Source organism: Nocardioides panacis, from assembly GCF_019039255.1.
Classification (GTDB): domain Bacteria; phylum Actinomycetota; class Actinomycetes; order Propionibacteriales; family Nocardioidaceae; genus Nocardioides_B; species Nocardioides_B panacis.
Window position 1 is genome coordinate 4452823 of the sequence record NZ_CP077062.1, and the last position, 56599, is coordinate 4509421.

A 56599-nucleotide genomic window follows, 5' to 3' on the forward strand; every position below is an offset into this window, starting at 1 on the left:
GGCCCGATCATGGGCGAGCACTCGCTGCTGCTGCAGGACTCCGGCGCGCACAAGCGGGCCCGCAAGCTGCTGATGCCGGCGTTCAACGGCCAGGCGCTGCGCGGCTACGAGTCGGTGGTCGCCACGCTGGCCAAGGAGGAGGTGGACCGCTGGGTGCCGGGCGTGCCGTTCCGCTCCCTCGACCGGATGAACGCGCTCACCCTCGAGGTGATCCTGCGGGTGGTGTTCGGGGTGACCGACGAGTCCCGGCTCGCCCGGCTGCGCCCGCTGGTCAACCGGACCGTCGACGTCAGCCCGGCGGTGCTGCTCGGCTGGGGGTACCCGTTCCTCCAGCGGTTCGGCCCCTGGCGGGCGACGGTGCAGAACCAGCGCGACCTCGACGAGGTGATGTACGCCGAGATCGCCGAGCGCCGCGCGGCCCCGGACCTCGCCGAGCGGAGCGACGTGCTCTCCCGGCTGCTGCAGGTCGGCGGCGAGGAGGGGCTCTCCGACCACGAGCTGCGCGACCAGCTCGTCACGCTGCTGCTCGCCGGGCACGAGACCACCGCCACCGCGCTGGCGTGGGCGCTCTACGAGCTCGGCCGCGACCAGGACCAGATGCGCACGGCTCGTCGCGCGGCGGCCGCGGGCGACGACGAGCACCTGGAGGCGGTCCTCAAGGAGTCGATGCGGCTGCACCCGGTGATCCCGATGGTCGCCCGGCACCTGATGGCCCCGGTCACGATCGGCGGCATCGACCTGCCCCGCGGGGTGAACGTCGGACCGTCGATCCTGGTCGGGCACGCCCGCGAGGACAGCCACCGCGACGCCGGCGCGTTCCGCCCCGAGCGGTTCCCCGCGGGCGAGGTGGCCCCGCACACCTGGATCCCGTTCGGGGGCGGCGTCCGGCGCTGCATCGGCGCCGGCTTCTCGCTGATGGAGGGCGTCGCGGTGCTGCGCGAGGTCCTCGGGCGCTACGACGTGCGGCTCCCCGACGGCGCGCTCGACGTCCCGAAGGTCCGCAACATCACCAGTGTCCCGCGGCACGGTGCCCGGGTCGTGGTGGGCTGAGGCGCAGACTGGCTCCAAGGAAGCTCCAAGAAAACTCCGCGAGCCTGGGGCCTCCACCCACGTCGTCGAAGGGCCTCACCCGTGCTGGACACCGTCTTCGGGCTCCCGCTCCACCCCCTGCTCGTGCACGCCACCGTGGTCATCGTGCCCCTGGCGGCGCTGGCGGTGCTGCTCAGTGCGGTGTGGCCGCGGTTCCGTTCCTGGGCCGGCTGGGGGCCGCTCGCGCTGGCGGTCGCCGCGGTCGTGCTCACCCCGCTGAGCACCTCCTCGGGCGAGGAGCTCGAGCACCGGGTCGGCGACAGCTCAGCCGTCGAGAGGCACGCGGAGCTGGGTGACATGCTGATCTGGTGGGTCGTCCCGCTCGCCGTGCTCGCCGCGGTCCTCTACTGGTGGCACCGCAGCAGCCGGTCCGGCCGCGGCCTCGCGGTCGTGGTGGCCGCGCTGCCCGTCCTGGTCGCGGTCGGCACCCTCGTGCAGGTCGTGCTGATCGGGCACAGCGGCGCCCAGTCGGCCTGGGGCGACGTCGGCTCCTCGTCCTCGTCGCAGGCCGGCGACGGGGACCAGGGCTGAGCGCGCACCGGGGCCGGGGCCGATGAGCGCGCCCCGGCTGCTCCTCGTCGAGGACGACCCCGACCTCGCCGCCCTGCTCACCGAGCTGCTGACCAGCGAGGGGTACGACGTCGACACCGCCGGCGACGGCCAGCGCGGCCTGCACCTCGGCCTGACCCGCGACTACGACCTGATGCTCCTCGACCGGGGGCTGCCCGCGATCGAGGGCCTCGACCTGCTGACCCGGCTGCGCAGCCGCGGCCGGAGCACCCCGACGCTGGTGCTGTCGGCGCTCGGCAACCCCCGGGACCGGGTCGAGGGCCTCGACGCCGGCGCCGAGGACTACCTCGGCAAGCCCTTCGACCTCGAGGAGCTGCTGGCCCGGCTCCGGGCGCTGCTGCGCCGGCACCTCGAGCAGGCCGCCCGGCTGCCGGTCGTCGGCGGCTCCTTCGAGCCGGAGGCCCGCACCGTGCGGCTCGAGGACGGCACCGAGGTCGCGCTGTCCGAGCGCGAGTCGATGCTGCTGGCCGCGCTCGCCCGCCAGCCGCGCCGGGTGCTCTCCCGCGCCGAGCTCGTCGACTCGGTCTTCGAGGACGCCGAGGAGGAGGGCGTCGTGGACACCTACGTGCACTACCTGCGCCGCAAGCTCGGCCGCCGCGTCGTGGAGACCGTCCGCGGCGTCGGCTACCGGGTCGGCCGTCCGTGACCGACCTGCGTCGTACGTCGGTGCGGCTCGGGGTGCAGACCGGGCTGCTCGTCGTCGGCGTGCTCGTGGTCGTCGGGGTGCTGCTGTTCACGATCTACGAGCGCTCCGCCGACCAGGCCGCCGCCGAGGCGCTGCACGCCACCACCGCGAACGTCGACGCGCCGGTCGAGGCGCCGCCGGACGTGCACGTCGTCGTGGTCACGCCGTCCGGGCGCACCCAGTCCGCCGGGATGCCGGCCGGCTTCCCCGACGAGGACGCGATCGCCGCGGTGCGCCGCGACGGCCGGGTGCGCCAGGAGGAGGTGTCGGCCCACGGGCGGGAGTACACCGTGCGGACCGCGAAGGTCGGGTCGCGGGTCACCCAGGCGGTGCTCGACCGGCACGAGATCGACGAGCAGCGCCGGCGGATCCTCACCTCGCTGCTGATCGCCGGCGGGGTCGGGGTGCTGCTCGCCGCCCTCGTCGCGGCGTTCCTCGCCCGTCGGGCGATGACCCCGCTGACCCAGAGCCTCGAGATGCAGCGCCGCTTCGTCGCGGACGCCAGCCACGAGCTCCGCACCCCTCTGACGCTGCTCAGCACCCGCCTGCAGATGGTCGCCCGCCGCGCCCGGCAGCCCGGCAGCCGGCTGACCGGGGACGACCTCGACGGCGTGCTGGCCGACACCGGCCGGCTCACCGACATCCTCGACGACCTGCTGATCGCCGCGGACACCCGCAACGACGCCGACCGGTCCGACACCGACCTCGCCTCGCTGGTGCGCGAGTGCGTCGAGGCGGCGTCCGGGGCGGCCGACGCGGCCGCCGTACACCTGGGGTGCGAGGCCGACCGGCCGGTCGTGGTCGACGGCGTCGAGCCGGCGCTGCGCCGGGCCGTGACCGCCCTGGTCGACAACGCCCTGGACCACGCCGCGAGCCGCGTGGACGTCCGCGTCGAGGCCGTCGGCCGCACCGCCCGGCTGGTGGTCCGCGACGACGGACCCGGCATCGCCGCCGACGTGCGGCCCCGGGTCTTCGAGCGGTTCACCAGCGCGCGGACCGTCGAGCAGGCCGGGTCGCGCCGGCACTACGGCATCGGCCTGGCGCTCGTCGCGGACGTCGCCGCGGCCCACGGGGGGACGGTGGCAGCGGGCAACCGCACCGACGGGGTGACGGGCGCCGAGCTCACCTTGACGCTGCCGGTGCGCAGCCGCTGAGCGACACGCGCCGGTCCGGCCGGGCACCGCTGGTTTTCCTTACCGTCACGATTGCGCAACACGGCGGGTTCGCTGCTTGACTCCGGCGCCAAGTAGGACGACGTTGACCTATCGGCGCACACGGTGCGTCCTTGTGTGTGCCGAGCCTGTCGTCCCGGAGGAGTCCCATCGCGTGAGCACGCCGCTGGAAGTCGACCCGGGTGCCGACGGCGCCGCGACCGAGCAGGATCTCGTCGGGACGGGGCCGGTCATCGAGGGTCGTTCCCTCGGTCAGATCGCCTGGCGTCGCCTCAAGCGTGACAAGGTCGCCCTCGGCGGCGCGGTCTTCCTGATCTTCCTGGTGCTGGTGGCGCTCTTCGCGCCGGTCATCGTGAAGTTCCTCGGCTCCCCGCCCAACCAGTTCCACCAGGACCTGATCGACCCGGCCACCGGCGGCCTGCCGATCGGTCCGCGCGGCGGCCAGAGCTGGGACCACCTGATGGGCGTCGAGCCCGTCAACGGCCGCGACATCTTCAGCCGGATCGTGTACGGCGCCCGGATCTCGCTGCTGATCGCTTTCATGGCGACCCTGCTCTCGGTCGTCATCGGCACCACGCTGGGCACCGTCGCCGGCTTCTTCGGCGGCTGGGTGGACTCGGTGATCAGCCGGCTGATGGACGTCTTCCTCGCCTTCCCGCTGCTGGTGTTCGCGATCGCGCTCGCCGGCGTCATCCCCGACCAGGCCTTCGGCCTCCAGGGCAACACCCTGCGGATCGTGCTGCTGGTGTTCATCATCGGCTTCTTCAACTGGCCCTACATCGGCCGGATCATCCGTGGGCAGACGCTGTCGCTGCGCGAGCGTGAGTTCGTCGACGCGGCCCGCAGCCTGGGTGCCCGGCGCCCGTACATCCTGTTCACCGAGGTGCTGCCCAACCTCGTGGCGCCGATCCTCGTCTACAGCACGCTGCTGATCCCCACGAACATCCTTTTCGAGGCGGCGCTGTCCTTCCTCGGCGTCGGTGTCCGGGCACCCACGGCGACCTGGGGCGGCATGCTCTCCGACGCGGTGAACTTCTACACGATCCCGCACTTCATGCTCTGGCCCGGACTCGCGATCTTCAGCACCGTCCTCGCCTTCAACCTGTTCGGCGACGGGCTGCGCGACGCGCTCGATCCCCGGGCCCGCTGACTGCTCCACCCAGAGAAACAGCACCACCCACTCCTCAAGAAGGGGCGTAACCGCACGATGACTAGCACGCGATGGAGAGCCTTTGCGGCTCTCACCGCAGTAGCTGCCCTGGGCCTCTCGGCCTGTGGCGGCGGTGGCGGCAACAACGGTGACGGGGGTTCGGGCGGCAGCGCCTCGGCCTCCTTCAACGCGGCCGTCGGCAAGATCTACAACCCGTCCGACAAGAAGGGCGGTGTCATCAAGATCGCCAACTCCGGCGACTGGGACACCCTCGACCCGGGTGAGACCTACTACGGCTACTCCTGGAACTTCGCGCGTCTGTACGGCCGCTCGCTGCTGACCTTCAAGGCGGCTCCCGGCGACGCCAGCAACGAGCTGGTGCCGGACCTCGCCACCGACCTGGGCAAGCCCACCGACAACGGCAAGACCTGGACCTACACGATCCGCAAGGGCGTGAAGTTCGAGGACGGCACCGTGGTCAAGGCTTCCGACGTGGCCTACGCGGTGGCCCGCTCCATCGACAAGGAGACCTTCCCGAACGGCCCGGCGTACTTCGACGCCATGCTCAACTGGCCGGCCGGCTACAAGGGCCCCTACAAGTCGAAGGGCGTGGACTTCTCCTCGGCCATCTCGACGCCGGACGACTCGACCATCGTCTTCCACCTCAAGCAGCCGTTCGCCGGGTTCGACTACCTGGCCCAGCTGACCCAGACGATGCCGGTGCCCGAGGCCAAGGACAAGGGCGCGCAGTACCGCAACAGCGTCGTCTCCAGCGGCCCCTACAAGTTCGCCGACCTGCAGCCGGGCAAGTCCTTCAAGCTGGTCCGCAACGACCAGTGGGACCAGAGCACCGACGACCAGCGCAAGGCGCTGCCCGACGAGTACGACGTCTCGCTGAACGTGAACGCCGACGACATCGACAACCGGATCCTGTCCGGCGACCTCGACCTCGACGTCGCGGGCACCGGTGCCCAGCCGGCGGCCCTGGCCCGGGTGCTCAACGACCCGTCGCTGAAGTCGAACACCGACAACCCGACGATCGCGCGGCTCTGGTACACCTCGATCAACCCGACGGTGAAGCCGTTCGACAACATCCACTGCCGCAAGGCCGTGGAGTACGGCATGGACCGCGTGTCCTACCAGACCGCCTACGGCGGCCCGATCGCCGGTGGCGCGCTGGCCACCACGATCCTGCCCCCGCAGATCCCGGGCTACGAGAAGTTCGACCTCTACGCGACGCCCGACAGCAAGGGCGACGTCGCCAAGGCCAAGGACGAGCTCGCGCAGTGCGGCCAGCCCAACGGCTTCAAGACCAACATCTCCTACCGGACCGAGCGTCCCAAGGAGAAGGCGACCGCCGAGGCGTTCCAGCAGGCCCTGTCCAAGATCGGCATCGACGCGACGCCGAAGGGCTACCCGCAGGGCGACTACTTCTCCGCCTACGCCGGCAACCCGCCGTTCGTGGTGAAGAACAACCTCGGCCTGGTCGTCAACGGCTGGGGTGCCGACTGGAACGACGGCTTCGGCTTCCTGTCGCAGATCGTGGACAGCCGGGTCATCCGGGAGACCGGTGGCTCGTCCAACACGAGCGTCCGGATCCCTGCGGTCGACAAGATGCTGGACGCGGCGCAGGTCGAGCTCGACCAGGCCAAGCGCGAGTCCGACTGGGGCGCGATCGACAAGGCCGTGATGGAGCAGGCCGTGATCTACCCCGGTGTGGACGCGAAGAGCGTGCTGCTGCGGAGCAAGAACCTGACGAACGTGTTCGTCAACGACTCCTACGGCATGTACGACTACATGGAGATGGGCGTCAAGTAGCAGCCTGCACGTCCCTGTCACACAACGATCGACAGATCTGAGGAGTGAAGGCGGAGGTGCCCGGCCGGGGGAGACCCCGACCGGGCACCGATGCCGAACAACGTGGTTGCTTACATCTTCCGGCGGCTCGTCGCCGCCGCCGCGATGCTGGTGCTGGTCAGCATCCTCACGTTCTCCATCTTCTACCTCGTGCCCCGCTGGGCGGGGGCGACGCCGGAGACGCTGGCCACCCGGTACGTCGGGCGCACGGCGACCGCCCAGACCGTCCAGGCGACGGCGGAGCGGCTCGGCTTCTACGACCCGTTCTACGTGCAGTACCTGCACTGGGCCAAGACCGTCGTGGTCGGCGGCCAGTTCGACATGGGTGCCGACACGGTGCAGTGCCCGGCCCCGTGCCTGGGCTACTCCTTCATCACCCGGCAGCCGGTGTGGCCCGAGCTGCTCGACCGGATGCCGGTCACCTTCTCCCTCGCCATCGGCGCCGCGGTCATCTGGGTGATCGCCGGCATCAGCATCGGCGTGCTCTCGGCGCTGAGACGCGGGTCGGTCTTCGACCGCGGCGCGATGACCATCGCGCTCGCCGGCGTCTCCATGCCGATCTTCTGGACCGGCCTGATGGGTCTGACCTTCTTCAGCTACAAGTGGCACATCTTCCCGCCGGGTGGCTCCTACACGCCGTTCTTCACCAACCCGGCGGAGTGGGCCTACGACCTGATGCTGCCCTGGATCACCCTGGCCCTGCTGTTCTCCGCGCAGTACGCCCGGCTCACCCGTGCCGGCATGCTCGAGACCATGGGGGAGGACTACGTCCGCACCGCCCGGGCCAAGGGCCTGCAGGAGCGGCGGGTGGTCGTCAAGCACGGCCTGCGCGGGGCGCTGACCCCCCCTGCTCACGATCTTCGGCCTCGACTTCGGCCTGCTGATCGGCGGCGCGGTGCTGACCGAGAAGGTGTTCTCGCTCAACGGTCTCGGGAAGTACTCCATCGACGGCATCGTCAACAACGACCTGCCGAAGGTGCTCGGGGTGACCCTGGTCGCCGCCCTGTTCGTCATCCTTGCCAACCTGGTCGTCGACCTGCTGTACGCCGTCGTCGACCCGAGAGTGCGGTCCAAGTGACACTCACCGACCACGAACGTCCCGCCGCCGAACCGCGGCGCGGCTCCTTCCTCGAGGTGCGCGACCTGCGCGTGCACTTCCCCACCGACGACGGCCTGGTGAAGTCCGTCGACGGCTTGTCCTTCGCCGTCGACCGGGGCAAGACCCTCGGGATCGTCGGGGAGTCCGGCTCCGGCAAGAGCGTCACCAGCATGTCCGTGATGGGCCTGCACAAGAAGGGCAGCGCCAGGATCAGCGGCCAGATCCTGCTCGACGGGCAGGACCTGATCACCTCCTCCTCGGAGGAGGTCCGCAAGATGCGCGGCAAGCGGATGGCGATGATCTTCCAGGACCCGCTCTCCGCGATGCACCCGTACTACACGGTGGGCAACCAGATCATCGAGGCCTACCGGATCCACAACGACGTCTCCGCCAAGAAGGCCCGCGCGCACGCGATCGACATGCTCGACCGGGTCGGCATCCCCGAGCCCGACCAGCGCGTGGACGCCTACCCGCACCAGTACTCCGGCGGCATGCGGCAGCGCGCGATGATCGCGATGGCGCTCTCCTGCGACCCGGCCCTGCTGATCGCCGACGAGCCCACCACCGCGCTCGACGTCACGGTGCAGGCCCAGATCCTCGACCTGATCCGGGACCTGCAGAAGGAGTTCAACTCCGCGGTCATCATCATCACCCACGACCTCGGGGTGGTCGCCGAGCTCGCCGACGACATCCTGGTGATGTACGCCGGTCGCGCCATCGAGTACGGCACGGCCGAGCACATCTTCAACGAGCCCGAGCACCCCTACACCTGGGGCCTGCTCGGCTCGATGCCGCGCTTCGACCGGGAGCGCACCGAGCGGCTGCTGCCGATCAAGGGCACCCCGCCGAGCCTGATCAACGTGCCGAGCGGCTGCGCGTTCCACCCGCGCTGCCAGTTCGCCGACCAGACCGGCGGCCTCTCCCAGACCGAGCGGCCCGAGCTGGTCGACAACGGCGCCGGCCACCTGGTCGCCTGCCACCTGCCGCACGGCCGACGCCAGGAGATCTGGCGCGACGAGATCCAGCCGCTGCTCTGAGCACGCCCCGCCCGGCAGCACGCCCGACCGAGACCAGCAAGGACGACCACACGATGACAGTCACCGAGACCACCGGGGGCACTGCGAAGGCCGACGCCCCGGACCTGCTCACGGTCACCGGGTTGGTCCGGCACTTCCCGATCCGCAAGGGCCTGCTGCAACGCGAGGTGGCCGCCGTGCAGGCGGTGGACGGGGTGGACTTCACGGTCAAGCGCGGCGAGACGCTGTCGCTGGTGGGGGAGTCGGGCTGCGGCAAGAGCACCACCGGCCGGCTGCTGACCCGGCTCGACGAGCCGACCGCCGGCAGGATCGTCTTCGAGGGCCGCGACATCACGCACCTCAGCGACGGCCAGATGCGCCCGCTGCGCCGCGACATCCAGATGATCTTCCAGGACCCGTACTCCTCGCTGAACCCGCGGCACACGGTCGGCAAGATCGTCGGTGCGCCGTACAGGCTCCAGGGCGTGAACCCGGAGGGCGGCGTGAAGAAGGCGGTCCAGGCAGTCCTGGAGCTGGTCGGACTCAACCCCGAGCACTACAACCGCTACCCGCACGAGTTCTCCGGCGGCCAGCGCCAGCGGATCGGCATCGCCCGCACCCTCGCCTTGAAACCCAAGCTGATCGTCGCCGACGAGCCGGTCTCCGCGCTCGACGTGTCGATCCAGGCCCAGGTCGTGAACCTGCTCGAGGACCTGCAGGAGGAGCTCGACCTCACCTACGTGTTCATCGCCCACGACCTCTCGGTGGTGCGGCACGTCTCGGACCGGGTCGCGGTGATGTACCTCGGCAAGATCGTCGAGATCGCCGACCGCGAGGGGCTCTACGGCGCGCCGATGCACCCGTACACGACGGCGCTGATGTCGGCCGTGCCGGTGCCGGACACCAAGCGCCGTACGCAGCGGGACCGGATCCGGCTGCAGGGCGACGTGCCCAGCCCGATCAACCCGCCCCCGGCGTGCCGGTTCCACACCCGCTGCTGGAAAGCGCAGGACATCTGCAAGACCCAGGAGCCCCCGCTCCTGGAGCTCGCCCCCCGGCACCAGGTCGCCTGCCACTTCCCGGAGAACGCCCCGACCCAGACCCAGCCCCAGACCCAGACCCAGACCCAGACCCAGCCCCCGACCCCCTGACCCAGCAGCCCGGCCCGGCCCCAAGTCAAGGCCGACCCGGGCCGGGATGAGGCTCGACCCGGGCCGGGATGAAGGTCGACCCGGGCCCAGGTGCAGGTCGACCCGGCCCGGAGTGCAGGTCGACCCGGCCCCAAGTGCAGGCCGACCCGGCCCCAAGTGAAGGCCGACCCGGCCCCAGGTGCAGGCCGACCCGGGCAGGCAGCCGGTGAACCGTTCCCAAGGCCGGGTCGAGGTGGGCCCAGGCCCGGGTCGAGGTGGGCCCAGGCCCGGGTCGGGGTGACCTGGGGCCCGGGTCGGGGTGAGCCGAGGCCCGGGTCGGGGTGAGCCGAGGCCCGGGTCGGGGTGACACCACGCCCGGGTCGGGGTGCGGGACTCCGCGGGCACGGAATCTGATTACCGATTTGGCGCGAGCGTCACGCATCCTTGACCCATGGCCCGCGACGACGACGAGGACACCTCCTGGACCAGGCAGCTGCTGCTCGGCGTCGGGGCGCTGGTCGCGGTGGCCCTGGTGATCGGCGGCGTGGTCAGTGTGATCGCGCTCGGTGCGGCCCGGGTGACCGGGCTCAGCGACGACCGGCCCACCGCGACGGCCCCGGCCAGCCTGTACATCCCCAGCGACGAGCCGACGACCACCCCGGAGGCGCTGCCGGACCCGGAGGGCTCCGCCAGCGCGTCGCCGTCCCCGGGCACGGCCTCGCCCACGAAGAAGCCGAAGAAGCGCAAGGCGATCACCCTGCAGGCGTCCCCGCAGCAGGTGCCGGCCAACGAGCGGATCAACCTGACCGGCGCCTACCCGCGCTCGGACGGCGCCAGCCTCCAGGTGCAGCGCTTCGAGGGCAGCTGGGTGGACTTCCCGGTCACCGCCTCGGTGCGCGGCGGCTCCTTCGCGACCTTCGTCTACACCGGCCGCTCGGGCCCGAACCGGTTCCGGGTCGTCGACAAGGCGTCCGGCCGTACGTCGAACCCGGTGCGCGTCGTCGTCGGCTGAACCTCACCGGTCCGCGCGGGAACAGAGCCCGGACCGCCTGCGTTGAACCAACTGACAAGAGTTGAGTTGAACCGGCTCAAGTTGTTTGACACACTCGTGGCAGTGGCTGCTCCGGCGGCCGCCCACAGACCCAGCAGGCAGATCACGAACTCGCCGGTCCCACCGCGGACCGGATCACACTGGAGGTACACACCATGGCTCGTGCGGTCGGTATCGACCTCGGTACGACGAACTCCGTCGTCGCCGTCCTCGAAGGTGGCGAACCCACCGTCATCGCGAACGCCGAGGGTGCCCGGACGACCCCGTCCGTCGTCGCCTTCGCCAAGAGTGGCGAGGTGCTCGTCGGTGAGGTCGCCAAGCGGCAGGCCGTCACCAACGTCGACCGGACGATCCGCTCGGTCAAGCGCCACATCGGCACGGACTGGAAGACCCAGATCGACGACAAGTCGTTCAACTCCCAGCAGATCTCGGCGTTCGTGCTGCAGAAGCTCAAGCGCGACGCGGAGGCCTACCTCGGCGAGACCGTCACCGACGCGGTGATCACGGTCCCGGCGTACTTCTCCGACGCGCAGCGCCAGGCCACCAAGGAGGCGGGCGAGATCGCCGGCCTGACCGTGAGCCGGATCGTCAACGAGCCCACCGCCGCGGCGCTGGCCTACGGCCTCGACAAGGAGTCCGACCAGACGATCCTGGTCTTCGACCTCGGCGGCGGCACGTTCGACGTGTCCCTGCTCGAGATCGGCGAGGGCGTCGTCGAGGTGAAGGCCACCTCCGGTGACAACCACCTCGGTGGCGACGACTGGGACACCCGGCTCGTCGAGTGGATGGTCAAGAAGTTCAAGGACAACAACGGCGTGGACCTCGGCGCGGACAAGATTGCCCGCCAGCGCCTCCAGGAGGCCGCCGAGAAGGCCAAGATCGAGCTGTCGTCCTCGAGCGAGACCACGATCCACCTGCCGTACATCACGCACTCGGAGTCCGGCCCGCTGCACTTCGAGGAGAAGATCAGCCGCGCCGAGTTCCAGCGGATGACCTCCGACCTGCTCGACCGCACCAAGTCGCCGTTCAAGCAGGTCATCAAGGACGCCGGCGTCGACGTCTCGGCGATCGACCACGTGATCCTGGTCGGCGGCTCCACCCGGATGCCCGCCGTGGCCGAGGTCGTCAAGGAGCTCACCGGCGGCAAGGAGCCCAACAAGGGCGTCAACCCCGACGAGGTCGTCGCCGTCGGCGCCGCGCTCCAGGCCGGCGTGCTCAAGGGCGAGGTCAAGGACATGCTGCTCCTCGACGTCACCCCGCTGAGCCTCGGCATCGAGACCAAGGGCGGCGTGATGACGCGGCTCATCGAGCGCAACACCACGATCCCGACCAAGCGCTCCGAGGTCTTCACCACGGCCGACGACAACCAGCCGTCCGTGCAGATCCAGGTGTTCCAGGGCGAGCGCCAGATGGCCGCCCAGAACCAGCCGCTGGGCAACTTCGAGCTGACCGGCCTCCCGCCGGCCCCGCGCGGCGTGCCGCAGATCGAGGTCACCTTCGACATCGACGCCAACGGCATCGTGCACGTGTCCGCCAAGGACCGCGGCACGGGTCGCGAGCAGTCGATGACGATCACCGGCGGCTCGGCGCTGTCCAAGGAAGACATCGACAAGATGGTCAAGGACGCCGAGCAGTACGCCGAGGAGGACCGGCTCCGCAAGGAGGCGGTGGAGACCCGCAACCAGGCCGAGGGCGTCGCCTACAGCACCGAGAAGTTCCTCGGCGAGAACGGCGACAAGATCCCGGCCGAGGTCAAGACCGAGGTCGAGGCGGACCTCGACGCGCTGAAGAAGGCGCTCGAGAGCACCGAGGAGAGCGCCGGCCCGGAGATCACCGCGGCCCTCGCCAAGCTCAACGAGTCCAGCCAGAAGATGGGCGCTGCGATGTACGCCGCGGGCGAGGCCGACGCCTCCGCCGCGGGCGGCACCACCGGCACCGGTGACTCCGACGAGGACGTGGTGGACGCCGAGATCGTCGACGAGGACACCGACGGCGACGCGAAGAGCGACGAGGGTGAGAGCAAGTGACCTCAGGCCACGAGCAGGAGCCGGCCGAGTTCACCGACGCCGAGGGACGGGACCCGCAGGAGACTGCGGGCCCCGTGCCCGGGGCGGCCGGGGAGCCGGCCCCGTCCGAGGAGCCCGTCGAGGCGCCGGCCGAGCCGGGGTCCGAGGAGTTGCTGGCGGCGCAGGCCAAGGTGGGTGCGCTCACCGAGGACCTGCAGCGGCTGCAGGCGGAGTACGTCAACTACAAGCGCCGGGTTGACCGGGACCGCGAGCTGGTCAAGCAGAACGCCGTCTTCGCGGTGCTCTCCTCGATGCTCCCGGTGCTCGACGACCTGGACCGGGCGCGCGAGCACGGTGAGCTGGAGGGCGGCTTCAAGGCCGTCGCCGACTCGCTCGAGCGGATCGTCGCGGCCCACGGGCTGGTCAAGTTCGGCGCCCCCGGCGACGAGTTCGACCCTCGCTTCCACGAGGCGCTGATGCACGCGCACTCCGCGGACGTGACGACGACGACCTGCCAGAACATCGTGTCCGCCGGCTACATGATCGGCGAGCGCGTCGTACGACCGGCCAAGGTGACCGTGGTGGATCCTGAGCCGGAGGGCCCCGGGGCCTAGCCCCGGTGGTCGGCAGCATGACCCAGCTTGACCCCAGCACGACGACGAACCGAGAGGGAGAGGGGGTGCGCGGATGACCAGTGCAGACTGGGCGAACAAGGACTTCTACAAGGTCCTGGGCGTCGCCAAGGACGCGTCGGCGGCCGACGTGAAGAAGGCCTACCGCAAGCTCGCCCGTGAGAACCACCCCGACTCCCACCCGGGCAACCAGGCCGCGGAGGACCGCTTCAAGGCGATCGCCGAGGCCTACGACGTCGTCGGGGACGCCGAGAAGCGCAAGCAGTACGACGAGCTGCGGGCCGGCCTGGCCGGCGGTTTCGGGCCGTTCACCACCAGCGGCGGCGGGGCGGGGACCCAGGGGTTCGACTTCAACGACCTGTTCGGCGGCGGCACCGGTCGCGGCGGCGCGGGCGGTGGCGGGTTCGGCGACGTCTTCGGCGGCATGTTCGGCGGCGGCGGGGGCCGCACCCGCACCACCACGCAGGCCCGCCGCGGCTCCGACATCGAGACCGAGGCGACGATCGGGTTCGCGGACTCCATCGAAGGCGTGACCGTCTCGCTGCGGCTCACCTCCGACGCGCCCTGCCCGGACTGCTCCGGCACCGGGGCCCGCGCCGGCACGATGCCGCGGGTCTGCCCGGACTGCGAGGGCGTCGGGATGCGCGCGGCCTCGGTCGGCGGCGCGTTCACCATGAACGAGACCTGCCCGACCTGTCGCGGTCGCGGCCTGGTCGTCGACGACCCGTGCCCGACCTGCCACGGCTCCGGGCGGGGGCTGTCCAACCGGACCATCTCCGCGCGGATCCCCGCCGGCGTCAAGGACGGCCAGCGGATCCGGCTGCGCGGCAAGGGCGCGAACGGCGAGCGCGGCGGCCCGCCCGGCGACCTCTACGTCACCGTGCACGTCGCCGGTCACCAGCTGTTCGGCCGCAAGGGCGACAACCTCACCCTGACGGTGCCGGTCAGCTTCGCCGAGGCGGCGCTGGGCGCGGACATCAAGGTGCCCACGCTCGGTGGCGCCCCGGTCACCCTCAAGGTGCCCGCGGGCACGCCCAACGGCCGGTCCTTCCGGGTCCGCGGCCGGGGGGTGCAGCGCAAGGACGGCCACACGGGCGACCTGCTGGTCACCGTCGAGGTGCAGGTCCCGCCCCGGCTCGACGACCAGGCCCGCGCCGCCGTCGAGGCGCTCCGCGACGCCACCGCCGGGACCGACCTGCGCGCCAACCTCTTCGACGCGCGCACCACCCCCGGCAGCACGTCATGACCGGGCCGGGCGGGGGGACCGATGCCGGGGCCCGAGGTCCCGGTCTACGTCATCAGCGTCGCCGCCGAGCTCACCGGCCTGCATCCGCAGACCCTGCGGACCTACGACCGGCTCGGCCTGGTCCGGCCGGGCCGCACCGGGGGCGGCGGCCGGCGCTACTCGTGGCGCGACATCGAGCTGCTCCGCGAGGTCGCCGAGCTGAGCGCCACCGGCATCGGCCTGGAGGGCGTGCGCCGGATCCTCGACCTCGAGCACCAGGTCGACGCGCTCCGGCTCCGGGTCGTCGAGCTGGAGCACGACCTGGCCTCCGCCGAGTACACCCTGCAGGCCGCCCTGACGCAGCCCACCAAGAACCTGCCCGCCGTGCGGGCCACCACGGCGACCGGCCAGTCGGTCACCGTGTGGCGGCGCGGCGCGCGCTAGCTCTATCCCCTCGCCGCGATTCGTCTGCGGTCGCCCGGCGAGAGACCCAGCAGGACCGCAGGCACACGACGGGAGACCGACATGGACGCTTCGAAGTTCACCACCCGCAGCCAGGAAGCCATCAACGCCGCCATCACGGCCGCGGCGTCGGCCGGGCACGCGCAGGTCGAGGCAGTGCACCTGCTCGCCGCCCTGCTCGCCCAGCCGGAGGGCATCATCCACCCGCTGCTGCAGGCCGTCGGGGCCGAGCCGTCCGCCGTCGAGGCGGCGGTGCGTGCCGAGCTCGCCCGGCTGCCCGCCGCGAGCGGCACGACGGTCGGCGGGCCGTCGTACTCCCGGGCGGCGATCGCGCTGCTCGACCAGGCCGGCGACGTGGCGGCCGCGCTCAAGGACGACTTCATCTCCACCGAGCACCTGCTGCTCGCGGCCACCAGCGTCGACTCGCCGGCCAAGACGTTGCTGGCGGCGGCCGGCGCGACCTTCGAGACGCTCAGCGGGGCGCTGACCAGCGTCCGGGGTACGTCGCGGGTGACCAGCCAGGACCCGGAGGCGACGTACCAGGCCCTCGAGAAGTACGCCGTGGACCTGACCGCCGCGGCCGCCGAGGGCAAGCTCGACCCGGTGATCGGGCGGGACGCCGAGATCCGCCGGGTGATCCAGGTGCTCTCGCGGCGCACCAAGAACAACCCCGTGCTGATCGGCGAGCCCGGCGTCGGCAAGACCGCCGTCGTCGAGGGGCTGGCCCAGCGGGTCGTCGACGGCGACGTGCCCGACTCGCTCAAGGGCCGCAAGGTGCTCTCGCTCGACCTGGCCGCGATGGTGGCCGGCGCGAAGTACCGCGGTGAGTTCGAGGAGCGGCTCAAGGCCGTGCTCGCGGAGATCAAGGCGTCCGCCGGGCAGGTCATCACCTTCATCGACGAGCTTCACACGGTCGTCGGCGCGGGGGCCGGCGGCGACTCCGCGATGGACGCCGGCAACATGCTCAAGCCGATGCTGGCCCGCGGCGAGCTGCGGATGATCGGCGCGACCACGCTCGACGAGTACCGCGAGCGCATCGAGAAGGACCCGGCCCTCGAGCGCCGGTTCCAGCAGGTGTTCGTCGGCGAGCCGTCCGTCGAGGACACGGTGGCGATCCTGCGCGGGCTCAAGGAGAAGTACGAGGCGCACCACGGCGTCACCATCGCCGACAGCGCGCTGGTCGCGGCCGCGATGCTGTCCGACCGGTACATCACCGGCCGCCAGCTGCCCGACAAGGCGATCGACCTCGTCGACGAGTCGGCCTCCCGGCTGCGGATGGAGATCGAGTCCAGCCCGGTCGAGATCGACCAGCTCCGGCGCAGCGTCGACCGGATGAAGATGGAGGAGCTGGCGCTCGACCGCGAGGCCGACGCCGCGTCCCGCGACCGCCTCGAGCGGCTGCGCGCCGACCTCGCCGACCGCGAGGAGGAGCTGCGCGGGCTGGAGAGCCGGTGGGCGCGGGAGAAGGCCGCGCTGGAGGGCGTCGGCGAGCTGCGCAAGCAGATCGACGAGCTGCGGATGCAGGCCGACCGCTACCAGCGCGAGGGCGACTTCGCCGGGGCCAGCGAGATCCTCTACGGGCGGATCCCCGAGCTGGAGAAGCAGCTCGTGCAGGCCGCCGAGGACGAGCAGTCCGTCACCGACCCGATGGTGCGCGACGAGGTCGGCCCCGAGGAGATCGCCGACGTCGTGGAGGCCTGGACGGGCATCCCGACCGGCCGGCTGCTCGAGGGCGAGACCGCCAAGCTGCTGCGCATGGAGGACGTGATCGGCCGGCGGCTGATCGGCCAGCGGGCCGCGGTCTCCGCGGTCTCCGACGCCGTGCGCCGCTCGCGTGCCGGCATCGCCGACCCTGACCGGCCCACCGGGTCGTTCCTGTTCCTCGGCCCCACCGGCGTCGGCAAGACCGAGCTGGCCAAGGCGCTCGCGGACTTCCTGTTCGACGACGAGCGGGCGATCGTCCGCATCGACATGAGCGAGTACTCCGAGAAGCACTCGGTGTCCCGGCTCGTCGGTGCGCCCCCCGGCTACGTCGGCTACGACGAGGGCGGCCAGCTCACCGAGGCGGTGCGCCGGCGTCCCTACTCCGTCGTGCTGCTCGACGAGGTGGAGAAGGCGCACCCGGAGGTCTTCGACATCCTGCTGCAGGTGCTCGACGACGGCCGGCTCACCGACGGCCAGGGCCGCACCGTGGACTTCCGCAACGTGGTGCTGATCCTCACCTCGAACCTCGGCTCGAGCTACCTCGTCGACCCGACGCTCGACGACGACAAGAAGCGCGAGTCGGTGATGGCCGTCGTACGCGCCTCGTTCAAGCCGGAGTTCCTGAACCGGCTCGACGAGGTGGTGCTCTTCGACGCGCTGTCCCGCGACGAGCTCTCGCACATCGTGGACCTGCAGATCGCCCAGCTCGGCAAGCGGCTGGCGGTCCGCCGGATCACCGTCGAGGTCACCCCGGCCGCGCACGCCTGGCTGTCGGAGACCGGCTACGACCCGGCCTACGGCGCCCGGCCGCTGCGCCGGCTGGTGCAGACCGCGATCGGCGACCCGCTGGCCCGGCTGCTGCTCGGCGGCGAGGTGCTGGACGGCGGCCGGGTGGTGGTGGACGTGGCCCCGCAGGGCCAGGGCCTCCTCCTCACCCCCGATAGTCCGTGACGTTCCTGCTGTCCGAGGGGCCCCTGCACGACAAGTCCGTCACGGACTATCGGGCGGCGGGGGGCAGGAGGCCCACCGGGTCGCCCGCCTCCCAGGGGTCCGCTCCCATCGCCTGGAGCTGCTCGCGGCACCACGGGCTGATCTCCCGCCCGCCGCTCAGCACCGACGTCCGGAACTCCGGCCACGGCACCCACGCGAAGTCGTCGACCTCGTCGGGATCCGGGCGTACGGCGTCCGCGGTCGTCGCGACGAACACCGGGCACATCTCGTTCTCGACCGTCCCGTCGGCCATCACCGCGCGGTAGCGGAACGCCGGCAGCACCAGGGACATCGCCTCCAGCCGCAGCCCGAGCTCCTGGGCCGCCCGGCGGCGCACGGCGTCGGCGAGGTCCTCGCCGGGGGCCGGGTGCCCGCACACGCTGTTGGTCCAGGCGCCCGGCCAGGTCGGCTTGTGGGTGGCCCGCCGGGTGACCAGCACCCGGCCGTCGGGGTCGCGGACGTAGCAGGAGAACGCCAGGTGCAGCGGGGTGGCGCGGTGGTGCACGGTCGCCTTGTCGGTGACCCCGACGGCGTGCCCCTCCTCGTCGAGCAGCACGACCTGCTCGGCGCCGCCGCTCGTGGGGGTGGTCACGCCGGCCTCGCGAGCTGGTTCACGGCCGCGTCGAACACCCAGGGCAGCGCCGCGGCGGCCGGCACGATCCGGCTGCGCAGGGCGCGGTGCCGGGTGACGGTGAGCAGCCCCTGGGTGAGCAGGTCGTGGCGCCGGGTGACCCGCCGCCAGTCGCGCTCGTAGCGACCGGCGTGCCCCGCGGCGATCGCCGCGACCGCGGCCCGGGCCTGCGCGATGCCGATCGCGATGCCCTCGCCGGTCAGCGCGTCGACGTACCCCGCGGAGTCGCCGACCAGCAGCACCCGGCCCTGCACCCGCCGGGTCGACCGCTGCCGGAGCGGCCCCGCGCCGCGCACCCGGGTCATCGGGTGGCCGTCGAGGTGCGGGGCGAGGGTGGAGAACGCGCTGAGCAGCTCGGCGAAGGTCGCCCGGCGGTCGGTGAGCACCGCGATGCCGACCAGGCCGTCGGCCACCGGCGTGACGTAGGCCTCGCCGACCCGCGACCAGTGCACCTCCACGAAGCCGGACCAGGGCGGGACGGCGACGTGCGCGCGCTGGCCGTACCTCCGCGCGGTGCCCGCGGGGGCCTCCAGGCCGAGCATCCGGCGGATCGGCGAGTGCAGCCCGTCGGCGGCGACCAGGTGCCGCGTCGGCTCCCCGTCGACCAGGACGTGGTCGCCGGCGTCGACGACGTTGCGCACGGCCCGCTGCTCGACGGGGATGCCGGCCAGCAGGACCGCCCCCTGCAGCGCGCGCAGCAGCGCCGTGCGCCGTACGCCGCGGCCGGCGCCGCACCGGAACGACGCGTCCACCGCGTGCGAGCCGTCGACGTAGCGGATCCCCTCCAGCGGCCGGCCCTCGAGGGTCACGCCGAGGTCGAGGAGGTCCGAGACCGCCGCGGGCATCAGGCCCTCGCCGCAGGCCTTGTCGATCACCCCCTTGCGGGGCTCGAGCACCACCACGTCGAGACCGGCCCGCGCGGCGTACAGCGCGGTCACCAGGCCGATGGGTCCGCCGCCGGCCACCACGAGGTCGCGCATCAGGCGCCCACCCCGGCGAGCGCGGTGTTCTCGGCCCGGAGCCGCACCGTGAGCAGCGCGGCGTTGAGCAGCGTGAACACCAGCGCGGTCACCCACGCGGCGTGCACCAGCGGCAGCGCGACACCCTCGACGACGACCGCGACGTAGTTGGGGTGGCTCAGGAAGCGGTAGGGGCCGGTCCGCACCAGCGGCAGCCCCGGTACGACGATCACGCGGGTGTTCCAGTGCCGGCCCAGCGTGCGGATGCACCACCACCGCAGGCCCTGCGACGCCACCGCCAGCACCAGCATCACGCCGGCGAGCAGGGCCGGCACGTCGGGCCGCACCACCCAGGCCTCGACGAGCATCCCGACGAGCAGGCCGGTGTGCAGCACGACCATCGCCGGGTAGTGCCCGCGGCCGGTCTCGAAGCCGCCCTGCTCGAGGCTCCATGCCGCGTTGCGCTTCGAGACGACCAGCTCGGCCAGCCGCTCCAGTCCGACGAGGGCGACCAGGACGGTGAAGAACGCGAGGCTCGTCATGCCGTCCCCGCGGCCCGCAGCAGGACCAGCTCGGAGCAGAAGCCGGGTCCCATCGCCATCAGCAAGCCGTAGGAGCCGGGGCGCGGGGGCCGCTCGCGCAGGGTGTCGGCGAAGACGTGCAGCACCGAGGCCGAGGACAGGTTGCCGATGCGGGCCAGCGAGTCCCAGGTCATCTCGACCGCCGAGCGAGGCAGGTCGAGCGCCTGCTCGATGGCCTCGAGGACCTTGGGGCCGCCGGGGTGGCAGACCCAGAACTCCACGTCGTCGCGGGACAGCCCGGCGTCGGCGAGGAAGCCGTCGACGTCCTCGCCGAGGTGCCGCCGGACCAGGTCCGGGACGTGCGCGTCCAGCACGATCCGCAGGCCGGTGGCGCCGACGTCCCAGCCCATGGTGCGCTCGGAGTCCGGGTAGAGCCGGCTGCGGGACCCGAGCACCTCCACGCCGCCGGCGTCGGGAGAGCGGTGCGCGCCAACCGCGACCACGGCGGCCGCGCCGTCGCCGAACAGCCCGCTCGCGACCAGGTTCGCGACGGTGGTGTCGTCGCGCTGCACGGTCAGCGAGCAGAGCTCGGCGGACACCAGCACCGCGACGTCGTCGGGATGCCCGACCAGGTAGTCCTGGAGCCGGGCGACCCCGGCCGCGCCGGCGACGCAGCCGAGCCCGACCAGCGGCACCCGCTTCCACGTCCGGCCGCAGGCCGATCACCGCGGCGATCCGGGCGTCCAGGGACGGTACGGCGAGCCCGGTGACCGTCGTGGACACGATCAGGTCGACGTCGGCGGGCGTGAGGTCGGCGGCCTTGAGGGCGTCGACCAGCGCCTGGGCGCCGAGCTGCACGGCCACCTCGATGAACCGGTCGTTCGCCTCCCCGAAGTCGCGCAGCGCGGCGTACGCCTCGAGCGGCAGCGCGAGGTGCCGCTGCCGGACGCCCGCGTTGGCGTGGAACCGGCGCAGCAGCCGCTCGTCGAGGCCGCCGCCGCTGGCGATCACCTCGACGAAGGCGTCGGTGATCTGCTCCTGCGGGTAGCAGTGCTCGGGCAGGGTGCCTCGGACCGACAGGATCTGCATGGGGGGTGTCCCTCTCACTGGACTGACCGGTGGGCGGAGCTGCGGGGCGGGCCTCATCGGGCCCCCGCCAGCAGGGCGACGTCGAGCAGCGCGATCGCGACGGCCGCCCGGAACGGCGTGCGTCCCCGGCCGCGCAGGCCGACGGCGGCCAGCACGACGACGAGGGGCAGCCCGAGCCAGGACAGCCACCGGTGCGAGCCGGTCGCGCTGAGCGCGATCAGCACCGATGCGGCGACCAGCACCGCGGTCGCGGCCGGCCCGGTGCGGCGGGCGCCGATCCGGTGCGGGAGGCCGTGCACCCCGGTGGCCGCGTCGTCGTCGAGGTCGGGCAGCGCGTTGACCAGGTGCGCGCCGACGCCGAGCAGCGCGCCCGCGAGCGGCACCCACGGCGGCGGCAGCTCACCCGGCGTGCCGGCCAGCGTCACGAACACCGGCAGCGCGCCGAACGCGACGGCGTAGGGCAGCCACGACCAGGCCGTCGACTTCAGCCCCAGGTTGTAGGCCCAGCCCGACCCGACTGTGAGCAGGTGCACCAGCCCGGCGACCAGGCCGCAGGCCAGCGAGAGCGGCACGGTCGCGACCAGGGCCAGGGCGCAGGCGACCCGGACGACCCCGACCCCGACCTCCCCGGTGGCGAGCGGCTTGTCGGCGCGGTGCACCGCCCGGTCCCGTCGTACGTCGACGAGGTCGTTGGACCAGCCGATCGAGAGCTGTCCGGTGAGCACGGCCGCGACGACGAGCGCCGAGGTGCTCGGGGGGAGACCGGCGGTGACCGCCAGCAGCCCGGCCACCGCGGTGACCGCGAGCGCGGGTCCGGCGTGCGCGCTGCGGAGCAGGGCGGGGACCGGGCTGCCGGTCGTGCGCTGCTGGTCCACGCTCTCGTCCGATCCTCGTGCCGACGCCGGCCGCCTGTCGCGGGCCGGACGGGGCGGCGGTGTACTGCCGAGCCTGCCACGGGCGGTGAAGGCAGCGACAGGGACCGACCGGCCGCGTGGTGGAATGGGCGCCATGAGCGAGCCGGACGGAACGAAGGCGCCCGCCCGCCCGCGTCAGGTGACGGTGGCCGGCGTGACGGCAGCCGCCGCCTGCCTGCTGCTGGTGGTGACCCTGTTCGACTCGATGGCGACCGTCCGCTCGGCGGACATGCGGGACCGGGTCGCGAAGTTCCTCAGCACCCCGCCCGGCGACGGTCTCGGGCTGTCGGCGGACGCCGTCGTCGACCTGCTCCGTGCCGTCGTCCTGGTCAGCGGCGCGCTGGCCGCCGCCGGTGCCGTGCTTGCGATCTTCGCGCTCCAGCGGCACCGCGGGGCCCGGGTCGGGCTCGCGGTCGCCGCGGTGCTGATGCTGTTCTCCGCCACGTTCGTGTCCGGCATCCTCCCGCTGGTCGTGGCGGTGGCCGCCGCGATGCTGTGGGGCCGCGAGGCGCGTGACTGGTACGACGGACGCCAGCCCCGTCCCGCCCCGCAGGCGCCCGGGCCGCTGCCGCCCCACCTGTCGCACCCGCAGGCCGGTGCCCCGCAGGCCGGGTCGACGTACCCGCCGGCCGGCTCGCCGTGGGCCACGCCCGCCCCGCAGGGCGGTGGCCCCGGACACCCGGCGCCGGCGGCGTTCCGCGCGGCCCCGCGGACCGGCCGCCCCGTGCAGGTCACCGCCGCGGTCTGGCTGACCTGGGTGTTCTCCGCGTTCGTCGCGTTCGTCTTCGTGCTGGTCGTGCTCACCATGCTGCTCGACCGGGACCGGCTGCTCGAGGAGATCCAGCGCACCCCCACCCTGACCGACGCCGGGTTCACCACCCGGCAGATCCTGGGCTTCATGTGGGTGCTCAGCGCCGTCGCGATCGCCTGGTCGCTGGGCGCCATGGCGCTCGCCGCGCTGGCCTTCCGGCGGGTGGAGATCGCCCGTGTCGTGCTGGTGGTCTCGGGGATCGTCGCGGGGCTGGTGTGCCTGGCCGCCGTACCCGTCGGCTGGCCCGGGGCGGTCGCCGCCTTCACGACCGTGGCGCTGCTCAGCCGCCGCCCGGCGCGGGACTGGTTCGCGGGACGGGGCCTGCCGCCGGGCCCGCCGCGGCAGTCGCTCCCGCAGCCGCCGCCCCGGAGCAAGCCGCCGGTCTGGTGACTCAGGCGTGCAGGTCGGCCTGACGGAGCCGGCGCACGCCCTCCTCGACGACCGAGGTCTCCTTGCAGAAGGCCCAGCGCACCTTGTGCCGGCCCTCCTCGTGGTCGTCGTAGAACACCTGGCTCGGGATCGCGACCACGCCGGCCCGTTCCGGGAGGGCGAGGCAGAACGCCATCCCGTCCGGGTAGCCGTAGGCCCGCACGTCGGTGGTCACGAAGTACGTCGCCTCGGGCGGGTAGACCTCGACGTCGAGCCCGCGCAGGCCCTCGACGAGCAGGTCCCGCTTGGCCTCGAGCTCCTTGGCGAGCCCGTCGTAGAAGCCGGCCTCCTGGCGCAGGGCGTGCGCGACCGCCGGCTGCAGGGGCGCGGCGTTGCTGAACGTCAGCCACTGCTTGGCGGCCATCACGGTGCTCACCAGGTCGGCCGGCCCGGTCACCCAGCCGACCTTCCAGCCGGTGAACGAGAACGTCTTGCCGGCGCTGGAGATGCTCACCGTGCGCTCCCACATGCCCGGCAGCGTGCAGATCGGGACGTGCGCGCGGCCGTCGAACAGCAGGTGCTCGTAGACCTCGTCGGTCACCACCACCAGGTCGTGCTCGATCGCCACCTCCGCGACCGCCTCGAGCTCGGCCCGGGTGAGCACCGCGCCGGTCGGGTTGTGCGGGGTGTTCAGCAGCAGCGTCGTGGTGCGCGGCGTGACCGCGGCCCGGAGCGCGTCGACGTCGAGCCGGAAGTCCGGGGCGCGCAGGGTCACCGGGCGACGTACGCCGCCGGCCATCTCGATGCACGCGACGTAGGAGTCGTAGAACGGCTCGAGCACCACCATCTCGTCGCCGGGGTTCACGAACGCGAAGATCGCCGCGGCCAGCGCCTCGGTCGCCCCCGCGGTCACCACCACCTGCGAGGTGGGGTCGAGCTCGAGGCCGTAGTGCCGGGCCTGGTGCTCGGCGACCGCCTCGCGCAGCTCGGGGAGGCCGGGGCCGGGCGGGTACTGGTTGCGGCCGGCGCGCAGCGCCTCGACCGCCGCCTCGACGGCACCGGGCGGACCGTCCCGGTCCGGGAAGCCCTGGCCGAGGTTGAGGCTGCCGGTGCGCACGGCCAGCGCGGACATCTCGGAGAAGATCGTCGGCGGGATCGACCGGAGCCGGGTCGCCATCCTCGGGGAGGTCGCAGACATACCGCGACTGTACGGCGTTCGTGTGCAGCCGCTGACGGGCATGAGGGATGATCGCCGCATGGCCACCCAGACCGTCGCACGCCCGCCCGCGCAGCCGAAGCGGCGGCGCGGAGCCGCGTTCTGGCTCGGCATCGCCCTGATCCTCGCCGGCCTCGCGGTGCTCGCCTACGTCGCCTGGCAGTTCTTCGGCACCAACGTGGTGGCCCACCAGAAGCAGCAGAAGATCGTGGAGAGGACCGAGAGCGCCTGGCGGTCGCAGGGCACCGCCGGCGCGTCCGGGACCGCGCAGGGCGTGGAGCTCGACGGCGCCCAGGCGCTGGTCCGGATCCCGCGCTTCGGCAAGAAGTACGTGATGCCGGTGCAGGCGGGTGTCTCCGAGGCGGTGCTCGCCGAGGGCTTCGGGCACTTCCCGGGGACCGCCGACCCCGGCCAGGTCGGCAACTACGCGATCGCCGCGCACCGGGTCACCCACGGGGAGCCGCTGCGGGACATGCCCCGGCTGCGGCCCGGCGACACCGTCGTGGTCGAGACCCGCAAGGCGACCTACACCTACCGGCTCGACACCGACCCCGACAAGCTGATCGTGACGTTCGCCGACGTGTGGGTGATCGACCGGCTACCGACGAACCCGCGCGGCGGCGTGCAGCCGGCCCAGCGGCCCGGCCAGAAGCTGATCACGCTGACCACCTGCGCGGAGCTCTTCCACACCGACAACCGGATGATCGTGTTCGGGCACCTCGTCGGCACCACCCCCGCTGACCCGGGGCCCGGCAGGCCGGCCACTAGGGTGGCGCGCATGAGCGATCGGGACGCGTTGCTGGACCAGGTCAGGACCAAGGCCGTCGTGCACGGGCGGGTGACGCTGTCCTCCGGCAAGGAGGCCGACTACTACGTCGACCTGCGCCGGATCACCCTCGACGCGCAGGCCGCGCCGCTGGTCGGCCGGGTGATGCTCGACCTCACCGCCGGCTGGGAGTACGACGCGGTGGGCGGTCTCACGCTCGGCGCCGACCCGGTGGCCACCGCGATGCTGCACGCCGCCGCCCAGCAGGGCCGCTCGCTCGACGCGTTCGTGGTCCGCAAGGAGGAGAAGGCGCACGGCCTGCAGCGCCGGGTCGAGGGACCCGACGTGCGCGGCCGCCGGGTGCTCGCGGTGGAGGACACCTCGACGACCGGCGGGTCGGTGCTCACCGCCGTGCAGGCGCTCCGCGAGGCCGGTGCCGAGGTGGTCGGCGTCGCGGTGATCGTGGACCGCTCCACGGGCGCGAAGGAGAAGGTCGAGGCCGCCGGCTGCGACTACCTCGCCGCGTTCGGGCTCGACGAGCTCGGGCAGTCGCAGACCTGAGCCGCCGGGAGGAGCTCAGTCCTCCCGGACCTCCTCGATCTTCTCCACGGCCCGGGCCCGGAGCACCTCGACGGCGATCGGGACGACCGAGATCGCCACGATCGCGAGCAGCATCACCTCGAGGTTGTTGCGGACGAACGAGATCTGGCCCAGGAAGTAGCCCAGCACCGTCACGCCGCTCGCCCAGACCGCGCCGCCGATCGCGCTGTAGACCATGAACCGCCGGAAGCCCATGTCGCCGACCCCGGCCATCACGGTGATGAAGGTGCGCACGATCGGCACGAAGCGGGCCAGCACGATGGCCCGGTTGCCGTACTTCTCGAAGAAGTCGTGGGTCTTGTCGACGTACTTCTTCTTGAAGATCTTCGAGTCCTCGCGGTGGAAGATCGACGGCCCCGCCACGGCGCCGATGGCGTAGCCGCTCGCGTTGCCGAGCATCGAGGCGGCGAACAGCACCAGCGCACACACCCACAGCGGCTGCGGCACGTCGCCCTTGGAGACCAGCAGGCCGACCGTGAACAGCAGCGAGTCGCCGGGCAGGAAGAAGCCGACGAGCAGGCCGCACTCGGCGAAGATCACCGCCGCCGCGCCCCAGAGTGCGTAGTCGCCGAACTGGTCGAGGAGGTACTGCGGGTCCAGCCACTGGATGCCGAGCAGCATCGGGGCGACCAGGGCGTGGATGTCCGTCACGTCGAGAAGGATAGAGGTGGCACCTGAACGCAGCCTGGCCGCGGCCTAGGGTCGCACCATGGCCGACCCCGCGACCGACCCCGCGACCGACCCCCCGACCGATGAAGCGCGTCGTGCGCCCTACGACCCGATGCCGCACGGCCCGGCCGAGGTCGGGGTGGGGCCGTGGCCCGGCGAGCCGCCGGTCGGGGAGCAGTACGACGAGCGGCTGCTCGCCGAGGGGGGACCGGCGCAACGTCGTGGACCGCTACCGCTACTGGACGATGGAGGCGATCGTCGCCGACCTGGACACCCGGCGGCACGACTTCCACGTCGCGATCGAGAACTGGCAGCACGACTTCAACATCGGCACGATCGTCCGCTCGGCCAACGCGTTCCTGGCCCGCGAGGTGCACATCGTCGGGAACCGGCGGTGGAACCGTCGCGGCGCGATGGTGACCGACCGCTACCAGCACGTCCGGCACAGCCCGGACGTCGCGGCGCTGGCCGAGCACCTGCACGCCCAGGACGTGGTGCTGCTCGGCATCGACAACCTGCCCGGGTCGCGGCCGATCGAGACCCTCGAGCTGCCGCGCCGGGTCTGCCTGCTCTTCGGCCAGGAGGGCCCGGGCCTCTCCGACGCGGCCCGCGAGGCGTGCGACGGCACGTTCTCGATCGCGCAGTTCGGCTCCACCCGCTCGATCAACGCCTCGGCGGCCGCGGCCATCGCGATGCACGCCTGGGTGCGCCAGCACGCCGACCTCGGCGAGTCCTGGCGCGGCTAGGCCGCTCAGCAGCGGATGTCGAAGATCGGGTCGGCGGCGGTGACCGTGGAGCCCGGGCGCTGCAGCGGCTCGGAGGGGGCCGGGCAGTCGAGCACCACGACCGCGCACACGGCCGAGCGGCCGGTGCCGGTGACGTAGCCGGGGTCCCAGGTGACGATCTCCTGCCCGGCGCGCACCACGTCGAGCTCGTCGGCGAGCAGGGTGAACCCGTCGCCGTGCATCTGGACCGTGTCGATCCCGAGGTGCACGAGCACCCCGGGCCCGGTGTCGCTGACCACCAGGAACGCGTGCGGGTGCAGCTTGGCCAGCCGGCCCGCGATCGGTGCCACCGCGCTCTGCGGGCCCGGGCGCGGCTCGATCGCCAGGCCCGGGCCGACCATCCCGGAGGCGAAGACCGGATCGGGCACGTCGGCCACGTCCAGGCTGGTGCCGGTGACCGGTGCGAGGACCTGCATCAGGGGCGGTCCATCAGAGGAGGTCCTCGATCTCGCTGGCGACGGTGTCCGCCTCGGGGCCGAGGACCACCTGGACGACCACGCCGGACCGCATGACGCCGTGCGCGCCTGCCGCTCGCAAGGACGCCTCGTCGACCAGCGAGGCGTCCTGGATCTCGGTGCGGAGGCGGGTGATGCAGGCTTCGATCTCTACGATGTTCCCGGGCCCGCCGAGGGCCGCCAGGATCGCCGCTGCTTGGCTCATGGCTGCATCTAACCATTCGGGAGGGAGGTGCCCGCGGTGAGCGCCGGACCCTCGTCCGCCCCGACCGGAACCGCGGCCCGGACCCCCGGGCTGGGCGTCCTGCAGCGCCTCGGACGCAGCCTGATGCTCCCGATCGCGGCCCTGCCGGTGGCCGCGCTGATGCTGCGGCTCGGCCAGCCCGACATGCTCGGTGACGGCGACACCGGGCTCGCGCTCGGCGCCCGCTGGAGCTGGCTGACGCCGGTCGCCGACGTGCTCGCCGCGGCCGGCGGCGCGCTGTTCGAGAACCTCGGGCTGCTCTTCGCGGTGGGCGTCGCGATCGGGTTCGCCCGCCGGTCCGACGGGTCGACGGCGCTCGCCGCGGTCGTGGGCTACCTCGTGTTCGGCGCGGTGACGGACGCCATGTCGCCGTACGTCCTGCCGGAGGGTGCCGACGCCCTCGACTACGGCGTCTTCGGCGGGATCCTCGTCGGGCTCACGGCCGCCCTGCTCTGGCAGCGCTTCCACCGGATCCGGCTGCCGCCGTACCTCGCGTTCTTCGGCGGCCGGCGCTTCGTCCCGATCGTCACCGCCGCCGCCGCGCTGGCGCTCGGCGTGCTGCTCTCCTTCGCCTACCCGGCCTTCGACTCCGCGCTGACCCGGCTCGGGGGGTGGCTGGTCGGCAACGACATCCTCGGGGCCGGCGTCTACGGCGTCGCCAACCGGCTGCTGGTCCCGTTCGGGCTGCACCACCTGCTCAACTCGGTGCCCTGGTTCGTGGTCGGGTCCTACCAGACCCCGGGGGGCACGACCGTGCACGGCGACGTCGCCCGGTTCCTGTCCGGGGACCCGACGGCCGGCTCGTTCATGACCGGCTTCTTCCCGATCACGATGTTCGCGCTGCCCGCCGCCGCGCTCGCGATCTACCAGGAGGCCGCGCCCGGGCGCCGCAAGGTGATCGGCGGCGTGATGCTGTCCGGCGCGCTCACCTCGTTCCTGACGGGGGTCACCGAGCCCCTCGAGTTCGCGTTCATGTTCGTGGCCTGGCCGCTGTACCTCCTCCACGCCGTGCTCACCGGTACGTCGATGGCGCTGGTCAACGCGCTGGGGATCCGCGACGGTTTCGGGTTCTCGGCCGGCGCGATCGACTACACGCTGAACTTCACCACCGCCACGCACCCGCTCGCGCTGCTGGTCGTCGGGGCCGGCTACGCGGTGGTCTACTACCTGCTGTTCCGGTTCGCGATCCGGCGCTTCGACCTGGGCACGCCGGGCCGGGAGCGCGACGAGCAGCCGTCCGAGGACGCCGCCGGGGTCCCCTCCGGTCCGACGACGGACGGTGGGTCGCCCCGGGCGGGGTACGCCTCCTAGAGTGAGGGCGAACACGTCCGACCCCGCTGGCCCGAGACCACAGGAGACCGCTGATGCCCGTCGCGACGCCCGAGGTGTACGCCGAGATGCTCGACAAGGCGAAGCGTGACGGCTTCGCCTACCCGGCCATCAACGTCAGCTCCTCCCAGACCCTGAACGCCGCCCTCAAGGGCTTCGCCGACGCCGGCAGCGACGGGATCGTCCAGGTCTCCACCGGCGGCGCGGACTACCTGTCCGGGCCGACGGTGAAGAACATGGTGACCGGCTCGGTCGCGTTCGCGGCGTACGCCGCCGAGGTGGCCAAGAACTACCCGGTGAACATCGCGCTGCACACCGACCACTGCCCGCAGGACAAGCTGGACGGCTTCGTCCGCCCGCTGCTCGACATCTCCATCGAGCGCGTCAAGAACGGCCAGGCACCGCTGTTCCAGTCGCACATGTGGGACGGGTCGGCGATCCCGCTCGAGGAGAACCTGCAGATCGCCCAGGAGCTGCTCGCCAAGGCGGCCGCAGCGAAGATCATCCTGGAGATCGAGGTCGGTGTCGTGGGCGGCGAGGAGGACGGCGTCGAGGGCGGCGCGGGCGACAAGCTCTACAGCACCGCGGACGACGCGCTGGCCACCGTCGAGGCGCTCGGCCTGGGCGAGAAGGGCCGCTACCTGACCGCGCTGACCTTCGGCAACGTGCACGGCGTCTACAAGCCCGGCAACGTCAAGCTCCGCCCGGAGATCCTCCAGCAGGCCCAGCAGGCCGTCGTCGAGAAGCTCGGCCTCGAGCCCGGCGCCAAGCCCTTCGACCTGGTGTTCCACGGCGGCTCCGGCTCGCTGGCCGAGGAGATCGCCGCCGCGGTGTCCTACGGCGTCATCAAGATGAACGTCGACACCGACACGCAGTACGCCTTCACCCGACCGGTCGCCGGGCACATGTTCGCGAACTACGACGGCGTGCTGAAGATCGACGGCGAGGTCGGCAACAAGAAGGCCTACGACCCGCGGGCCTGGGGCAAGGCGGCGGAGGCCGGCATGGCCGCCCGCGTCGTCACCGCCTGCGAGAACCTGAGCAGCACCGGCACCAGCGTCAGCCGCTGACCCCACCGGCCCGCACGGCGGCAGCGCCGTGCGGGCACAATGGCGGGCATGACCTTCCAGGACCTGATGGCCGGACCGCCGCCCACCCACCTGCCCGTCGACCCGGCCGCGGCCGAGCTCGAGTCCGGCACCCCTGCGGTGGAGGTCGTCCGCAGCCACCCCGAGTCGCCGATCGCCTGGGCCACGCTGGCCGAGCAGGCGCTCGCCACCGAGGGCACCGAGGGCCTCATCGAGGTGACCGCCTACGCCTACGCGCGGGTCGGCTACCACCGCAGCCTCGACCAGCTGCGCCGCAACGGCTGGAAGGGCAACGGCCCGGTCCCGTGGGAGCACGAGCCGAACCGCGGCTTCCTGCGCGCGCTGGCGGCACTGGCCCGGGCCGCCGACCGGATCGGCGAGGCCCCCGAGGCGCAGCGCTGCGCCGACTTCCTCCGTGACAGCAGCCCCACCGCCTACGAAGCCCTCCTGGCCTAGGGGGCGGAAGCCGCCCCGCAGCTGTAACGCGGGGTTATGGACGCTCCACCCGAGGTACGACGGGCGCGAACCGTCCACCGCACGTGCACAGCCGGCCGTCCCGCACCCCCGACCCGCCTCGGCCGGTTTTCCTCCCCAGGGCGCGACCGGCGCGGTTCGTCCACCGGCTCGGCGCCGGACCGGCCTCGGACGGCCGGAACCGTCCGAGGCTGCTGGTATGCGCCCCGAGCTCCGAGCCGTCGCCGCCCGTCACGGCGGGGTCTTCCGCCGCTCCGAGGCCGTCGCCTGCGGCTGCACCGAGCGCGAGATGAAGACGGCGACCGGTCCGGGCGGCTCCTGGGTCGTCGTCCGCCGGGGTTGCTACGCCGAGCGCGCGCTGTGGGAGCGGCTCGACGACGAGGGCCGCTACGCCCTACGGGTGCGCGCGGCCGCCCTCGCCCAGGCCCGCCACGGCGTGCCGTCGCACGGCTCGGCGGCGGTGCTGCTCGGGATGCCCACCCGGCCCCGGTGGCGCGAGCTGGTGCACGTCACCCGCCCCGGCGTCACCGGCTCCCGGACCGAGAACGGCGTCAAGCACCACCTCGCGGCGTACGGCGAGACGGACCTGGCCACCGCGGACGGCCGGCGCGTGCTCGCGCTGGCCCGGACCGCGGTCGACCTCGCCCGTGAGCACGGCTTCGAGGACGGGGTGGTGGCGTGCGACGCCGCGCTGCGGATGGGGGTCTCGCGCCCGGCACTGGCCGCGGCGCTGCTGCCGATGACGTACTGGCCGCACGTCACCCGGGCCCGCGCGGCGGTCGAGGCGGCCGACGGCGGCGCCCAGAACGTCGGCGAGTCGCTGCTGCGGCTGATGGTGCTCGAGCTCGGCATCGGCCGTCCCGAGACCCAGTACGTCGTCACCGAGGGCTCGCGCCGGGCCGAGGTGGACCTGCGGGTCGGGCGGCACCTGTTCGAGTTCGACGGGCGGGTGAAGTACGTCGACCGGGAGCACGGCGGGGTCGCCGACCGGCCGGTGACGCAGGTGCTGTGGGAGGAGAAGCGCCGCGAGGACTGGCTGCGCCGGGTGCACGGCGGCCACGGGATGTCCCGCGTGGTGTGGGACGAGCTGTTCGGGGAGGCGCGCCGTCGCACGTTGAGACGCCTCCGCGAGGAGTACCGCCACACGGAGCAGCGATTCGGCCGCTGAGGCCGTTCCTCGCGAGTGGTCTGGACGGTTCGCACGCGTCATACCGTGGGTGGAGCGTCCATAACCCCGCGTTACAAGGGTGGGGCCACGCAGCGGAGCGCCGGAATCGTCCCCTGCTGCGATTCCGACGCTCCGACGTGAAGGGGCCGGCCCGGGGATCCTCGGATTCCCCCCGAACGGAGGACCACCCGGTCGGCCACTGGGAAAACCTTCTCAGCAAACGACCAGGATCCCGTGACCGTTTGATGCCACTGACACTAACCTGTCAGCATGACCTCCCTGCCGCTCTCCTCCGACGAGATGTCCACCCTCGGGGTGCTCGGTTTCAGCGCCCCGCAGGAGGAGATCTACCGGCTGCTGCTGCGGCACTCGGGCAGCACCCTGGCCGAGCTCGGCGCCCTGGTCGGGCTGCCTCCCGACGAGCTGCGCGACACGGTGGCCCGCTTCGCCGGGGCCGGCGTCGTCGACCTGCGGGGGGACGTGGTGCTGGCGCGGCCGCCGGCCGAGGCGATCTCCCGCCTGGTCACCGAGGAGACCCGGCGGCTGCAGAGCCGGGGGGCCCAGCTCGAGGCGGTCCGGCGGATGCTGCCGTCGCTGAGCGCCGAGCACCTGACCGCCTCGGCGCCCAAGGGCCAGCCGGTGACGCTCGAGCTGGTCGACGGCGGGGACATCGCGCAGCTGGTGCGCAGCCTCTCGGCCGCCTCGACCGGCGACCTGCTGTGGCTGCGGCCCGACGAGTGGAAGCTGCCGGAGGGGGTGCAGGTCGACGACTGGGTCAAGGACCTGATGCGCACCGGCCGGCGGTCCCGGGCGATCTACCCGGCCCGGGTGCTCGAGGAGGCCCCGGACATGATCCGCAGCCGTGCGGAGGCGGGGGAGCACGTGCGGATCCTCGCGGAGGTGCCGTGCCGGCTGGCGATCATGGGCAGCTCGGCGGCGCTGGTGACCGAGCGGTTCGGGAAGCCCTCGCAGCGCCGGCTGGTGATCCGCCAGCACTCGCTGATCGGGTCGCTGACCCTCCTGTTCGAGAGCCTGTGGGAGAAGGCGATGGCCGTGCCCGGCCTGGACGGTCAGCGCCCCGCGGAGGGGGCCAGCGACCAGCGGCTGCTGCTCGGCCAGCTCGCCGGCGGCGCCAAGGACGAGCAGATCGCGCGGGCGCTCGGCCTCAGCGTGCGCACGGTACGGCGCCGGGTGGCCGAGCTGCTCGGCGAGCTGGGCGCCGACTCGCGGTTCCAGGCCGGCGTCGAGGCGGTCCGGCGCGGCTGGATCTAGGCCGGCGGCAGCGGCATGGAGAACGCCGCGGGCTCGACGTGCCAGGTGCGGTTCCGCTCGGGGCCGTAGAGCTCGCCGTCGGCGCTGCAGTAGAAGTCCTGCCCGGAGACGCTGACCCGGTTCGCGCGCAGGTAGAGCACGTCGTCGCGCTCGTGGTGCGTGCCGAGGCGGAACCGGACGGCGTACCCGACCTTGGCCCACAGCGACGTCGAGTAGGAGACCATCACGTCGAGCTTGCCGTCCTCGGGCGTCGCCTCCGGGGTGATCGCGGCGCCACCTCCGACCCGGGAGCCGTTGCCGATCGCGACCATCAGGATCGGGTGCGCGAAGTCCGCCACCACGTGGTCGTCGACCTCGATCCGGAGCCGCACGAACGGCGGCTTCCACGGCGGCCTTGAGCGCGCCCAGCACGTAGCCGAACCGGCCCAGGACCTTCTTGAGGTTCTGCGCGTTGTGGCTGGCGGTGGCGCCCACGCCGACGTGCACGTTGTTCACCACGACCTCGCCGAGGCAGTCCACGATCAGGTCGACCGGCCGGATGTCGCCGGTCACGATCACCCGGGCGGCCTCCTCGGCGTCGAGCGGGATGCCGGTGCCGCGGGCGAAGTCGTTGCCGGTGCCCAGCGGGACCAGGCCGAGGACGGTGTCCTGGAGCTCGTGGCGCCGGTGCAGCGCCGCGACCACCGCGTGCAGGCTCCCGTCGCCGCCGGCGACCACCACCTGCCGGCCGCCGCGGCGGTGCAGCACGCCGTCCAGCTCACCCTGGTTCGAGGTCGCCGCGACCTCGACGTCGGTGGCGGCCCGCAGCACGGCGAGGGCCCGCTCGAGGGTCTCCTCGTCGTTGCTCCCGGCCTCGGAGTTGGTAATCATCAGCAGAGGTTCCACGGGGCGGAGGCTACCGCGCCGGCCCCGGGGCTGTCCGTGCTCACCAGGAGATCGGTCCTCGGAGCAGCACCGCGCGCTCTGCTAACGTTGGTTTGCAAGAGCCCAGATGCTGTTGCGCATCCGGGCTCCCTGCGTGTCACCAGGGTGGCAGGCGGGGACAGACCCCGGCACGCGCACCGGTGCCCCGGCCAGTGAAAGAGGTGCCAGATGCCCGCGATCGTGATCCTCGGAGCCCAGTGGGGGGACGAGGGCAAGGGCAAGGCGACCGACCAGCTCGGTTCGACCATCGATTATTGCGTGAGAACGTCCGGCGGAAACAACGCCGGGCACACGATCGTCGTGAACGGCGAGAAGTTCGCGACGCACCTGCTGCCGAGCGGGATCCTCACCCCGGGCTGCACGCCGGTCATCGCCAACGGTGTCGTGGTGGACGCCGGGGCGCTGTTCCGCGAGGTCGACGGGATGGAGGCCCGCGGCGTCGACACCAGCCGCCTGGTCGTGTCCGCCAACGCGCACCTGATCACCAGCTACCACACCACCATGGACAAGGTGACCGAGCGGTTCCTCGGCAAGAACCAGATCGGGACGACGGGCCGCGGCATCGGCCCGACGTACGCCGACAAGATCAACCGCACCGGGATCCGGGTCGCCGACCTGCTCGACGAGAAGATCCTGCGCGACAAGGTCGAGGCCGCCCTGGACCTGAAGAACCAGATCCTCGCCAAGGTCTACAACCGCCGTGCGATCGACCCCGACCAGGTCGTCGAGGAGCTGCTGTCGTACGTCGACCGGCTCCGCCCGATGATCGCGGACACCGGGCTGCTGCTGAACCGCGCGCTCGACGCCGGCGAGACGGTGCTGTTCGAGGGCGCCCAGGCCACCATGCTCGACGTCGACCACGGCACCTACCCCTACGTCACCTCGAGCAGCCCGGTCTCCGGCGGCGCGAGCACCGGCTCCGGGGTCGGCCCCACCCGCATCGACCGGGTGATCGGCGTGATCAAGGCCTACACCACCCGGGTCGGCGCCGGCCCGTTCCCGACCGAGCTGTTCGACGCCGACGGCGAGCGGCTCTGGGAGATCGGCGGCGAGGTCGGCGTGAGCACCGGCCGGAACCGCCGTTGCGGCTGGTACGACGCGGTCGTCGCGCGCTACGCGGCCCGGGTCAACGGCCTCACCGAGTTCTGCCTCACCAAGCTCGACGTGCTCGGCGCCTGGGACCGGATCCCGGTCTGCGTGGGCTACGACGTCGACGGCGAGCGGCAGGACGAGATGCCGATGACCCAGACCGAGTTCCACCACGCCAAGCCGATCTACGAGTACTTCGACGGCTGGCAGACGGACATCTCGGCGTGCCGCAGCTTCGAGGAGCTGCCGAAGAACGCCCAGCTCTACGTCCGCGCGCTCGAGGAGATGTCGGGGTCGCCGTTCTGGGCCGTCGGTGTCGGGCCGGGCCGCGAGCAGACGATCGTGCTGCGGGAGGGCTGATGAAGGTCCTGGTCGTCGGGGGCGGCGGCCGTGAGCACGCGCTCGCCCTCGCCCTGTCCCGCGACCCGAACGTCACCGAGGTGCACGCCGCCCCGGGCAACCCGGGCATCGCGGCGGTGGCCACGCTGCACGCCGTCGACCCGGTCGACGGCGCGGCGGTCACCGCCCTGGCCCGCGAGGTCGGCGCCGAGCTGGTGGTGATCGGCCCCGAGGCGCCGCTGGTCGCCGGGGTCGCGGACGCCGTGCGCGCCGCCGGGATCTCCTGCTTCGGGCCGTCCGCCGCGGCCGCGCACCTCGAGGGCTCCAAGGCCTTCGCCAAGGAGGTGATGGCCGCCGCCGAGGTGCCCACCGCGATGGCCCACGTGTGCACCAGTCCCGAGGAGGTCGCGAGCGCGCTCGACGCCTTCGGGCCGCCGTACGTCGTCAAGGACGACGGGCTCGCGGCCGGCAAGGGCGTGGTGGTGACCGACGACCGCGACGAGGCGCTGGCGCACGCGGCGATCACCCAGCGGGTGGTCGTGGAGGAGTTCCTCGACGGTCCCGAGGTCTCGCTGTTCGCGGTCACCGACGGCACCACCGTCGTCCCGCTGATCCCGGCCCAGGACTTCAAGCGCGCGCTCGACGGCGACGCCGGCCCGAACACCGGCGGCATGGGCGCCTACGCCCCGCTGCCCTGGGCCCCCGAGGGCCTGGTCGCCGAGGTCACCGAACGGGTGCTCCAGCCGACCGTCGACGAGATGGCCAAGCGCGGCACGCCGTTCGCCGGCCTGCTGTACGCCGGCCTCGTGCTGACCGAGCGCGGGGTCAAGGTCATCGAGTTCAACGCCCGGTTCGGCGACCCGGAGACCCAGCCGCTGCTCGCGCTGCTCGCCTCCCCGCTCGGCATCCTGCTCAAGGCGGCGGCCGAGGGACGGCTGCACCAGCTCAGCCCGCTGCTGTGGCACGACGGGGCGGCGGTCGCCGTCGTCGTCGCCGCCGACGGCTACCCCGCGTCCCCCCCGCACCGGTGACCGGGTGCACGGCCTCGCGGAGGCCGACCGGGTGGACGGGGTCGACGTGCTGCACGCCGGCACCGCCACCGACGGCGAGGGGCACGTGGTCACCTCGGGCGGCCGGATCCTGGCCGTCACCGCCCGTGGCGCGGACGTCGCGGACGCCCGGGCCAAGGCCTACGCCGGGGTCGCGGAGATCCGCGTCGACGGCAGCCACCACCGCACCGACATCGCCGCAGGAGTCTGATGACCGTCCCGAACGTCCTCGCCACGCGGTACGCCGCCGACGACCTGGTCCGGATCTGGTCCCCCGAGCACAAGATCGTGCTCGAGCGGCAGCTCTGGATCGCCGTGCTCAAGGCCCAGCGCGACCTCGGCGTCGACGTGCCCGACGGGGTGGTGGAGGCCTACGAGGCGGTCGTCGACCAGGTCGACCTGGCCTCGATCGCGGCCCGCGAGCGGGTCACCCGGCACGACGTGAAGGCGCGCATCGAGGAGTTCTGCGCGCTCGCCGGCCACGAGCACATCCACAAGGGCATGACGTCGCGGGACCTCACCGAGAACGTCGAGCAGCTGCAGATCAAGGCCTCGCTCGGGCTGGTCCGCGACCGGGTCGTCGCGGCGCTGGCCCGGCTGGCCCGGCTGGCCGCCGAGCACGAGTCGCTGGTGATGGCCGGCCGCTCCCACAACGTCGCCGCGCAGGCCACCACGATGGGCAAGCGGTTCGCCACGGTCGCCGACGAGATGCTGGTCGCGCTGGCCCGGGTCGAGGACCTGCTGGCGCGCTACCCGCTGCGCGGCATCAAGGGCCCGGTCGGCACCGCCCAGGACATGCTCGACCTGCTCGACGGGTCCACCGACCGGCTCGCCGAGCTCGAGCAGCGGGTGGCGGCCCACCTCGGCTTCGAGCAGGTGCTGACCAGCGTCGGCCAGGTCTACCCGCGCTCGCTGGACTTCGACGTCGTCTCCGCGCTCGTCCAGGTCGTCGCCGGCCCCTCCAACCTGGCCACCACGATCCGGCTGATGGCCGGCATCGAGCTGGTCACCGAGGGGTTCAAGGAGGGCCAGGTCGGCTCCTCGGCGATGCCGCACAAGATGAACACCCGCTCCTGCGAGCGCGTGAACGGGCTGGCCGTCGTGCTGCGCGGCTACCTCTCCATGGTCGGCGAGCTGGCCGGCGACCAGTGGAACGAGGGCGACGTCTCCTGCTCCGTCGTCCGCCGGGTGGCGCTGCCGGACGCGTTCTTCGCCTGCGACGGGCTGTTCCAGACCTTCCTCACCGTGCTCGACGAGTTCGGGGTGTTCCCGGCCGTGGTGCAGCGCGAGCTCGACCGCTACCTGCCGTTCCTGGCGACCACCAAGGTGCTGATGGCCGCGGTCCGCAACGGGGTCGGCCGGGAGGTCGCGCACGAGGCGATCAAGGACGCCGCCGTCGGGGTGGCGCTGGCGATGCGGCAGGGGCAGGCCGTCAACGACGTGTTCGACCGGCTCGCCGCCGACGAGCGGCTCGGGCTCACCGAGGCGCAGCTCGCCTCGCTGGTCGCCGACCCGATCACCTTCACCGGTGCCGCCGTGGACCAGGTGCAGGTCGTCGTACGGCGCGTGGGCGAGGTCGCGAAGGCGCACCCGGAGGCGGCGGCCTACACGCCCGGCGACATCCTCTGAGGTCTGCCGGTTCCTGCACTGCACGATCGTGAGGCTGCCGGTGACCGGCCGGCGGGCCTAGGTTCGCGAGCATGACCCACCTCGAGACCGTCCCCGCCACCCGCCGCGTCCGGCCACGCTCGCTGCTCGCCGCCGTGCTGCTCGCGCTCACCGCCCTGCTGGCCGGTGCCCTGCCCGCCTCGGCGGTGACCCAGGCCTCGGCGGAGAGCCAGTTCCGGGCGGCCGGGATCACCTGGTCCTCGTCGGGCGGCTGCACGACCCGCAGCAACTCGACCTGCACGTCCTTCGACGGGATCCGGCAGACCACCGTCGACGGGGCGGTCACGCTGCGCGGCTCCAGCGGCTGCGCCCTGAACATCACCGGCGGCACCGAGGTCGGCCACGCGAGCGGCACCTACAGCCACTACAACGGTTACAAGCTGGACTTCGCCAAGACCACCTGCCTGACCAGCTACGTGCACAACAGCTTCACCTACATCGGGCTGCGCGGCGACGGCTACCCGCAGTACCAGTCCGGCGCCGGGAACGTGTACGCCGACGAGGGCAGCCACTGGGACGTGACGTTCTACAGCTGCGGCGGCTGCTGAGCGTCCAGCCGGGCCGCGAGGTACGGCGCCGTACGGCTGCTGCCTGACCGGGCCACGTCGTGCGGCGGGCCCGCGGCGACCAGCCGGCCGCCGGCACCGCCGCCGCCCGGCCCCAGGTCGAGCACCCAGTCCGCCCCGGCCACCACGTCCATGTCGTGCTCGACGACCACGACCGTGCTGCCCGCGTCGACCAGGGCGTGCAGCTGGCGCACCAGCAGCGCCACGTCGGCGGGGTGCAGCCCGGTGGTCGGCTCGTCGAGCAGGTACAGCGTGTGCCCGCGCCGGACCCGCTGGAGCTCGGAGGCCAGCTTGATCCGCTGCGCCTCCCCACCGGACAGCTCGGTGGCCGGCTGGCCCAGGGTGAGGTAGCCCAGGCCGACGGCGAGCAGCGTCGCGAGGCTGCGGGACACGGCCGGCACGTCGGCGAAGAACCCGGCCGCCTCCTCGACGGTCAGCGCGAGCACCTCGGCGACCGACCGGTCCCGGTAGCGCACCTCCAGCGTCCCGGGCTCGTAGCGGGCGCCGTGGCAGACCGGGCAGGGCGCGTAGGTTCCCGGCAGGAACAGCAGCTCGACGGCGACGAAGCCCTCGCCCTGACAGGTCTCGCACCGGCCGCCGGCGACGTTGAAGGAGAACCGCCCGGCGGACCAGCCGCGCTCGCGGGCCAGGTCGGTGGCGGCGAACAGCTTGCGGACCCCGTCGAACAGCCCGGTGTAGGTGGCCAGGTTGGACCGCGGGGTGCGCCCGATCGGGCGCTGGTCGACCTGCACCAGGCGGTCGACGGCGTCGAGCCCGGTGACGCCCCGCAGCCCGGTGCGCCCGACCGGCGCGGGGGCGGCGTCCCCGCCCTCCTCGCCGGCGTCGTCGTCCCCGTCGTCGGGCTCCGGGGCGTCGGCGCCGAGGTGGTCGCGCACCGCGTCGGCGAGCACCTGGGTGACCAGGGTCGTCTTGCCGGAGCCGGACACCCCGGTGACGGCGGTGAAGACGCCCAGCGGGACCTCGACGTCGAGGTCCTCCAGGTTGTGCCGGGTGACCCCGGTCAGCCCGATCGTGCTGACGGCGGTCCGCGGGACCCGTGCGGGCACCGGGGAGGCACCGAGCAGGTAGGGCCGCGTCGCGGACTCCTCGACGCCGGCGAGACCGGCGACCGGCCCGCTGTGCAGCACCCGGCCACCGAGCGTGCCGGCGCCCGGTCCGACGTCGACCAGCCAGTCGGCGCGCCGCATCACCTCGACGTCGTGCTCGACGACCATCAGCGAGTTGCCGCTCCGCCGGAGCCGGTCGAGGACGGTCAGCAGCGGCTCGGTGTCGGCGGGGTGCAGCCCGGCGGACGGCTCGTCGAGGACGTAGAGCACCCCGAACAGGTGCGACCGCAGGGCGGTCGCGAGCCGGAGCCGCTGCAGCTCGCCGGCCGACAGGGTCGGCGTCGGTCGCCCGGTGCTGAGGTAGCCCAGCCCGAGCTCGGTCAGCACCCCGATCCGGGCCAGGACGTCCGGCACGATCGTGGCCGCGACGTCGCCGGAGGACCCGGCCGCGCGCAGCGTCGCCGCCAGCCCGTCCAGCGGCAGCGCGGTGAGGTCGCCGATCGTCAGCCCGGCGAACCGCACCGCCAGCGCCTCGGGCCGCAGGCCGGTGCCCGCGCAGCGCGGGCAGGCCGTCACCTCGACGTACTGCAGGACCCGGCGGCGCAGGGTGGCGCTGCCGGTGCTCGCCAGCGTGTGCAGCACGTAGCGCCGGGCGCTCTGGTAGGTGCCCTGGTAGGGCCGCTGGATCCGGTGCGCCTCGCGGTGCGCGTGCACGGTGACCACCGGCTGCTCGTCGGTGAACAGGATCCAGTCCCGGTCGGCCTGCGGCAGGTCGCGCCACGGCCGGTCCACGTCGTAGCCCATCGTGGCCAGGATCTCGCGCAGGTTCTTGCCCTGCCAGGCTCCCGGCCAGGCCGCGATGGCCCGCTCCCGGATGGTCAGCGACGGGTCCGGCACGAGGGAGTCCTCGGTGGCGTGGTGCACCCGGCCGAGGCCGTGGCACTCCGGGCAGGCACCGGCCGGGGTGTTCGGGGAGAACGCGTCGGAGTCCAGGCGGGGCGCGCCCGGCGGGTAGCTGCCGGCCCGCGAGAGCAGCATCCGCAGCGAGTTCGACAGCGTGGTCAGCGTGCCGACGGTCGAGCGCGCCGTGGGCACGCCGCGGGCCTGCTGGAGGGCGACGGCCGGCGGCAGCCCGGTGATCTCGTCGACCTGGGGCGCACCGACCTGCTGCAGCAGCCGCCGGGCGTACGGCGCCACCGACTCGAAGTAGCGCAGCTGCGCCTCGGCGTAGATCGTGCCGAACGCGAGCGAGGACTTGCCGGAGCCGGAGACGCCGGCCACCACCACGAACGCGTCGCGCGGCACGTCGACGTCCACGTCGAGCAGGTTGTGCTCGCGCGCGCCGCGGACCCGGATGAAGCCTTCGGTGCTCAGGCGCGTGCCTCTCCTCGACGGTGAGCGCCGATGCTAACCGGCGCCGCGGCGCTCACCGCTGGCGGGAGAGCAGGGCGTCGAGCTTGGCCTCCAGCCGCTCGACGTCGGCCCGGGTGGCCGACTCGGCGCCGGGCAGCAGCGTGGTGACCACCGCCCCACCGGGCTCGAGGCTGACGGTCTCGACGTCGTCGACGCCGTTGGCGTTCTGCCGGCGCAGCGCGGCGTCCACGTCCGCCTGCCGCAGCCCCTCGCGGCGCAGCGCCCGGTGGTCCCACGCCCCGTGCCGGGCGAGCAGCGTCGAGGTTCCCTCCATCAGCCGGTAGGCCCGGTCCGAGGTCAGCGACGCACGCACCACCAGGGCGTTGAACGCGACCAGGACGGTCGCGCCGACGATGCCGCCGAGCAGCGAGTTGTCCGGGCCGATGACCGCGTTCTGCACCACGTTCGACAGCAGCAGCATCACCACGAGGTCGAAGGAGTTCAGCTGGGCCAGGTCGCGCTTGCCGGCCAGCCGCAGCAGCACCGCGAGCACGAGGTAGATCACGATCGTGCGCAGGATCTTCTCGGGCGCGCTGACCCCGAGGCCCATCAGGTCGTTCCACATGCGTCCAGCATGTCCCCTACGCTCGTCGCCATGAGCGCAGGCACGCACGGCATTCCCGAGGCACCCGTCGTCGAGGGCGCCGAGCACGTCCACTCCGGCAAGGTCCGCGACCTCTACCGGCTGCCCGGCGGTGAGCTGCTGATGGTGGCCAGCGACCGGATCTCGGCCTACGACTTCGTGCTGGGGACCACGATCCCCGACAAGGGCGCGGTGCTCACGCAGATGTCCCTGTGGTGGTTCGAGCAGCTCGCCGACCTGGTCCCGAACCACGTGCTGTCGGTCGACGTACCGGCGGCGGTGCAGGGCCGCGCGGTGGTCTGCGAGACCCTCGCGATGTACCCCGTCGAGTGCGTGGCCCGCGGCTACCTCACCGGGTCGGGCCTGCGGGAGTACGCCGCCACCGGCGAGGTGTGCGGCCTGGCGCTGCCCGACGGGCTGGTCGACGGGAGCCGGCTGCCGGAGCCGATCTTCACGCCCGCGACCAAGGCGGAGCTCGGCGACCACGACGAGAACGTGTCGTACGACGCGGTGGTCGGCGAGGTCGGCGCCGACGTGGCGGCCGCCCTGCGGGACCTGACGCTGCGGGTCTACGGCCGGGCGGAGGGCGTCGCGCGCGAGCGGGGCATCCTGCTGGCCGACACCAAGCTCGAGTTCGGCGCCCGGCCGGACGGGACGATCGTGCTGGCCGACGAGGTGCTCACCCCCGACTCGTCGCGGTTCTGGGACGCCGCGTCGTGGTCCCCGGGCCGCGCGCAGCCGTCCTACGACAAGGACATCGTGCGCGGCTGGCTGACCTCCCCGGCCAGCGGCTGGGACCGGACCTCCGGGGAGGCCCCGCCGCCGCTGCCCGACGAGGTCGTCGAGCGCACCCGGTCCCGCTACGTCGAGGCCTACGAACGCCTCACCGGCCGCACCTTCTGACCCGTCGACCCGGGCCCCGCTCAGAGGGTCGGATCGGTCCAGGCCGTCTGGACGACCTCGACCCCGCGGTCCCGGGTGACCAGCTGGGCGCGGCCGGGCACCGACTTGCGGGGCTTGGCCGTGCCGATCAGCGGGCCCTCGTCGGGGCTGCCGGAGAGCAGCACGCCCGGCATCGCCAGGTCGCGCAGGCTCTGGATCACCGGCTCGTACAGCGCGCGGGCGGCGCCGCCGGAGCGCCGGGCCAGCACCAGGTGCAGCCCGACGTCGCGGGCCTGGGCCAGCAGCGGGACCAGCGGCAGGATCGGCGAGCCGGACTGGGTGGCGACCAGGTCGTAGTCGTCGATCACGACGTAGACCTCGGCGCCGGTCCACCAGGACCGGTTCCGCAGCTGGTCGGGCGTGACGTCCGGGCCAGGCAGCCGCTGCTGGAGGTACGCCGCCAGCTCGGCGATCGCGGGCTCGGCCTGCGTCGCGCTGGTGAGGTAGTGCAGCTGGTACTCCTCGGGGACCTCGCCGAGCAGCGAGCGCCGGTAGTCGACGACGACGACCTGCGCCTCCGCGGCGGTGCGGGTCCGCATCACCTCCTGGGCGTAGGTGCGCAGCAGCGCGCTCTTGCCCGAGCGGCTGTCGCCGAACGCCAGCAGGTGCGGCTCGCGGTCGATGTCGAGACCGACGGGCGCCAGGTCCCGCTCGTCGACGGCGAGGTAGACGGTCGGGCCGGCCAGCGACCCGGTGCGCTCGACCTGCTCGCGCAGCCGGGAGAGCTCCAGTCGCTCGGGGAGCAGGCGCAGCTTGGGTCCCTGGCTGCCGCCCCACGCCTTGCGGGACCGCTCGACGAGGTCCTCGACCCCGACGCCGACCGCGTGCGCGTCGGGCTGCCCGTCCACGCGGGGCAGGGCGGCCAGGAAGTGCAGCTTCGAGGCGACCAGGCCGCGTCCGGGACGACCCGTCGGCACCAGCTGGGCGAGCTTGCGGTCCACCTCGGAGTCGTTGGGGTCGCCGAGACGAAGCTCGAGACGGGTCCCGAAGACGTCGCGGATCGCCGCCCGGAAGTCGGCCCAGCGGGCGGCCCCGGCGACCAGGTGCAGGCCGAAGGTCAGGCCGCGCTGGGCGAGCGCCTGCAGCTCCATCTCGATCTCGTCGAAGTCGGCCCGCAGCGTGCTCCAGCCGTCGACGACCAGGAACACGTCGCCGTAGCCGTCGTTGGCGGTGCCCTGTTTGCGCCGCGAGCGGTAGGTCTCGATCGAGTCGATGCCCTCGCGGCGGAAGTACGCCTCACGACGGTCGACGATGCCCTGGACCTCGGCCACCACGCGGCGTACGACGTCGGGCTCGGACCGGGTCGCGACGCCGGAGACGTGCGGCAGCTCGGTCATCGGGGCGAACGTCCCGCCGCCGAAGTCGAGGACGTAGAACTGCGACTCGTTCGGGGTCGTGGTCAGCGCGAGGCTGCTCACGATCGTGCGGAGCAGCGTGGACTTGCCGCTGCGCGGTCCGCCGACCACGGCGACGTGGCCGCCGGCACCGGCGAGGTTCACCCGCATCACGTCGCGGCGCTGCTCGCGGGGCCGGTCGACGATGCCGAGCGGCACGTCCAGGCCCCCGCGGGCCCGCCAGGACGGCGAGACCAGGCCCAGGTCCGGGTCCTCGACGAGGTCGCCCATCAGCGCGTCGAGGGTGTCCGGCACGTCGAGCGGCGGCAGCCAGACCTTGTGCGCCTCGGGGCCGTGGCCGAGCATCCGGTCCACGGCGATGTCGAGCACCGCGCGGGAGTCGACCGGGGCGGCGCTGGCCACGGTCTCCTCGACGAGCTCGGGCTCGAGCTCGCGCGGGGCGAGGACGTGGCCGACCGTGAACGGCAGGATGCTGCGCGCGCGCACGCCGGAGCGGGTGGAGGCCGGCCCGCCCAACCGGGGCGGGGGTCCGGACACGTAGGCGGCCTTGAACCGCAGCAGCGTCGACTGGTCGGGCTTGAGGTAGCCCAGGCCCGGGACCGGCGGCAGCTCGTAGGCGTCGGGGACGCCGAGGACCGCGCGCGACTCCGCGCTGGAGAAGGTGCGCAGGCCGATCCGGTAGGACAGGTGGCTCTCGAGGCCGCGCAGGCGGCCCTCCTCCAGGCGTTGCGAGGCGAGCAGCAGGTGCAGGCCGAGCGAACGGCCCAGCCGGCCGATGGCGACGAACAGGTCGATGAACTCAGGCTTGGCGGAGAGCATCTCGGAGAACTCGTCGACGACGATGAACAGGCTGGGCAGGGGCTCGAGGGGCTCGCCCGCGGCGCGCGCCTTCTCGTAGTCCCGCACCGAGGCGTAGTTGCCGGCCTCGCGCAGCAGCTCCTGGCGGCGCACCATCTCACCGGACAGCGCGTCCTGCATGCGGTCGACGAGCGTGAGCTCGTTCTCCAGGTTGGTGATCACCGCCGAGACGTGCGGCATGTCCGACAGGCCGGCGAAGGTCGCGCCGCCCTTGAAGTCGACGAGGACCATGTTGAGGACCTCGGGCGAGTGCGTCATCGCGAGGCCGAGGACCAGCGTGCGCAGGAACTCCGACTTGCCGGAGCCGGTGGCGCCGATGACCAGGCCGTGCGGGCCCATGCCCTGCTGGGCGGACTCCTTGATGTCGAGGTAGATCGGGGCGCCGGTGTCGCCGACCCCGACCGGGACCCGGAGCCGGTCGCGGGCCGGACGGGGCTGCCAGGCGGCCGCCAGGTCGAAGGTGCGGACGTCGCTGAGACCGAGCAGGTCGTGCAGGTCGGGGGTGCCGGAGAGCGAGTCCTCGCGGACCGGTCCGTCGTTGGTGTGCAGCGGGGCGAGGCGCCGCGCGAACGCCTCGGCGCTGGCCAGGTCGAGCTGGTCGCCGGCCGCCCGGGAGGCGCCCTCGCGCACCCGCAGCGCGGTGACGGCGGCCAGGCCGTCGGGAAGCAGGCCGGGCTCGATGTTCAGCCGCAGCCGGGTGGGGTCGTCCAGCTCGTCCCACCGCTCGGGGAGGTCGAGGACGGTCACCCCGTGCACGCCCTCGTCGGGGATCAGGTGGTTGCCCGGGGGCAGCGTGGCGCCGTCCACCAGCACCAGGACGTGCGGGGCCGCGGCGCGCTGGTCGGCGCCGAAGCGCGGCCGGTCGACGAGGTCCTTGGGCAGCATCGCCGCCAGGTCGTCGAGGGAGGTGGTGACCATCCGGCTGGGGCCCAGCGCGTCGCTGTCCTCGGTGCTCTGGGCGTGCGGCAGCCACTTGAGCCACTCCCACTGCGGGAGCGTCTCGTCGGTGGCCAGCACCGCGACGAGGAGGTCCTCGGGGGAGTGGAACGCCGCCATCGAGCAGACCATCGCGCGGGCCAGCGACCGGGCCTGGCCGGCCTCGCCGGTGACCTCGACGCGGCTGAACGCGCGCAGGTCGAGCGCGGCCGGCAGGTTGGGCTGCACCCGGTGCACCACCAGCAGCCGGTGCAGGGCCGAGGCGGCCACCGGGTCGAGCTGCTCGACGGGGGCGGTCTCGGGGGGCAGCAGCTCGAGCGCGAGCGGCTGCGAGGTCAGGCCGTAGCGGACCTGGAGGTGCTGGGGGCTGTCGGGCGTGCGCTCCCACAGCCGCGTGCGGTCCTCGGCGATCGCCGGCAGCGAGGTGGGCAGCGGGTGGTGCCACAGCAGGCTCCGGCGCTGCTGGGTGGCGGTCTCGCGGACCACCTTGCGCACGCCGCTGAGGTACTGCAGGTACTCGCGCCGCGCGCCGGTCACCTTGGCGGCCCGCTGCTTGCGCTGCCGGTCGATGCTCACCCCGACGAAGCCGAGCGTGGCGACCAGGAACATGCCGGCGGCGATCATGCCCTTGCCACCCGGCTGTGCGGCCGCGACGAACACGATCGAGCCGACGCTGCCCAGCATCGGCAGCGCCATCATCAGCGCGCCGCCCGCGCCCTCGTGCGGTGCGAGCTCCGGAGGCGCCTGGAGGACGAGCTGCCCCCCCGGGCATCGTCGGCGGCTCGAGCTTCTGGCCGCGGCCCAGCGTCGTGGACAAGCGATGACCTCCCCGTCGTCGACGGAGCGGCCGAGAAGTAATCCGACTTGTCTTCGATGTCCGGTTCGACGCTCCGTCGTGCATGATAGTAGGCCGACGACTGCGGGCTGGACGTCGGAAGCCGGAAAGCCACGGGGAGGTCGCAGGTGTCGGCAGGAATCGTCTCGGCGACCATCCGGGTCACGGTGGTCGGCAGCGCCGGCCGGGCCGACCTGGCCGTCCCGCTCTGGGTCGACGTCGACACCCTCGCGCACAGCTACGCCGACCTCGTCGGCGCCTCCGCGCCCCCGCCCCTCACCACCAGCGGCGGCGTGCTGCTGGACGGCACCCGCACCGTCGAGCTCGCCGGCCTGCGCCACGGCGATGTCGTGGTCGCCCTGGACGAGGCCGACGGGCCGCAGCCCGGCCGCCGCCGCCGTGAGGTGCGGCGCGGGCTGTCCGGCGCCTTCGACCGGCAGCCGCTGCTCCTCGCGCTCGCCGCGCTGTGCGGCCTGGCCGGGGCCGGCGTGCTGGCCGCCACCGGTGGCGCGGGTCCGGCCCGGGTCGTCTGCCTGGTCCTCCTGCTCCTGTGCGCCCTGACCTGCGTGGCGCCGATGGCCGGTGCGAGCGGTGCCGCCGCGCGCGCCCGCAGCGCGGCGGCCCCGGCCTTCGCGGCCGGTGCCGGCTTCGTGGCGGCGTACTCCTCGGCGCCGGGCGGCCTGCTGCTCGGGCTCGCCGTCGCGGCCCTGGCGGCCGCCGTCCTCGCCGCGGTGGGCCGCACCTTCCTGGACTCCGAGCACGACGAGCTCGTGGAGATCTGGCTCGCGGTCGCTGCCGCGCTGGCGCTGCTGACCGTGCTGCTGCTGCTCCTCGGCGGCTCGGTGCAGGGCCTCTGGGCGGTGCTGTTCGCGGCCGCCGTCGTGGGCGCCCGCCTGCTGCCGTACACCGTGGTCGACGTGCCGGACCAGGCCCTGCTCGACCTCGACCGGCTGGCGGTGACCGCCTGGTCGGCCCGCGAGCAGCCGCGGGGCAGCCGGCGCCGTCGCAGCATCGTCCGCCTCGACGGCGTCACCGAGGTGGTCCGTCGCGGCCTCCGGCTGGTCGCCGCGGGCACCGTGGTGATCGCCGTCGTCGCCGCGGTCACCGGCCCGCTGCTGGCGCTCGGCGCCGGCCGCGGCCTGCAGGGCCTCAGCACGCTGGTGATGGTCGGCCTCGGCGGTGCCGCGCTCGCGCTGGTCGCCCGGTCGTTCCGCTCGGCCCTGCCGCGGGTGGCGCTGCGGTGCGCGGCGGTCTGGGTGCTCGCCTTCCTGGGGTACGACGTCCTGGACACCTACGGACGCACGGCGGACTGGGTCACGTTCGCCGCGGTGCTGGCACTCGCCCTGGTGGTCACGCTGTCCGCCGTCTCGCTGGGACGCGGCTGGCGGTCGGTGTGGTGGGCCCGGGTCGCGGACCTGGTCGAGGGGCTGTCGATCGTGCTGGTGGTCGCGGCGGTCCCGCTGGCCTCGGGCTTCTACGAGGTGGTACGCGGGTTTACGGCCTGATCAATACGGGAATAACGCTTCTCGCCACGTAGGTGGTGAGATAGTACAGTTTCGGGCGGAAAGTCCAGGCGTCGCTGTGACGGGCGCACAGACAGTCTCGAGCGGGGGCTCGGCTACGCAGCTGACCTTCGAACGGGGGATCGAAAGGAGGCTGGCTAGATGGCCGGCGAAGTTACCAAGCAAGACCAGGCACTGACGCGGGGCGCACAGATGGTGTCGTCCGCGCGGGGTGACCTGGAGCAGCAGCTCAGCGGTCTTCGGGGCAAGCTGTCGGGGATCGGGCAGCAGTGGCGCGGCGCGGGTTCGTCCGCCTTCCAGCAGGTGATGGTCCGGTGGGACGAGGACTCCCGCAAGATCATCTCGGCGCTCAACGAGTTCGAGGCCAACCTCCGCTCGTCCGAGCAGACCTACAACGCCAACGACGAGGCGCAGTCCTCCTCGTTCGGCAAGCTGTCCGGCCGTCTCGGCTGACGCTCGACTCTCGAAGAAACAGGGGAACCCAGACATGAACGCAGGAGAGCTGAAGGTCAACTTCGGCGGCCTGGACGCGGCTGCGGCCGACATCCAGGCGTCCGCCAACCAGATCGAGGGTCGTCTCGACGCCCTCGAGTCCGAGCTCGCTCCGCTCCGCTCCGACTGGACGGGTTCGGCGTCCGCGTCGTACCAGCAGGCGAAGACGAAGTGGGACCAGGGCATGGCCGACATGAAGGCGCTGCTCGCCGAGATCGGCACCGCCGTGACGACCTCGAACAGCGACTACCAGTCGACGGAGAACCAGAACCAGTCCCGCTGGGGCTGACCGAACGACCGTCGGTCCGTCCGGACCGGCACCCGTGGAGCCGGGCGCCTCGCGCGCCCGGCTCCACGCAGGCTCCACCGCACTTCACATGGGGGTAGGACAGATGATTCCGGAGATGGCCCTCGCGGCCGCGGCCCACGACGTCGAGGTCACCATCGACGCCATCCGCCAGATCGCGAACTCGACGCTGACCAAGGCCGAGACCGACGCGTCGCACTCGAGCTCGAGCTTCAAGAACCTGACGCTGGACGTCTCCGCCTTCGGGGCCAGTCCGCTCGGCCAGGAGCTCGGTCACCAGCACCGCGGCGCCCACGAGGTGTTCGTCGAGACGATCGACGGCACCATCAAGGACCTGCAGGACTTCCGGCAGAAGCTCCTCGACGCGATGAACAACCACGAGAGCACCGATGACGCGGCGCAGCAGCTGCTGCTGGGCATCTCGAAGAAGTACGACGGCCACACCTTCCACTCGTCGCGGTCCTACGACCAGGCCCGGCACGACCAGGCCGAGAACCTCACCACCTCCACGACGCCCGTGGACGGCGTTGCTCCGCCCGCCGAGACCGAGACTCCTGCCCCGGCGGACCCGCCCGGTGGCGCGACGTTCTCCTGAGGACCCGAGGAACATGAGCCTTCTCCGTCGTACCCCCGACCGTCGTGCGCGCGTGGCCCGCGCGACGGCGCTGGGGCTGTGCGCGCTGCTGCTGAGCGGGTCAGCGGGGGCGCTGGCCCCGGCCTCCGCCGCGCCGGTGACGCAGGAGAAGGGTCTGAAGACCTGGTGGTACACCGCGCTCGGTCTGGAGAAGGCGCACCGGGAGACCACCGGCAAGGGCGTGAAGATCGCCGTCATCGACGAGGCGATCGACCCCACCGCGCCGGAGCTCCGGGGCGCGAACGTCAAGCTGGGCAAGGACTGTGACGGCAACCGGGTCAAGCCGGCCACCGGGACCAAGGCCGACCACGGGACGGCCGTGACCACGCTGATCTCCGGGACCGGCCGGGGCACCGGCCCGGGCGGCCGGGGCATCCGCGGGGTCGCCCCCGGCGCCGAGGTGACGTTCTACGCCGACGACTCGGACCCGAGCGACGAGCCGGTCGACTGCTTCACGAGCGAGACCTACTCGCTGATGAAGCTCGCCCTCAGCGACCACCCCGACATCATCACCACCTCGCTCGACCTGGGCTACAACGGCTCGATGCGCCCGGTCGTCAAGCAGGCCCTCGACCAGGGCATCGTGCTCGTCGGCGACGCAGGCCAGAAGGGCCGGGTCCTCGTGCCCGGCGTCACCATGACCTTCCCGGGAGCCGTGCCCGGGGCCGTCGCGGTCCTGGCCGGCGACCGGAACGGGCGGGCCTGGAGCCAGAACCCCCGTCCGTTCCGCAGCTTCATCAACGGCAACCCGGTGATCACCGGCCCCGGTGTCGACGTACCCGGCATCGCGTGGGTCCCCGGTGTGGGCTGGCAGTCGGGGCGGAGCCTCACCGGCACGTCCTTCTCGGCACCGATCGTGGCCGGCGCCCTCGCCCTGGTGAAGTCGAAGTACCCCGACGCCACCGGCAACCAGCTGATCCAGCAGCTGATCCACAACCCGTCGTCGGGGAAGTACGCCTGGGACCGCGACTACGGCTTCGGGCTGCTCTCGATGTCGAGGATGCTCGCCACCGACCCGACCGCGTGGCCCGACGTCAACCCGCTGCGCAAGGGGCCCCGCGCCGCACTCGCCGACTACCCGATGAGCAGCCGGGGCGCCTCGGCCTCGGCCTCACCGTCGCCCAGTGCGGCCGAGAGCCCGTCCTCCGACGCCTCCGCGGTGCCGGACGAGACGACCCGCGCCTCGGCGGCGACCGCGGACAGCGGCGGGGTCCCGGTGTGGGTGTGGCCGCTCGGCGCGGTCGTCGTGCTGGCCGGAGCCGGCGCAGGAGTCGCAGCGAACAAACGGGGGAGCCGCTCGTCCACGAGTGGTCGCACCAGAGAGGAAGGCTGACCGAGATGGCAGGCTCTTACGAGGCGAAGCTGGACCAGGCGACGGACGCGCAACCCGTCGTGGTCATGCAGGCCGCGGACACCTGGACCAAGGCGGCCGAGGGTCTCGGCAAGGTGGCCGAGCAGATCGACAGCGCCAGGCAGTCCATCGCCGAGTCCTGGAAGGGCGACGACGCCGACGCGGCGACCGCGGCGTTCACCAGCCTGAGCGCCAACGTGCGCAAGAACCAGGACAGGATGGTGAACGCGAGCAGCTCGCTGAACACCGCCGCGCAGACCCTGATGGACGCCCAGAAGGCCTACAACACCCTGCCCCCGCCTGGCGTCATGCCCGGAGCCGTGCACCCTGGCCTCGACGGCCAGTCCCAGCACGAGGCGCAGATCCAGCACTCGCAGGCCGTCGACGCGGCCGCTTCCGACGATGCTGCGCGTGAGCAGGCCGCGAAGAAGGCCTACCTCGAGCTCAAGAGCGGTCTCACTGACTCTCAGATCCTCATGAACGGTGCCGCTCCGCCGCGCTTCAGCGGCGGTGGCGGCGGTGGCGGCGACCAGACCCTGCCCCCGACCGGCGGACCCGGGTCGGGTCCCTACGTGCCGCTTCCCGGTTCCACCGGTGGGGGACCGGTCGGTCCGTACTCCACGAGCACCAACGGCACCCACGTGCACGCCGAGCTGCTCACCGGCGGCGTCAAGCACGTGCCGGGTCTCGACCCGCTCGTGCACCCGGTCGTCGGAGGGACCACGCACTCCCACGGCGGCATCACCGGGGGCATCACTGGGGGCACCACGGCCGACGGTGTCGTCGACGGGCTCGTCGGTGGCGCGCACGGTGCCGCGGGCGGCTCCGCCCTGGGCACCCCGGGCAGCCTCGGTGGCGCACCCGGAGCCATCGGCGGCTCCTCCGGCAGCCTGGCGGGCGGCGCGGTCGGCGGTCTCGCGGGCATGCTCGGCGGCGCCGGTGGCGCCCTGGGCGCGCTGCGCGGCGGGGCCACCTCGCGCGGCGGCATGCTGGCCGGACGGCTGGGTGGCGCCGCGGGCGCGGTCGGCGGCAAGACCGGCACCGCGCTGGGTGGCAGCACCCGCGCGGGTGCGCTGGGCACCGCCAAGGGCGGCGTCCTGGGCGGCTCGCCGACGAGCACGACGGCCGGCACGGGCACGACCGGGACCACCGGGGGCAAGTCCGCCACAAGCACGACTGCCGGCAAGGGCACGACCGCCGGCAAGGGCACGACCGGCTCCAGCGCCGGCCGGCCCGCCACCACGACCACCGGCGGCAGCGGTGCGGGCGGCCGGGGCACCTCGACGAGCGCCGGTGGCCGGTCGACGAGCAGCCGCTACAGCGCCGGTGCGACCGAGGAGGAGACCGCCGCAGGACGGGGCGGTCGGACCACCTCGGGCAGCGGCGCCCGCTCGGGCGGACGGGCCGGGACCGGGACGGCTGCAGGCGAGGAGCGCGCGGGTGGCCGGGGCACCGGACCCCACGGCTCCACGGGCAGCGGGCGCGACGAGAAGAACGCCAAGCGCAAGTCGATGGTCTTCGAGGACGACGAGGCCTGGCTCGACGACGACGAGGCCGGACCGGACGTGATCAGGTGACCCAGACGTTGACCGGCAGCGCCGGACTGGTGCGGGTGTCGGTGGTCGCCGGTGAACGGCGCGCCGACCTCGCGCTGCCCGGTGCCCTCCCGGTGGCCGAGCTGCTCCCCGAGCTGGCGCGCGCCGTCGGGGTGCTGGACGCGCAGACCGCCTACGGCGGCTACGCCCTGCTGACCTCCGACGGCCGACGGCTCTCGGAGGACACCGGCCTGACGTTCCAGGGCGTCGAGGACGGTGGCGTGCTGACCGTCACCGTCGGCGTCGACGAGGAGTCCCCGCGGGTCTACGACGACATCGTCGAGGCGATGGCCGACGCCGTCGAGAAGGACATGCGCCCGTGGGAGCCCGCGGCCGGCCGCCGTACGGCGCTCTCCACGGCCGCGCTGCTCCTCGGTCTCGGGGCGCTCGCCCTCGCGCTGCAGCGGCCCGACGTGGTGGCCGGCGCGGCCGCCGGCGTGGCCGCGCTGGTGCTCGTCGCCTCCGCGCTGGTGCTCTCCCGCGTGCAGGCCGAGCACGAGGCGGCCGCGACCCTGGCCTGGGCCGGGGTGGCCTACGCCGTCGTCTGCGGCCTGACCGCCGCCCCTGCGGGACCGCTCCTCGAGGCCCCGGCCGCGCTGGCCGGCGCCGGTGCGGTCCTGGTCGGGCTGGTCGGCCTGGTCGGCCTCGCCGAGCGCCGCACGCTGATGCTGCCCGCCGTCTCCGTCGGCGGCGTCGTCGCGGCCGCGGGTGGGGTGCTGACCGTCTCGTCGTTCTCCGCAGGCGCCGTCTACACCGTCGCGCTGGTCCTCGCGGTCGTCGTCGGCAGCGCCCTGCCCTGGGTCGCCCTCGGCACCACCGCGACCCGCGTCGACCAGGCCCACACCGACGCGGACCTCACCGCCGAGCCGCGCGAGGTGCAGCCGGGCCAGGTGCGCCGGGACGCCCGGATGGGTCATGAGATCCTGCTCGCCGTCACCTCCACCGTCGGCCTGCTGGTCGTCCTGGTGAGCCCGCTCGCGGTCAGCCTCGGCGTGACCGGTGCCCTGGTCGTGGTCTGCGCCTGCGTCGTGCTGATGCTGCGCACCCGCCAGTACCGCGTCGGCAGCGAGGTGGCGGCCGGGCTGCTCTGCGGGATCGCCGGACTGGTCGCCCTGGCCGTGAGCGTCATCGTCGAGCAGCCGACCTGGCACGTGGCGCTCGCGCTGCTGCTGGCGATCACCGGTGCCGTGCTGCTGGTCTTCACCCTGGTCCCGATGGCCCCGTCGGTCCGGCGCGGCCGCCTGGGGGACATCAGCGAGCTCGTCGCCCTCGTGGCGATGCTGCCGCTGCTCGTGCTCGCCATCGGCCTCGTCGGCGCGGTTGGCGGCTGACCTTCCTGGGAACAATCGCGACCTTCGTGGCTCCATCCGCACCGGAACACCACCACCTGCACCACGTCACCACCGGCCGAGCACGGCCTTGAGAAGGGGAATCATGAGAAACGGTCGCAGACTGACCGCAGTAGGGATCATCACCGGGGGACTTCTGCTCGTCGGTCTCGCGGCATCCTCCCTGGCAGACGCCACCAGCGGTACGACGGGAACGAGCCTCACCGCGGTCGCTCCCGTCACGGACCAGGCCGCGACGTCCTCGGACGCCGCCGCCCAGGACAGCACCATCCCGGCCAGCGGCGACACCGCGCCGCCGTCGGCCCGCACGCCGGCGCCGTCCCTCGCGCTCGCTGCCGTGGAGTGCTCGTTCCCGGACGACGCGAACTGCACGCCCGACGGGGCCTGCATCCCGCGGGACTACAACGGGAGCGACTCCGGCTGCGGAACCGCGCCGGAGATCTGCATCCCGCAGGACTACAACGGCAACGACCCCGGCTGCGGAACCGCGCCGGAGATCTGCATCCCGCAGGACTACAACGGCAACGACCCGGGCTGCGGCAACCCGCCGCCCCCGGCGTGCGACTCCGCCGACACGGACCCGAACACCCCCGGCTGCCAGACCGACCCCCAGCCGCCCACCTGCGTACCGGTGGACTTCGACCCGTCGGACCCTGACTGCGACCTGCCTCCGGGCAACCCGAACCCGGACCCCACCAACCCCGGCAACGGCAACGGCGGGAACGGCAACGGGAACGGGAACGGCAACGGCAACGGGGGCGGCACCCCGGTCCCGGTCCCGGTCGTCCCGGCCCCGGTCACCCCCGCGCCGAGCACCCCGGTGCCCAGCGGCACCACCGGCGGCGGCAGCCCCACCGGCGGCGGCAACACCGGCTCGACCCCGGCCAGCCACCACGGCGGCACGCACCACAACCAGGGGCCGAGCATCAGCGCCGGCGGCTCGCTGGGCAGCAACGGCTCGGGCGCCGAGGGCACCGTCCCCGGCAGCGGAGGCACCTCGTCCCCCGGGACGTCGGCCTGTGGCGACCCGGCGATCTGCAGCGACAGCGGCATCCTCGGTGTCGACGCCAGCGCCTCGGTCCCGACGACGAGCACGCCGTCCGTCTCCGCCTCGGCCGACGACGGTTCGGTCCTGCCCGAGACCGGCGCCCCCGCAGGCACGCAGGGCCTCCTGGTCCTGGGCCTCGGACTGCTGGTCGCCGGCTTCGTGCTGGTGCGTCCGCGCCGGCGGGCGCTGCACAAGGCCTGAGTCAGCGCCGGGGGGGGCCCGACCGCCGAGCGCGGCCGGGCCCTCCGGTCCCTGATGGACAACGATCGTGGCGAACCGACCCGCTGACGGGTCACGGACAGGTACGAAGGAAGCATGTCGAGCAAGAAGGACCTGGTTGAGGCACACTCCTTCAACCGCCGTCGCCTGATCACCGCGTTCGTCAGCGGTGCACCGGGCGGTCGCGAGGTCGAGCCGGTGCGCTACGGCCGCACGCTGGTGGGCGGTCTCGTCCTGGCCCTGCTCATCGTCGCCGGTGCCGCGGTCGCGCCGCTGCTGAAGCCCGCGCTGCCCAAGGACTGGCAGCAGAAGGGTCTGGTGGTCGGCAAGGAGAGCGGCTCGCGGTTCGTCGCGTTCAAGGGGACGCTCTACCCGGTCATCAACACCACCTCCGCGCGGCTGATCCTTGGCTCCGAGGGCGACTTCGACGTCAACTTCGTGCCCGACGACGAGATCGCCAAGCAGAAGCAGGGCGACACGATCGGCATCCCCGGGGCTCCCGACCTGCTGCCCACCCCCGCCAAGCTGATCCAGAGCGGCTGGAGCGCGTGCACCGGCTCGTCGCAGGGCGTCACCGTCGCGCTCTCCACGCGCGACCAGGTGACCACCAGTCCCGGCAGTGCGTTCGTGGTGACGTCCGGACGGGCCGGCGAGGTGGAGGTCATCTCGGGGGAGCACCAGTACGCGGTCCCCGCGGGTGCTCGTGGCAACGCGGTGCTGCGGGCCCTCGGCCTCGACGGCGACGCCCCCACCACCGTGCCGGGTCTCTGGCTCGACCTGGTCCCACCCGGCAAGGAGCTCGAGCCGTTCACGGTCGACGGCGAGGGCGACACCGTGGACACCGGGGTCAGCGGCTTGGACACCGTGGGCACCCCCGTCAAGGTGGACGGACGGCCCTACGTCCTGAGCAAGAAGGGTCTGCTCCCGCTCACCGACTTCGCCTACACCGTCTACCGGTCCGCCGGTCCCGGCGCCGAGCTGCGGCAGCGTGAGGTGCAGAGCGGCCAGATCTCCTCGCTGCGCACCGTCAACGACCCCGGGGCCCGGCCCTACCCCTCCGACTGGCCGGAGCAGGACGTCACGCCGTTCGACGGCGTCGACGCACCCTGCCTGCTGCTCGACACCGACGCGGACAAGGCAGCCGGCGTCAGCCTGGGCACGCCCCGGACCGACTCGCTCGCCGCCAGCACGGGCCCCGGGATCGTGCGGACCGTGGAGAGCGGGCACGGCGCCCTCGTGCAGGCCACCAGCGGCGGAGT

Annotated in this window: 48 protein-coding genes and 5 pseudogenes (2 of these 53 running past the window's edge); 39 read left to right on the forward strand and 14 right to left on the reverse strand. The window is 73.0% G+C overall.

The genetic code is table 11. The features are described from left to right. The 15 genes and pseudogenes from KRR39_RS21735 to clpB form a co-directional block, all read left to right on the forward strand. Positions 1-1050 carry the 3' portion of a cytochrome P450 gene (locus KRR39_RS21735; RefSeq protein ID WP_254185334.1) on the forward strand. 315 nt of this gene lie to the left of the window's left edge, so only the last 1050 of its 1365 coding nucleotides appear in the window; its start codon lies beyond the left edge, outside the window; its stop codon occupies positions 1048-1050. Between the two features lie 81 nt (positions 1051-1131). Then, positions 1132-1620 carry a DUF2231 domain-containing protein gene (locus tag KRR39_RS21740; RefSeq protein ID WP_216939464.1) on the forward strand — a complete coding sequence of 163 codons (489 nt, stop codon included), beginning with the start codon at positions 1132-1134 and terminating at the stop codon, positions 1618-1620. A 22-nt stretch (positions 1621-1642) separates the two neighbouring features. Then, positions 1643-2305: a response regulator transcription factor gene (locus tag KRR39_RS21745; protein WP_216939465.1), complete on the forward strand. Its 663-nt coding sequence runs from the start codon at positions 1643-1645 to the stop codon at positions 2303-2305. After that, a complete protein-coding gene (locus KRR39_RS21750) occupies positions 2302-3498 on the forward strand; it encodes a sensor histidine kinase (protein ID WP_216939466.1) in 1197 nt (398 codons plus the stop codon). Before KRR39_RS21745 ends, KRR39_RS21750 begins: the two co-directional genes overlap by 4 nt. A 172-nt stretch (positions 3499-3670) precedes the next feature. Then, the gene (locus KRR39_RS21755) at positions 3671-4666 is read left to right on the forward strand and encodes an ABC transporter permease (RefSeq protein WP_216939467.1); all 996 of its coding nucleotides are present in this window, start codon (positions 3671-3673) and stop codon (positions 4664-4666) included. A gap of 57 nt (positions 4667-4723) precedes the next feature. Then, positions 4724-6484, forward strand: coding sequence for an ABC transporter substrate-binding protein (locus tag KRR39_RS21760; RefSeq protein WP_216939468.1), 1761 nt, complete (start codon positions 4724-4726; stop codon positions 6482-6484). Between the two features lie 144 nt (positions 6485-6628). After that, positions 6629-7309: pseudogene (locus KRR39_RS21765) on the forward strand (ABC transporter permease); the annotation flags it as partial. Positions 7310-7597: 288 nt separating this feature from the next. Next, positions 7598-8659: an ABC transporter ATP-binding protein gene (locus KRR39_RS21770; protein ID WP_216939469.1), complete on the forward strand. Its 1062-nt coding sequence runs from the start codon at positions 7598-7600 to the stop codon at positions 8657-8659. 53 nt (positions 8660-8712) lie between these two features. Then, a complete protein-coding gene (locus tag KRR39_RS21775) occupies positions 8713-9789 on the forward strand; it encodes an ABC transporter ATP-binding protein (protein ID WP_216939470.1) in 1077 nt (358 codons plus the stop codon). 430 nt (positions 9790-10219) lie between these two features. Then, on the forward strand, positions 10220-10780 hold the full coding sequence (locus tag KRR39_RS21780) for a hypothetical protein (RefSeq protein ID WP_216939471.1): 561 nt from the start codon (positions 10220-10222) through the stop codon (positions 10778-10780). Between the two features lie 194 nt (positions 10781-10974). After that, positions 10975-12846 (forward strand): molecular chaperone DnaK, encoded by a 1872-nt coding sequence (dnaK, locus tag KRR39_RS21785; RefSeq protein WP_216939472.1) that lies wholly within the window; start codon positions 10975-10977, stop codon positions 12844-12846. Further along, positions 12843-13439, forward strand: coding sequence for a nucleotide exchange factor GrpE (grpE, locus tag KRR39_RS21790; protein WP_254185335.1), 597 nt, complete (start codon positions 12843-12845; stop codon positions 13437-13439). The genes dnaK and grpE overlap by 4 nt, the downstream gene beginning before the upstream one ends. A 73-nt stretch (positions 13440-13512) precedes the next feature. Continuing rightward, positions 13513-14703, forward strand: coding sequence for a molecular chaperone DnaJ (gene dnaJ / locus KRR39_RS21795; RefSeq protein ID WP_216939473.1), 1191 nt, complete (start codon positions 13513-13515; stop codon positions 14701-14703). A 21-nt stretch (positions 14704-14724) separates the two neighbouring features. Continuing rightward, a complete protein-coding gene (locus tag KRR39_RS21800; RefSeq protein WP_216939474.1) occupies positions 14725-15126 on the forward strand; it encodes a heat shock protein transcriptional repressor HspR in 402 nt (133 codons plus the stop codon). 81 nt (positions 15127-15207) lie between these two features. Then, positions 15208-17799, forward strand: a complete 2592-nt coding sequence (gene clpB / locus KRR39_RS21805) for an ATP-dependent chaperone ClpB (protein ID WP_216939475.1) — start codon at positions 15208-15210, stop codon at positions 17797-17799. Between the two features lie 46 nt (positions 17800-17845). Here clpB and idi read toward each other — a convergent pair whose 3' ends face one another. From idi to KRR39_RS25275, 4 genes are read right to left on the reverse strand one after another with little or no spacing between them, the layout of a single operon-like run. After that, positions 17846-18430, reverse strand: a complete 585-nt coding sequence (gene idi / locus KRR39_RS21810; protein ID WP_216939476.1) for an isopentenyl-diphosphate Delta-isomerase — start codon at positions 18428-18430, stop codon at positions 17846-17848. Next, a complete protein-coding gene (locus KRR39_RS21815; RefSeq protein ID WP_216939477.1) occupies positions 18427-19449 on the reverse strand; it encodes an NAD(P)/FAD-dependent oxidoreductase in 1023 nt (340 codons plus the stop codon). Before KRR39_RS21815 ends, idi begins: the two co-directional genes overlap by 4 nt. Beyond that, positions 19449-19970 (reverse strand): isoprenylcysteine carboxyl methyltransferase family protein, encoded by a 522-nt coding sequence (locus KRR39_RS21820; protein ID WP_216939478.1) that lies wholly within the window; start codon positions 19968-19970, stop codon positions 19449-19451. The genes KRR39_RS21815 and KRR39_RS21820 overlap by 1 nt, the downstream gene beginning before the upstream one ends. After that, entirely contained in the window at positions 19967-20644 is a 678-nt protein-coding gene (locus tag KRR39_RS25275) for a type III polyketide synthase (RefSeq protein ID WP_254185336.1), read from the reverse strand. Before KRR39_RS25275 ends, KRR39_RS21820 begins: the two co-directional genes overlap by 4 nt. Before the next feature lie 125 nt (positions 20645-20769). Between KRR39_RS25275 and KRR39_RS26385 the strand changes: the two genes are divergently transcribed. After that, positions 20770-20997, forward strand: a complete 228-nt coding sequence (locus KRR39_RS26385; RefSeq protein WP_367303694.1) for a hypothetical protein — start codon at positions 20770-20772, stop codon at positions 20995-20997. A 94-nt stretch (positions 20998-21091) separates the two neighbouring features. Here the strand turns inward: KRR39_RS26385 and KRR39_RS21830 are convergent, their stop codons facing one another. Further along, complete coding sequence (locus KRR39_RS21830) at positions 21092-21913, reverse strand: UbiA family prenyltransferase (RefSeq protein ID WP_216939479.1); 822 nt, start codon at positions 21911-21913, stop codon at positions 21092-21094. 133 nt (positions 21914-22046) lie between these two features. On the opposite strand from KRR39_RS21830, the gene KRR39_RS21835 reads away from it, so the two are divergent. Beyond that, on the forward strand, positions 22047-23153 hold the full coding sequence (locus KRR39_RS21835) for a hypothetical protein (RefSeq protein WP_216939480.1): 1107 nt from the start codon (positions 22047-22049) through the stop codon (positions 23151-23153). Between the two features lies 1 nt (position 23154). On the opposite strand, the gene KRR39_RS21840 is transcribed toward KRR39_RS21835, so the two are convergent. Continuing rightward, positions 23155-24330 carry a pyridoxal phosphate-dependent aminotransferase gene (locus KRR39_RS21840; protein WP_254185337.1) on the reverse strand — a complete coding sequence of 392 codons (1176 nt, stop codon included), beginning with the start codon at positions 24328-24330 and terminating at the stop codon, positions 23155-23157. 58 nt (positions 24331-24388) lie between these two features. Between KRR39_RS21840 and KRR39_RS25285 the strand changes: the two are divergent. Beyond that, a pseudogene (locus tag KRR39_RS25285) lies at positions 24389-25072 on the forward strand (class E sortase); the annotation flags it as partial. A 54-nt stretch (positions 25073-25126) separates the two neighbouring features. Further along, positions 25127-25675, forward strand: a complete 549-nt coding sequence (pyrE, locus tag KRR39_RS25290) for an orotate phosphoribosyltransferase (RefSeq protein ID WP_254185779.1) — start codon at positions 25127-25129, stop codon at positions 25673-25675. Positions 25676-25690: 15 nt separating this feature from the next. On the opposite strand, the gene KRR39_RS21850 is transcribed toward pyrE, so the two are convergent. Further along, positions 25691-26365, reverse strand: a complete 675-nt coding sequence (locus KRR39_RS21850; protein WP_302053523.1) for a DedA family protein — start codon at positions 26363-26365, stop codon at positions 25691-25693. Positions 26366-26495: 130 nt separating this feature from the next. Here KRR39_RS21850 and KRR39_RS21855 point away from each other — a divergent pair. Next, positions 26496-27129 (forward strand): annotated as a pseudogene (locus KRR39_RS21855) (TrmH family RNA methyltransferase). A gap of 5 nt (positions 27130-27134) precedes the next feature. On the opposite strand, the gene KRR39_RS21860 reads toward KRR39_RS21855, so the two are convergent. Both KRR39_RS21860 and KRR39_RS21865 read right to left on the reverse strand, forming a co-directional pair. Continuing rightward, positions 27135-27584 carry a PTS sugar transporter subunit IIA gene (locus KRR39_RS21860; RefSeq protein WP_216939482.1) on the reverse strand — a complete coding sequence of 150 codons (450 nt, stop codon included), beginning with the start codon at positions 27582-27584 and terminating at the stop codon, positions 27135-27137. Positions 27585-27597: 13 nt separating this feature from the next. Next, on the reverse strand, positions 27598-27828 hold the full coding sequence (locus KRR39_RS21865; RefSeq protein ID WP_216939483.1) for a PTS sugar transporter subunit IIB: 231 nt from the start codon (positions 27826-27828) through the stop codon (positions 27598-27600). A gap of 36 nt (positions 27829-27864) precedes the next feature. Between KRR39_RS21865 and KRR39_RS21870 the strand changes: the two genes are divergently transcribed. From KRR39_RS21870 to KRR39_RS21890, 5 genes are all read left to right on the forward strand, one after another. Next, a complete protein-coding gene (locus KRR39_RS21870; RefSeq protein ID WP_254185338.1) occupies positions 27865-29178 on the forward strand; it encodes a PTS transporter subunit EIIC in 1314 nt (437 codons plus the stop codon). Between the two features lie 53 nt (positions 29179-29231). Next, the gene (gene fbaA, locus KRR39_RS21875) at positions 29232-30266 is read left to right on the forward strand and encodes a class II fructose-bisphosphate aldolase (RefSeq protein ID WP_216939484.1); all 1035 of its coding nucleotides are present in this window, start codon (positions 29232-29234) and stop codon (positions 30264-30266) included. A 48-nt stretch (positions 30267-30314) separates the two neighbouring features. Beyond that, positions 30315-30740 carry a DUF3151 domain-containing protein gene (locus KRR39_RS21880; RefSeq protein ID WP_216939485.1) on the forward strand — a complete coding sequence of 142 codons (426 nt, stop codon included), beginning with the start codon at positions 30315-30317 and terminating at the stop codon, positions 30738-30740. Positions 30741-30957: 217 nt separating this feature from the next. Beyond that, positions 30958-31926 carry a hypothetical protein gene (locus KRR39_RS21885; RefSeq protein WP_216939486.1) on the forward strand — a complete coding sequence of 323 codons (969 nt, stop codon included), beginning with the start codon at positions 30958-30960 and terminating at the stop codon, positions 31924-31926. 270 nt (positions 31927-32196) lie between these two features. Next, on the forward strand, positions 32197-33198 hold the full coding sequence (locus KRR39_RS21890; protein WP_216939487.1) for a helix-turn-helix transcriptional regulator: 1002 nt from the start codon (positions 32197-32199) through the stop codon (positions 33196-33198). Here the strand turns inward: KRR39_RS21890 and KRR39_RS25295 are convergent. Continuing rightward, positions 33195-33569: a diacylglycerol/lipid kinase family protein gene (locus KRR39_RS25295; protein ID WP_254185339.1), complete on the reverse strand. Its 375-nt coding sequence runs from the start codon at positions 33567-33569 to the stop codon at positions 33195-33197. The genes KRR39_RS21890 and KRR39_RS25295 overlap by 4 nt on opposite strands. A gap of 208 nt (positions 33570-33777) precedes the next feature. After that, a pseudogene (locus KRR39_RS25300) lies at positions 33778-34068 on the reverse strand (diacylglycerol/lipid kinase family protein); the annotation flags it as partial. Between the two features lie 222 nt (positions 34069-34290). Here KRR39_RS25300 and KRR39_RS21900 point away from each other — a divergent pair. From KRR39_RS21900 to KRR39_RS21915, 4 genes and pseudogenes are all read left to right on the forward strand, one after another. Next, positions 34291-35571, forward strand: coding sequence for an adenylosuccinate synthase (locus KRR39_RS21900; protein WP_216939488.1), 1281 nt, complete (start codon positions 34291-34293; stop codon positions 35569-35571). Beyond that, positions 35571-36810, forward strand: a pseudogene (gene purD, locus KRR39_RS21905) (phosphoribosylamine--glycine ligase). Before KRR39_RS21900 ends, purD begins: the two are co-directional and overlap by 1 nt. Beyond that, positions 36810-38228 (forward strand): adenylosuccinate lyase, encoded by a 1419-nt coding sequence (purB, locus tag KRR39_RS21910; RefSeq protein ID WP_216939489.1) that lies wholly within the window; start codon positions 36810-36812, stop codon positions 38226-38228. The pseudogene purD and the gene purB overlap by 1 nt, the downstream one beginning before the upstream one ends. Positions 38229-38299: 71 nt before the next feature. Beyond that, positions 38300-38815 (forward strand): hypothetical protein, encoded by a 516-nt coding sequence (locus tag KRR39_RS21915; RefSeq protein ID WP_216939490.1) that lies wholly within the window; start codon positions 38300-38302, stop codon positions 38813-38815. Here KRR39_RS21915 and KRR39_RS25305 read toward each other — a convergent pair. Then, positions 38794-41217, reverse strand: a complete 2424-nt coding sequence (locus tag KRR39_RS25305) for an excinuclease ABC subunit UvrA (RefSeq protein ID WP_254185340.1) — start codon at positions 41215-41217, stop codon at positions 38794-38796. The genes KRR39_RS21915 and KRR39_RS25305 overlap by 22 nt on opposite strands. Positions 41218-41326: 109 nt before the next feature. Then, complete coding sequence (locus KRR39_RS21930; RefSeq protein WP_216939491.1) at positions 41327-41878, reverse strand: DUF421 domain-containing protein; 552 nt, start codon at positions 41876-41878, stop codon at positions 41327-41329. A gap of 30 nt (positions 41879-41908) precedes the next feature. On the opposite strand from KRR39_RS21930, the gene KRR39_RS21935 reads away from it, so the two are divergent. Next, on the forward strand, positions 41909-42799 hold the full coding sequence (locus KRR39_RS21935; protein ID WP_216939492.1) for a phosphoribosylaminoimidazolesuccinocarboxamide synthase: 891 nt from the start codon (positions 41909-41911) through the stop codon (positions 42797-42799). A gap of 20 nt (positions 42800-42819) precedes the next feature. Here the strand turns inward: KRR39_RS21935 and eccCa are convergent, their stop codons facing one another. Beyond that, the gene (eccCa, locus tag KRR39_RS21940; protein WP_254185341.1) at positions 42820-46686 is read right to left on the reverse strand and encodes a type VII secretion protein EccCa; all 3867 of its coding nucleotides are present in this window, start codon (positions 46684-46686) and stop codon (positions 42820-42822) included. 264 nt (positions 46687-46950) lie between these two features. Between eccCa and KRR39_RS21945 the strand changes: the two genes are divergently transcribed. The 9 genes from KRR39_RS21945 to eccB form a co-directional block, all read left to right on the forward strand. After that, the gene (locus KRR39_RS21945) at positions 46951-48327 is read left to right on the forward strand and encodes a ubiquitin family protein (protein WP_216939493.1); all 1377 of its coding nucleotides are present in this window, start codon (positions 46951-46953) and stop codon (positions 48325-48327) included. Between the two features lie 159 nt (positions 48328-48486). Next, positions 48487-48798, forward strand: a complete 312-nt coding sequence (locus KRR39_RS21950) for a WXG100 family type VII secretion target (RefSeq protein WP_216939494.1) — start codon at positions 48487-48489, stop codon at positions 48796-48798. Between the two features lie 34 nt (positions 48799-48832). Further along, positions 48833-49126, forward strand: a complete 294-nt coding sequence (locus KRR39_RS21955) for a WXG100 family type VII secretion target (protein ID WP_216939495.1) — start codon at positions 48833-48835, stop codon at positions 49124-49126. 115 nt (positions 49127-49241) lie between these two features. Continuing rightward, entirely contained in the window at positions 49242-49739 is a 498-nt protein-coding gene (locus KRR39_RS21960) for a hypothetical protein (RefSeq protein WP_216939496.1), read from the forward strand. 13 nt (positions 49740-49752) lie between these two features. Further along, a complete protein-coding gene (locus KRR39_RS21965) occupies positions 49753-51111 on the forward strand; it encodes a S8 family peptidase (RefSeq protein WP_216939497.1) in 1359 nt (452 codons plus the stop codon). Positions 51112-51116: 5 nt separating this feature from the next. Then, positions 51117-52706, forward strand: a complete 1590-nt coding sequence (locus KRR39_RS21970; protein ID WP_216939498.1) for a hypothetical protein — start codon at positions 51117-51119, stop codon at positions 52704-52706. Further along, on the forward strand, positions 52703-54055 hold the full coding sequence (eccD, locus tag KRR39_RS21975) for a type VII secretion integral membrane protein EccD (protein ID WP_216939499.1): 1353 nt from the start codon (positions 52703-52705) through the stop codon (positions 54053-54055). The genes KRR39_RS21970 and eccD overlap by 4 nt, the downstream gene beginning before the upstream one ends. Positions 54056-54158: 103 nt before the next feature. After that, complete coding sequence (locus tag KRR39_RS21980) at positions 54159-55322, forward strand: LPXTG cell wall anchor domain-containing protein (RefSeq protein WP_216939500.1); 1164 nt, start codon at positions 54159-54161, stop codon at positions 55320-55322. Between the two features lie 114 nt (positions 55323-55436). Further along, positions 55437-56599, forward strand: partial view of a type VII secretion protein EccB gene (gene eccB / locus KRR39_RS21985; protein ID WP_216939501.1) — the 5' portion only. Its footprint extends 208 nt past the window's final position; 1163 of the gene's 1371 nt are visible here — the first part of the coding sequence; the start codon lies at positions 55437-55439; the stop codon falls past the right edge of the window.

Excerpts from the sequence above, each read along its gene's own strand:
- KRR39_RS21780 (WP_216939471.1), top strand. The coding sequence starts at position 10,220 with ATGGCCCGCGACGACGACGAGGACACCTCCTGGACCAGGCAGCTGCTG.
- purB (WP_216939489.1), top strand. The coding sequence starts at position 36,810 with ATGACCGTCCCGAACGTCCTCGCCACGCGGTACGCCGCCGACGACCTG.
- KRR39_RS21745 (WP_216939465.1), top strand. The coding sequence starts at position 1,643 with ATGAGCGCGCCCCGGCTGCTCCTCGTCGAGGACGACCCCGACCTCGCC.
- dnaK (WP_216939472.1), top strand. The coding sequence starts at position 10,975 with ATGGCTCGTGCGGTCGGTATCGACCTCGGTACGACGAACTCCGTCGTC.
- eccCa (WP_254185341.1), bottom strand. The coding sequence starts at position 46,686 with ATGATGGCGCTGCCGATGCTGGGCAGCGTCGGCTCGATCGTGTTCGTC.
- KRR39_RS21890 (WP_216939487.1), top strand. The coding sequence starts at position 32,197 with ATGACCTCCCTGCCGCTCTCCTCCGACGAGATGTCCACCCTCGGGGTG.
- KRR39_RS21885 (WP_216939486.1), top strand. The coding sequence starts at position 30,958 with ATGCGCCCCGAGCTCCGAGCCGTCGCCGCCCGTCACGGCGGGGTCTTC.
- KRR39_RS21900 (WP_216939488.1), top strand. The coding sequence starts at position 34,291 with ATGCCCGCGATCGTGATCCTCGGAGCCCAGTGGGGGGACGAGGGCAAG.
- clpB (WP_216939475.1), top strand. The coding sequence starts at position 15,208 with ATGGACGCTTCGAAGTTCACCACCCGCAGCCAGGAAGCCATCAACGCC.
- fbaA (WP_216939484.1), top strand. The coding sequence starts at position 29,232 with ATGCCCGTCGCGACGCCCGAGGTGTACGCCGAGATGCTCGACAAGGCG.
- KRR39_RS21775 (WP_216939470.1), top strand. The coding sequence starts at position 8,713 with ATGACAGTCACCGAGACCACCGGGGGCACTGCGAAGGCCGACGCCCCG.
- KRR39_RS21880 (WP_216939485.1), top strand. The coding sequence starts at position 30,315 with ATGACCTTCCAGGACCTGATGGCCGGACCGCCGCCCACCCACCTGCCC.
- pyrE (WP_254185779.1), top strand. The coding sequence starts at position 25,127 with ATGAGCGATCGGGACGCGTTGCTGGACCAGGTCAGGACCAAGGCCGTC.
- KRR39_RS21820 (WP_216939478.1), bottom strand. The coding sequence starts at position 19,970 with ATGACGAGCCTCGCGTTCTTCACCGTCCTGGTCGCCCTCGTCGGACTG.
- KRR39_RS21860 (WP_216939482.1), bottom strand. The coding sequence starts at position 27,584 with ATGCAGGTCCTCGCACCGGTCACCGGCACCAGCCTGGACGTGGCCGAC.
- KRR39_RS21980 (WP_216939500.1), top strand. The coding sequence starts at position 54,159 with ATGAGAAACGGTCGCAGACTGACCGCAGTAGGGATCATCACCGGGGGA.
- KRR39_RS21865 (WP_216939483.1), bottom strand. The coding sequence starts at position 27,828 with ATGAGCCAAGCAGCGGCGATCCTGGCGGCCCTCGGCGGGCCCGGGAAC.
- KRR39_RS21835 (WP_216939480.1), top strand. The coding sequence starts at position 22,047 with ATGAGCGAGCCGGACGGAACGAAGGCGCCCGCCCGCCCGCGTCAGGTG.
- KRR39_RS21840 (WP_254185337.1), bottom strand. The coding sequence starts at position 24,330 with ATGTCTGCGACCTCCCCGAGGATGGCGACCCGGCTCCGGTCGATCCCG.
- KRR39_RS21930 (WP_216939491.1), bottom strand. The coding sequence starts at position 41,878 with ATGTGGAACGACCTGATGGGCCTCGGGGTCAGCGCGCCCGAGAAGATC.
- KRR39_RS21935 (WP_216939492.1), top strand. The coding sequence starts at position 41,909 with ATGAGCGCAGGCACGCACGGCATTCCCGAGGCACCCGTCGTCGAGGGC.
- dnaJ (WP_216939473.1), top strand. The coding sequence starts at position 13,513 with ATGACCAGTGCAGACTGGGCGAACAAGGACTTCTACAAGGTCCTGGGC.
- KRR39_RS21815 (WP_216939477.1), bottom strand. The coding sequence starts at position 19,449 with ATGCGCGACCTCGTGGTGGCCGGCGGCGGACCCATCGGCCTGGTGACC.
- KRR39_RS21970 (WP_216939498.1), top strand. The coding sequence starts at position 51,117 with ATGGCAGGCTCTTACGAGGCGAAGCTGGACCAGGCGACGGACGCGCAA.
- KRR39_RS21915 (WP_216939490.1), top strand. The coding sequence starts at position 38,300 with ATGACCCACCTCGAGACCGTCCCCGCCACCCGCCGCGTCCGGCCACGC.
- KRR39_RS21950 (WP_216939494.1), top strand. The coding sequence starts at position 48,487 with ATGGCCGGCGAAGTTACCAAGCAAGACCAGGCACTGACGCGGGGCGCA.
- KRR39_RS21760 (WP_216939468.1), top strand. The coding sequence starts at position 4,724 with ATGACTAGCACGCGATGGAGAGCCTTTGCGGCTCTCACCGCAGTAGCT.
- KRR39_RS21965 (WP_216939497.1), top strand. The coding sequence starts at position 49,753 with ATGAGCCTTCTCCGTCGTACCCCCGACCGTCGTGCGCGCGTGGCCCGC.
- KRR39_RS21955 (WP_216939495.1), top strand. The coding sequence starts at position 48,833 with ATGAACGCAGGAGAGCTGAAGGTCAACTTCGGCGGCCTGGACGCGGCT.
- KRR39_RS21800 (WP_216939474.1), top strand. The coding sequence starts at position 14,725 with ATGCCGGGGCCCGAGGTCCCGGTCTACGTCATCAGCGTCGCCGCCGAG.
- KRR39_RS21960 (WP_216939496.1), top strand. The coding sequence starts at position 49,242 with ATGGCCCTCGCGGCCGCGGCCCACGACGTCGAGGTCACCATCGACGCC.